The sequence below is a fragment of the Maribacter taeanensis genome (genome assembly GCF_047345145.1).
Taxonomy (GTDB): Bacteria; Bacteroidota; Bacteroidia; order Flavobacteriales; family Flavobacteriaceae; genus Maribacter_C.
In genome coordinates, this window is the sequence record NZ_JBLFER010000006.1 from 171,049 (window position 1) to 228,719 (window position 57,671).

The 57,671-nt window shown below is 36.1% G+C and carries 53 protein-coding genes and 1 tRNA gene (2 of these 54 only partly in view); 16 read left to right on the forward strand and 38 right to left on the reverse strand.

Annotated features, from left to right (window positions below; translation table 11 throughout):
- The 17 genes from ACKWCD_RS17265 to ACKWCD_RS17345 form a co-directional block, all read right to left on the reverse strand.
- Positions 1-637 carry the 5' portion of a class I SAM-dependent DNA methyltransferase gene (locus ACKWCD_RS17265; RefSeq protein ID WP_413985212.1) on the reverse strand. 98 nt of this gene lie to the left of the window's left edge, so the window shows 637 of its 735 coding nt (coding positions 1-637); the start codon lies at positions 635-637; its stop codon lies beyond the left edge, outside the window.
- Positions 638-907: 270 nt separating this feature from the next.
- Positions 908-1,816, reverse strand: coding sequence for an alpha/beta hydrolase family protein (locus ACKWCD_RS17270; protein WP_413985213.1), 909 nt, complete (start codon positions 1,814-1,816; stop codon positions 908-910).
- Between the two features lie 26 nt (positions 1,817-1,842).
- Positions 1,843-2,424, reverse strand: a complete 582-nt coding sequence (locus ACKWCD_RS17275; RefSeq protein ID WP_413985214.1) for a Crp/Fnr family transcriptional regulator — start codon at positions 2,422-2,424, stop codon at positions 1,843-1,845.
- 256 nt (positions 2,425-2,680) lie between these two features.
- Complete coding sequence (locus ACKWCD_RS17280) at positions 2,681-3,166, reverse strand: T9SS type B sorting domain-containing protein (protein WP_413985215.1); 486 nt, start codon at positions 3,164-3,166, stop codon at positions 2,681-2,683.
- 276 nt (positions 3,167-3,442) lie between these two features.
- Positions 3,443-3,841 carry a hypothetical protein gene (locus ACKWCD_RS17285; RefSeq protein ID WP_413985216.1) on the reverse strand — a complete coding sequence of 133 codons (399 nt, stop codon included), beginning with the start codon at positions 3,839-3,841 and terminating at the stop codon, positions 3,443-3,445.
- Positions 3,842-4,044: 203 nt separating this feature from the next.
- Positions 4,045-4,404: a hypothetical protein gene (locus ACKWCD_RS17290; RefSeq protein ID WP_413985217.1), complete on the reverse strand. Its 360-nt coding sequence runs from the start codon at positions 4,402-4,404 to the stop codon at positions 4,045-4,047.
- Between the two features lie 290 nt (positions 4,405-4,694).
- Entirely contained in the window at positions 4,695-6,287 is a 1,593-nt protein-coding gene (locus ACKWCD_RS17295; RefSeq protein WP_413985218.1) for an amidohydrolase family protein, read from the reverse strand.
- Positions 6,288-6,494: 207 nt separating this feature from the next.
- The gene (locus ACKWCD_RS17300; protein WP_413985219.1) at positions 6,495-9,029 is read right to left on the reverse strand and encodes a M14 family zinc carboxypeptidase; all 2,535 of its coding nucleotides are present in this window, start codon (positions 9,027-9,029) and stop codon (positions 6,495-6,497) included.
- Positions 9,030-9,103: 74 nt separating this feature from the next.
- Positions 9,104-10,327 carry a sensor histidine kinase gene (locus ACKWCD_RS17305; RefSeq protein ID WP_413985220.1) on the reverse strand — a complete coding sequence of 408 codons (1,224 nt, stop codon included), beginning with the start codon at positions 10,325-10,327 and terminating at the stop codon, positions 9,104-9,106.
- 190 nt (positions 10,328-10,517) lie between these two features.
- The gene (locus ACKWCD_RS17310) at positions 10,518-11,738 is read right to left on the reverse strand and encodes a sensor histidine kinase (RefSeq protein WP_413985221.1); all 1,221 of its coding nucleotides are present in this window, start codon (positions 11,736-11,738) and stop codon (positions 10,518-10,520) included.
- A gap of 239 nt (positions 11,739-11,977) precedes the next feature.
- Positions 11,978-15,340 (reverse strand): preprotein translocase subunit SecA, encoded by a 3,363-nt coding sequence (gene secA / locus ACKWCD_RS17315; RefSeq protein WP_413985222.1) that lies wholly within the window; start codon positions 15,338-15,340, stop codon positions 11,978-11,980.
- 191 nt (positions 15,341-15,531) lie between these two features.
- Entirely contained in the window at positions 15,532-15,756 is a 225-nt protein-coding gene (locus ACKWCD_RS17320) for a DUF2795 domain-containing protein (protein WP_013994285.1), read from the reverse strand.
- Between the two features lie 124 nt (positions 15,757-15,880).
- Positions 15,881-16,456 carry a cob(I)yrinic acid a,c-diamide adenosyltransferase gene (locus ACKWCD_RS17325; RefSeq protein WP_413985223.1) on the reverse strand — a complete coding sequence of 192 codons (576 nt, stop codon included), beginning with the start codon at positions 16,454-16,456 and terminating at the stop codon, positions 15,881-15,883.
- 102 nt (positions 16,457-16,558) lie between these two features.
- On the reverse strand, positions 16,559-16,699 hold the full coding sequence (locus ACKWCD_RS17330; RefSeq protein ID WP_413985224.1) for a hypothetical protein: 141 nt from the start codon (positions 16,697-16,699) through the stop codon (positions 16,559-16,561).
- Positions 16,700-16,729: 30 nt separating this feature from the next.
- A complete protein-coding gene (locus tag ACKWCD_RS17335) occupies positions 16,730-17,080 on the reverse strand; it encodes a hypothetical protein (protein WP_413985225.1) in 351 nt (116 codons plus the stop codon).
- Between the two features lie 143 nt (positions 17,081-17,223).
- Entirely contained in the window at positions 17,224-19,113 is a 1,890-nt protein-coding gene (locus ACKWCD_RS17340; RefSeq protein WP_413985226.1) for an ABC-F family ATP-binding cassette domain-containing protein, read from the reverse strand.
- 6 nt (positions 19,114-19,119) lie between these two features.
- Positions 19,120-20,310: a lipoprotein N-acyltransferase Lnb domain-containing protein gene (locus ACKWCD_RS17345; RefSeq protein ID WP_413985227.1), complete on the reverse strand. Its 1,191-nt coding sequence runs from the start codon at positions 20,308-20,310 to the stop codon at positions 19,120-19,122.
- A 98-nt stretch (positions 20,311-20,408) separates the two neighbouring features.
- On the opposite strand from ACKWCD_RS17345, the gene ACKWCD_RS17350 reads away from it, so the two are divergent.
- The 5 genes from ACKWCD_RS17350 to ACKWCD_RS17370 are packed head-to-tail and all read left to right on the forward strand — an operon-like array spanning position 20,409 to position 23,329.
- A complete protein-coding gene (locus ACKWCD_RS17350; protein ID WP_413985228.1) occupies positions 20,409-21,161 on the forward strand; it encodes a CDP-alcohol phosphatidyltransferase family protein in 753 nt (250 codons plus the stop codon).
- Positions 21,158-21,688: a DinB family protein gene (locus ACKWCD_RS17355; RefSeq protein ID WP_413985229.1), complete on the forward strand. Its 531-nt coding sequence runs from the start codon at positions 21,158-21,160 to the stop codon at positions 21,686-21,688. The genes ACKWCD_RS17350 and ACKWCD_RS17355 overlap by 4 nt, the downstream gene beginning before the upstream one ends.
- Before the next feature lie 32 nt (positions 21,689-21,720).
- Positions 21,721-21,963, forward strand: a complete 243-nt coding sequence (locus tag ACKWCD_RS17360) for a hypothetical protein (RefSeq protein WP_413985230.1) — start codon at positions 21,721-21,723, stop codon at positions 21,961-21,963.
- Positions 21,964-21,982: 19 nt separating this feature from the next.
- Positions 21,983-22,660, forward strand: a complete 678-nt coding sequence (locus tag ACKWCD_RS17365; protein ID WP_413985231.1) for a HupE/UreJ family protein — start codon at positions 21,983-21,985, stop codon at positions 22,658-22,660.
- Between the two features lie 9 nt (positions 22,661-22,669).
- Positions 22,670-23,329, forward strand: a complete 660-nt coding sequence (locus ACKWCD_RS17370) for a hypothetical protein (protein WP_413985232.1) — start codon at positions 22,670-22,672, stop codon at positions 23,327-23,329.
- A 13-nt stretch (positions 23,330-23,342) separates the two neighbouring features.
- On the opposite strand, the gene lptB is transcribed toward ACKWCD_RS17370, so the two are convergent.
- From lptB to ACKWCD_RS17385, 3 genes are read right to left on the reverse strand one after another with little or no spacing between them, the layout of a single operon-like run.
- Entirely contained in the window at positions 23,343-24,083 is a 741-nt protein-coding gene (gene lptB / locus ACKWCD_RS17375; protein ID WP_413985233.1) for an LPS export ABC transporter ATP-binding protein, read from the reverse strand.
- A gap of 52 nt (positions 24,084-24,135) precedes the next feature.
- The gene (tatC, locus tag ACKWCD_RS17380) at positions 24,136-24,978 is read right to left on the reverse strand and encodes a twin-arginine translocase subunit TatC (protein WP_413985234.1); all 843 of its coding nucleotides are present in this window, start codon (positions 24,976-24,978) and stop codon (positions 24,136-24,138) included.
- A gap of 2 nt (positions 24,979-24,980) precedes the next feature.
- Complete coding sequence (locus ACKWCD_RS17385; protein ID WP_413985235.1) at positions 24,981-25,946, reverse strand: KpsF/GutQ family sugar-phosphate isomerase; 966 nt, start codon at positions 25,944-25,946, stop codon at positions 24,981-24,983.
- Between the two features lie 211 nt (positions 25,947-26,157).
- Here ACKWCD_RS17385 and recQ point away from each other — a divergent pair, with 211 nt between their 5' ends.
- On the forward strand, positions 26,158-28,353 hold the full coding sequence (gene recQ, locus ACKWCD_RS17390) for a DNA helicase RecQ (protein ID WP_413985236.1): 2,196 nt from the start codon (positions 26,158-26,160) through the stop codon (positions 28,351-28,353).
- A 69-nt stretch (positions 28,354-28,422) separates the two neighbouring features.
- On the opposite strand, the gene ACKWCD_RS17395 is transcribed toward recQ, so the two are convergent.
- On the reverse strand, positions 28,423-29,496 hold the full coding sequence (locus tag ACKWCD_RS17395; protein WP_413985237.1) for a trypsin-like peptidase domain-containing protein: 1,074 nt from the start codon (positions 29,494-29,496) through the stop codon (positions 28,423-28,425).
- A 30-nt stretch (positions 29,497-29,526) separates the two neighbouring features.
- Positions 29,527-30,690 carry a type III secretion system chaperone family protein gene (locus ACKWCD_RS17400; protein WP_413985238.1) on the reverse strand — a complete coding sequence of 388 codons (1,164 nt, stop codon included), beginning with the start codon at positions 30,688-30,690 and terminating at the stop codon, positions 29,527-29,529.
- Between the two features lie 323 nt (positions 30,691-31,013).
- Between ACKWCD_RS17400 and ACKWCD_RS17405 the strand changes: the two genes are divergently transcribed.
- Positions 31,014-31,496, forward strand: a complete 483-nt coding sequence (locus ACKWCD_RS17405; RefSeq protein ID WP_413985334.1) for a fasciclin domain-containing protein — start codon at positions 31,014-31,016, stop codon at positions 31,494-31,496.
- A gap of 69 nt (positions 31,497-31,565) precedes the next feature.
- On the opposite strand, the gene ACKWCD_RS17410 is transcribed toward ACKWCD_RS17405, so the two are convergent.
- From ACKWCD_RS17410 to ACKWCD_RS17445, 8 genes are all read right to left on the reverse strand, one after another.
- Entirely contained in the window at positions 31,566-32,900 is a 1,335-nt protein-coding gene (locus tag ACKWCD_RS17410; RefSeq protein WP_413985239.1) for a carboxypeptidase-like regulatory domain-containing protein, read from the reverse strand.
- A 100-nt stretch (positions 32,901-33,000) separates the two neighbouring features.
- Positions 33,001-33,630: a M23 family metallopeptidase gene (locus tag ACKWCD_RS17415; RefSeq protein WP_413985240.1), complete on the reverse strand. Its 630-nt coding sequence runs from the start codon at positions 33,628-33,630 to the stop codon at positions 33,001-33,003.
- Positions 33,631-33,767: 137 nt separating this feature from the next.
- Positions 33,768-34,502 carry a 23S rRNA pseudouridine(2604) synthase RluF gene (rluF, locus tag ACKWCD_RS17420; protein ID WP_413985241.1) on the reverse strand — a complete coding sequence of 245 codons (735 nt, stop codon included), beginning with the start codon at positions 34,500-34,502 and terminating at the stop codon, positions 33,768-33,770.
- Between the two features lie 3 nt (positions 34,503-34,505).
- The gene (locus ACKWCD_RS17425; RefSeq protein WP_413985242.1) at positions 34,506-36,077 is read right to left on the reverse strand and encodes a sodium:solute symporter; all 1,572 of its coding nucleotides are present in this window, start codon (positions 36,075-36,077) and stop codon (positions 34,506-34,508) included.
- 18 nt (positions 36,078-36,095) lie between these two features.
- Positions 36,096-39,092 carry a glycoside hydrolase family 2 TIM barrel-domain containing protein gene (locus ACKWCD_RS17430; protein WP_413985243.1) on the reverse strand — a complete coding sequence of 999 codons (2,997 nt, stop codon included), beginning with the start codon at positions 39,090-39,092 and terminating at the stop codon, positions 36,096-36,098.
- A 58-nt stretch (positions 39,093-39,150) separates the two neighbouring features.
- On the reverse strand, positions 39,151-39,666 hold the full coding sequence (locus ACKWCD_RS17435) for an SRPBCC family protein (RefSeq protein WP_413985244.1): 516 nt from the start codon (positions 39,664-39,666) through the stop codon (positions 39,151-39,153).
- 6 nt (positions 39,667-39,672) lie between these two features.
- Positions 39,673-40,815, reverse strand: a complete 1,143-nt coding sequence (locus tag ACKWCD_RS17440; RefSeq protein ID WP_413985245.1) for a serine hydrolase — start codon at positions 40,813-40,815, stop codon at positions 39,673-39,675.
- A gap of 16 nt (positions 40,816-40,831) precedes the next feature.
- Positions 40,832-41,071 (reverse strand): hypothetical protein, encoded by a 240-nt coding sequence (locus ACKWCD_RS17445; RefSeq protein ID WP_413985246.1) that lies wholly within the window; start codon positions 41,069-41,071, stop codon positions 40,832-40,834.
- A 115-nt stretch (positions 41,072-41,186) separates the two neighbouring features.
- On the opposite strand from ACKWCD_RS17445, the gene ACKWCD_RS17450 reads away from it, so the two are divergent.
- From ACKWCD_RS17450 to ACKWCD_RS17475, 6 genes are all read left to right on the forward strand, one after another.
- Positions 41,187-42,074, forward strand: a complete 888-nt coding sequence (locus ACKWCD_RS17450) for a peptidyl-prolyl cis-trans isomerase (RefSeq protein WP_413985247.1) — start codon at positions 41,187-41,189, stop codon at positions 42,072-42,074.
- Positions 42,058-43,509: a peptidylprolyl isomerase gene (locus ACKWCD_RS17455; RefSeq protein ID WP_413985248.1), complete on the forward strand. Its 1,452-nt coding sequence runs from the start codon at positions 42,058-42,060 to the stop codon at positions 43,507-43,509. Before ACKWCD_RS17450 ends, ACKWCD_RS17455 begins: the two co-directional genes overlap by 17 nt.
- Before the next feature lie 3 nt (positions 43,510-43,512).
- Positions 43,513-44,466, forward strand: a complete 954-nt coding sequence (locus ACKWCD_RS17460; RefSeq protein WP_413985249.1) for an AAA family ATPase — start codon at positions 43,513-43,515, stop codon at positions 44,464-44,466.
- 173 nt (positions 44,467-44,639) lie between these two features.
- The gene (locus ACKWCD_RS17465) at positions 44,640-46,913 is read left to right on the forward strand and encodes an aconitate hydratase (RefSeq protein WP_413985250.1); all 2,274 of its coding nucleotides are present in this window, start codon (positions 44,640-44,642) and stop codon (positions 46,911-46,913) included.
- Positions 46,914-47,001: 88 nt separating this feature from the next.
- Complete coding sequence (locus ACKWCD_RS17470) at positions 47,002-47,556, forward strand: TlpA family protein disulfide reductase (RefSeq protein ID WP_413985251.1); 555 nt, start codon at positions 47,002-47,004, stop codon at positions 47,554-47,556.
- Complete coding sequence (locus ACKWCD_RS17475; RefSeq protein WP_413985252.1) at positions 47,556-48,122, forward strand: TlpA family protein disulfide reductase; 567 nt, start codon at positions 47,556-47,558, stop codon at positions 48,120-48,122. The genes ACKWCD_RS17470 and ACKWCD_RS17475 overlap by 1 nt, the downstream gene beginning before the upstream one ends.
- Positions 48,123-48,306: 184 nt before the next feature.
- Here ACKWCD_RS17475 and ACKWCD_RS17480 read toward each other — a convergent pair whose 3' ends face one another.
- The 8 genes from ACKWCD_RS17480 to ACKWCD_RS17515 form a co-directional block, all read right to left on the reverse strand.
- Complete coding sequence (locus ACKWCD_RS17480) at positions 48,307-48,945, reverse strand: carotenoid biosynthesis protein (RefSeq protein WP_413985253.1); 639 nt, start codon at positions 48,943-48,945, stop codon at positions 48,307-48,309.
- Between the two features lies 1 nt (position 48,946).
- Entirely contained in the window at positions 48,947-50,416 is a 1,470-nt protein-coding gene (gene crtD / locus ACKWCD_RS17485; RefSeq protein WP_413985254.1) for a 1-hydroxycarotenoid 3,4-desaturase CrtD, read from the reverse strand.
- 8 nt (positions 50,417-50,424) lie between these two features.
- Positions 50,425-50,871: a sterol desaturase family protein gene (locus tag ACKWCD_RS17490; RefSeq protein ID WP_413985255.1), complete on the reverse strand. Its 447-nt coding sequence runs from the start codon at positions 50,869-50,871 to the stop codon at positions 50,425-50,427.
- Positions 50,872-50,873: 2 nt separating this feature from the next.
- Positions 50,874-51,713, reverse strand: coding sequence for a phytoene/squalene synthase family protein (locus ACKWCD_RS17495; RefSeq protein WP_413985256.1), 840 nt, complete (start codon positions 51,711-51,713; stop codon positions 50,874-50,876).
- A gap of 6 nt (positions 51,714-51,719) precedes the next feature.
- Entirely contained in the window at positions 51,720-53,180 is a 1,461-nt protein-coding gene (locus ACKWCD_RS17500) for a phytoene desaturase family protein (RefSeq protein WP_413985257.1), read from the reverse strand.
- A gap of 21 nt (positions 53,181-53,201) precedes the next feature.
- Positions 53,202-54,101, reverse strand: coding sequence for a MerR family transcriptional regulator (locus tag ACKWCD_RS17505; protein WP_413985258.1), 900 nt, complete (start codon positions 54,099-54,101; stop codon positions 53,202-53,204).
- A 247-nt stretch (positions 54,102-54,348) separates the two neighbouring features.
- Positions 54,349-54,432: transfer RNA gene (locus ACKWCD_RS17510), tRNA-Leu, on the reverse strand.
- Between the two features lie 125 nt (positions 54,433-54,557).
- The gene (locus tag ACKWCD_RS17515) at positions 54,558-55,298 is read right to left on the reverse strand and encodes a LytR/AlgR family response regulator transcription factor (RefSeq protein ID WP_413985259.1); all 741 of its coding nucleotides are present in this window, start codon (positions 55,296-55,298) and stop codon (positions 54,558-54,560) included.
- A gap of 1,096 nt (positions 55,299-56,394) precedes the next feature.
- Here ACKWCD_RS17515 and ACKWCD_RS17520 point away from each other — a divergent pair.
- From ACKWCD_RS17520 to ACKWCD_RS17530, 3 genes are all read left to right on the forward strand, one after another.
- Positions 56,395-56,751, forward strand: a complete 357-nt coding sequence (locus tag ACKWCD_RS17520) for a single-stranded DNA-binding protein (RefSeq protein ID WP_413985260.1) — start codon at positions 56,395-56,397, stop codon at positions 56,749-56,751.
- Between the two features lie 73 nt (positions 56,752-56,824).
- A complete protein-coding gene (locus ACKWCD_RS17525) occupies positions 56,825-57,274 on the forward strand; it encodes a JAB domain-containing protein (RefSeq protein ID WP_413985261.1) in 450 nt (149 codons plus the stop codon).
- 394 nt (positions 57,275-57,668) lie between these two features.
- Positions 57,669-57,671: the 5' end (the start) of a BfmA/BtgA family mobilization protein gene (locus ACKWCD_RS17530; protein WP_413985262.1), read on the forward strand. The gene runs 387 nt beyond the window's last position; only the first 3 of its 390 coding nucleotides appear in the window; it begins with the start codon at positions 57,669-57,671; its stop codon lies off the right edge, out of view.

A 57,671-nucleotide genomic window follows, 5' to 3' on the forward strand; every position in this document is an offset into this window, starting at 1 on the left:
CAATTTCATCTTTTGTAAAGGTTCTTATTATCGAAGTATCATCACTTATCTTCAAATACTTATTTCCTGCTTTTTTACTATATCCGGCCTCCCAAACAAAGTCCATTCCCTCTTTTAAATTTAACTCCCACTTACTTTTCCGTTTATATTTTACGCCTTTGTAAACTACCTCATGTGTTATTTCTTCTCCCTCCTTGATCCTAGGTATAAATCTACTAGCATCGATAAAATCAAAACTTAGTATTCCTCCGATTTCTAGATTTTTATAAATTCTTGTAAAAGCAGACATTAAGTCTTTATTACTCAATAAATAACTAATGGTTCTTCCTGTTATTATAATGCTATCTACTGTACTTTCGGTAGCAAAAGTTTTCATATCTCCTTCTATAAATTTACTCGAAGGCAACTTACGTTTTGATATTTCTACCATTTCTTTGCTCAAATCTAAGCCACAATAGTTATAGCCATTTTTTTCAAAATAGATAGCTAAATTACCTGTTCCGCTTCCAATTTCGAGAAGATTTACTTTTTTATACTTGGAAAGTATTTTATTATAAAATTTATATTCTTCTTCGTAATTAATAAACGTAGTATACATGGCTTCATATACTTCCGATAATTTAGAATACAATTTCATACTTGTTCATCTATGGCGTAATAACTCGTATTTGAACACAACAAATTCTTATGGCTTTAATGGTTTCAGAGCGGTTAGTAGAAGAAACGTAGGGCAGGTGATAAGAACTACGTTTCGGTTTGGTACTAAGCCAAATATAATATTTTGCTTTTATCTTTTTTGTTGAAAATGCCAAATTTTATATTTGGCGACTTTATTAAGAAACACATACTTTCAAATTAAGCCTAAACCGCCCTATGTTTTTTATACATTGTTAGCCACTGGCTTTTATCATTCAGTCGGGAAATGTTTGTCTAAAAAATCATATACAAGATTAAAATGTTCTAAAGGTGCTATGTGTCCACCATCTATTGCTATGTGTTTGTTGTAATGCTTGAATTTTTTGTTTTTTAATCTTTGAATTAATTGGTCAGACATTTCTGAAGCTGGCCATTGGTCATCGGTTTTACCCGATAATATCAATATAGCTCCGTTAATATTTTCAACTTCAATTTCAGCTTTTTTTACACCTTCTTTGTCTTCAAGTATCATTTTATGAGCAGTATATAAATCTCCTTTTAATGCAGGTGAGATTGTTTTTAAAGGTGCTGGGACATAAGGAACTTCTTCTCCTTTGAAAGTCCAAGAAGAAGTATTTGCAGACCAAGTAATTGCAGGGAAGCTTACATTCGATGTTGACATTGCAATAACAGCATTGAAATGGTTAAATCTGCTAGCTAAATTCAAGACTAATTCTCCACCACGAGAACCTCCAATAAGTGCAATTTTTGATTCATTAATTTTATAATTTCTTTTGGCAATATTCATTATCGTATCTGAAATTGCATCTAGTGAAATTCTGTCAAGATTTTTCGGTGTTCCGTCAGAATTGAAGTATCCAATTGCCAAAATCGCATAGCCTTTTTGAATAAGACTATCTCTTTTACTTTTCATATGATTTCTGTGCCAATCAATTCCACCTTCTGCACCACCAAAAGCTACAATTAAAGGCTGATTTTCTGTGTTTCCTGAATATAATAGAGTTTCAACAACTCCGTGCTGTTTTGATAACCTTGGTACATAGGTGAATATGTAAACTATTCCTGAAATTAAAGCTAGAGTTAGGATTAATAATATTCTTTTAGTTCTTTTCTTCATTATAAGTTTTAATTTAGGGTTAAAACTAGTAATTGAAATCATTAGAACTTTTGACCTAAATCAAATAATTACTTTTTAGCTCTTATTCGACTTAGTGTTTCTTGAGTTATTCCTAAATATGAGGCAACCATACCTAAAGGAATACGATGATAAATTTTAGAATAAGTTTTTTGAAAATGATAATATTTTTCTTTAGCAGATGTAAACCTCATAGAAGTTATACGTTCCATAAAATGACCAAAAACAGTTCCCATTGACAAACGAGCGTAACGTTCCATTTCTGGAAAATTGTCAAAAAGATATACAAGGTCGTTTACGTTGATAAAATATGCTTCGGTATTTTCAATTGCATCAATATAATAGATGTCTTTTTCTCTTTGTGTAAAGCTTTTAGGTGAATTAACCCATTCATCTATTCCTGAAAAATATTCGCTGATTTCTTTTCCATCTTTGATAAAATAGGTTCGTAGTATACCTTTGTTAATGAAATAGCTCTTATTAGAAATGTTGTTTGCGTCTAAAACAAGTTCTCCTTTTTCGAATGCAATCGGTTTTATTCGTTTTGAAAGTTCAGATTTTAAATTTTCTGAAAGCGTAATAAACTTTTCAAAATGGGTGAATATATTTTCTGTTTTTTCGATGTTATTCAATTTGAGTACAGGTGTTTCTTTAACTTGTGGCTAACGGTTCGGCTAAGCGTAGTGGGGTGGCAAGGAAACTTTTCGTTTCCGTCTGCCGACGTAGCTAAAGCTTATTGTTTTGCTTTTTCCTTTTTTATTCCAAAGCTAAATCCATAAGATTTAGCGACTTCATAAATATACACAGACTTTTGGGTTTTGCCCTAAAGTCCGCATTACGTTTAGGCATTGTTGGTAATAGTATTTTTAATGAAGTAAGAGTTAAATTTTAATCTAAAATAGGGTCGGGAAAGACAGAAGTGCATTTTCCACCAGATCTTTTCTTCATTCCAGTAAATAAACAGAAATAACCTTTATTTAAGAATGTAGTTTCATTTTCAATTACCAATTCATATTGAAAAACTCTATCTTCATCTTGAAACTCACTACCCTGAGGGAAGAAAACTCGAGATTCAGAATTGGAGTTAGCTTGATAAACAAGATTTTTGTCCACATCAAAAATTTTAAGAGTAAAATTCTCGTACAATTCTAAATTCCTTATACTCCAAGCGTCATTTACTCCATCATTATTAGGGGTTGCGAAACCATAAAATTCTAGCTCACCTCTTGACTGCTCTAAATTATCCACGTTTGTATCGGCAAATGGATTGTTATCGCAGCAAGAATAGTTGATACTTTCCAAATCCGATTGTAAATTATCAGATGAACATGAATTAAGAATTATTGTTAAAAAACCTACGAATAAATATCTCATTTTTAAATTAACTTATTGGGTTCTAATTTAATATAATTCAAATGGCAAAAAAAGAGTTATATTATTGCCAACGGTTGGGCTAAGCGTAGTGCGGAGGCAAGGAAACTTTTAGTTTCCGTCTGCACACGAAGCTAGAGCTTTTGGTTTAGTTTTTATTTTTCTTTTCCAAAGCTAAATCCATAAGATTTAGCGACTTCATAAATGTACACAGACCTTGGATTAAAACCCGAAGTCCGTATTAATTATAGGCATTGTTAGCAACTGGCTTTTTCTACGTTACCTAATCCGCTTGTATTTCGCACTTATACGCAACTTTTCTTTTTTATTTGGGTAGTAATAATTTAATCTTTTTTCAGATATTTTGATAGTCCAGGAATAGTCGGTTTTATGTCCATTTCTATACTCGGTCATAGAATAAAATTCACCGTTCCGAGTGATTTTTCCATTACTGATTTCAGGTTTATAATTTTTATATGTTTTCCATTCCTTTTTATTATTTACACTCCAATTTTTTCGAGTATATGTTGAATCAGAATGTATTGTAATTTCACTAATTCCGTATGAATAGACTGAGCTGTAGTTATGGTCATGACCTAAATAAGTTCGGTCATTTGATTGTCCAAAAGTTGTAGATAGGAAGAAAAATAGAAGTAGGTTTGGAATTCTGATTTTCAATTTTAAATGATTTTTGAGCTTGTTGCTAACGGTTGGGCTATGGTTTCGTTGTGGAATTGTCCGCGAGGACCATCCCGCCGAGACCAAACGATGGTAGAAAGGTAGGAATTTTCAGTGAAAAATTCCGCCACAATGAATTATAGCCGTTGTTAGCTGTAAGTATTGGCTGATATTCTTTAATCATATTACAGTAGATTGTAACATTATAGTTCATTGCTGTAAGCTTCAATTAAATCATTCACCAATCGTCCATAAAAATACTTGTTGTGATGAATAACACGTGCGAAAAAAAAATAGTCATGTTGAACAAGAGGCTTTCCATATTTAGAATCTTTCAAATATCCCTCAGTGTCAGTATGCAATATATTATTCCTCACATTATTATCTAACCTCTGTTTACTAATTTCAGAAATTATAGACTCTTTCTTGCTTCTTAGGTTATCATCTGCTTCGGATTGATTAATCTCTTCCAAATGAATGAAAGCCCGCTTCATGTCACTTCCTTTTCCCGATAATTTACCAATGATATAATCAATTAATGCCAAGACACTATAGCAGAGCAATTTGTCATATTCGAATATAAAGCAACTTTACTTTCTAAGTATAAATCCTGCAAGAAACTATCATTAGTTATTTCCGCAATTTCTAGTACTTTAACAGATTCAATTTCTTTCTCTATAAAATAGTTTATGTTGTCTTCAACAGTCGATTTTGTATGAATTAGGAAATCTAAGCTATTTTTCATGATTGTCTTTCTCCAAATTATCTGTTAATCAATATTGCAGCTAACAATTCGCTAAGCGTACCACGGCACGCTTAGCCCTTTTTTAGGAATACTAATAGTTTTTTTAAATTACTCTTTAATCCCAGGTTGTAAGATTTTATAACCCGTTTTAGCCTTCTCAGCATCAACAATATCTTTTACTTCTTTCAAGAGTGCTTTTGCATCATAAACGATTCCATCTTTGATGGTATATTTTACGCCACCTTCACGAATCACTTCATTGTCCTCAGTAAGTTTTATGGTACCGGTGCCGTAAAGTACTTTTAAGTTCGCCAAAGGATTCGCATCTACAACCACAAAATCTGCTAATTTACCAATAGACACAGATCCTATTTTATCATCCATACCCAAAGCCTCTGCACCATTTAAGGTAGCAGAACGAATCACTTCTAAAGGATGAAAACCTGCTTCACGAAGCAATTCCAATTCCCGAATAAAAGCGAATCCATAAAGCTGAAATATGAATCCTGAATCGGAGCCTGCAGTTACGCGCCCGCCTCTGTTTTTATATTCGTTGATGAAGGTCATCCAAAGTTGAAAGTTCTCTCTCCAAGCAACTTCTTGCTCCGTTCCCCAATCGTGCCAGTAACTTCCATGGGAAATTTTGCTGGGTTGGTAGAAGTCCCAAAGAGAAGGCAAGGTATAGTCCTCATGCCATTCAGCACGACGGGCACGTTGCAAATCGCGACTTGCTTCATAAATATTAAAGGTTGGGTCTAGCGTAAAATCAAGATCTAACAATTCAGTCATTACGTTTTCCCAATGCTTAGAGTACGGTTTTGCAGCCTGCGCCCAAAGTTTTCCTGCATTTTCAAAACGATGTTGTTCGTTTTGGTAGTTATAATCCAAAGGATAATCTTGTACCGTTCGATCATCAAAAAGGGCTTCTGGGAGGCCGTACCAGTGCTCCATTGAAGTTAATCCCGCTCTAGCGGAATGCAAAACGTTCCATCTAGCCACACTCAACTGGGCATGATGACAGGCTGAACCTAAACCTAATTTTTTATTCTCATCTAGAGCTGCAGCCATGATTTCTGGTTCTGCTCCGAAAAACTTAATACCATCAGCTCCTTTCTTAGCATTGGCACGTACCCAAATTCGTGCTTGTTCAGGAGTTGAAATTGGAATATCATTTAAAGGATTAAAGCTTCCGCTTGTTTGTCCGAATCCCGTATACGCCATAACCCTTGGAGCTACGATTTCATTTTTAGCACTTTTTCGTTTGAGATCCATGGTGAAATCCACGCCGCGACCACTAGGTTCTCTAACCGTTGTTACTCCATGCGCCATCCAAAGTTTGAAAACATAATCAGGTTCTGCGCCTTGTGATTTTCCACCAATATGACCGTGCATATCGATAAAACCTGGCATCAAATACATGCCATTGCAATCGAGTTCTTTGCCGCCAGCTTTCAGTTTCGGTCTTTTAGATTCATCGATGGGCACGCCATCATAACCTACTACCTGAATCTTTTTGATAATGTTCTTTTCTACCACAATATCAATGGGACCTTGAGGTGGTGCTCCATTACCATTTACGAGCATCACGCCTCGAATTATTAATTGGGAATGTGGTCCGTCGCCTTGTGCGGATTGTGAAAAGCATTGAAGAACTCCTACTAAAAATAGGACTAGAGTGAATAGGATGGATTTTGTTTTCATTTCAAATGGTTTTATTGTCATTCCCGTGAAGACCGGAATCTTTTTAAGTATTATTTTTTGATAGCACGTATATGCATAAAGCTGGTAAAAGCGGATTACTAGAATATTAGATTTTTGGATTGTTAGACTTAACTATAATACGGTGTTGTGGACTTTCGTTTTTTCTATCTAAAAATCCAACAATCCAACAATCAAAATATCCAATAATCAATTCCTAGAAGGAACATTAATCTTATCTCCTAAAAACAAAGCATTTAGAAAGAGTCGATTGGTTCCATACCAGCTACCTCTAAAATTCGGGTTGTCAGCAAATAAAACAACTCTACCACTTCCTAATTTACTTACAATCAAAGAAGCTGAAGGTTTTAGATTCTCCTCCATATTCTTTTTAGTGATGAATCCGTCGATATGTGGGTTTTTAGCATATTTGGCTACCGTTGCATATTCATTTTTACTTGGTGCTAGCCATACCGTATTGTTCTTATAAACAGGAATCGAACTGTCGCGGTACCCAAAGGCTAGGGGGTGCGTCATATCCAAATCTGCCCTAAGAATAACTCCGCCAATACTTTCCTTACCAAGATTTTCGCCAGCATCTACGTAGGGTTTCCTATCAACCACTTTGGTCGAATCTTTTTTTAGAGAATCTTTCTTTGCATCGGTCAGTTTTTCTTTTACCAATTTTTTATCAATTGCCCATTTTGTAGCTGTTCCAATGGTAATTAAGGTATTCCCTTTGCTTACCCAGGCCTTGATTTTTTCTTGTTGCTTTTTGGTTAAACTATATCTGCCGGAGACCATTACTAAAGTGGTATACTTATCAAAATTTGTGCGATTGAAATTGCGCATTTGTAGTTTGGTAATAGGCATATTCATACGAGTGTCTAATAAATGCCAAACTTCGCCTGCTTCATAAGATCGTGTTCCGTTTCCGATAAGCATAGCCGCTTTTACTTTTTTAATTGGCTGAATGTAACGACTGCCTAAATCAACCCCTTTTAAGCTGTATCCTGAGTTTACCGCGTACATGGGTACTTGATATTTCTTTTGAGCTTGTTGTAGTAATTCGAATACTTCTGGAGCACTTTTCTTTTGAAGAGAAACGGGTACTACTAATGATCCGTAATTGAAAGATTTTGAGTTGTTACCCGTTTTTACCGTAAAAGGTTTAAAAGCCGATGAGATAACCAATCCCTTTGTTTGCAAATAATTCAAAGCAGCTGGGGCATTGTAGTCATCCCAATCAACTACATAGGCGTATTCTGATTTTTGAACGGCGGAAACAGTCACGAGATTATCCGTATTTTCTATTTTCTCACCCATTTTTACTGAAGTAGTTGGTCTATACTTCATATTGTAAAAGTTTCCTACGGACCAAGCTGAAGCATCGTAATACACACTGTCCCGATATTTCGAATAGGTCTCAAACATGGTTTGTACCATTCGATATTGGGGTTGTTTTGTAGGCACTACGTATTTGTTTCCCGATTTGTAAACATCAATTTCATGCACTAGTAGTTTGTCAATAAATGCCTTAGTACGGTTTTGATCATGTACATCACCAAAAGTGTAGCCTTTGATTTTACTTTTGGCCGCACGGCTTATTGCACTTTTAAAGAAGTCCTGCTGATATTTTCGCATGTAAGCCTTATTCGCAACTGCTGTTTTTACCGTAGTAATACTAGAAGTATATTGATTTCGAATTGTAAAGGGAAAAGTAATTTTTCCAAAAGCCGTTTTTTGTTCATGACCTCTAGAACTTGCCTGCTCGAATAGTAAGCCCAGACCTCCTTGTAAATCCGGATACGAAGAACCGTAACCTGGGTAGGTGCCATCAAATACCTCTTTGGTAAAGTAAAAAGATCCAATACTATCTAAGGCCTTTGCAAATTGAACACCGAACATATCGTTTAGATCTTCGTAGTTTTCTTTTGGCATGATAGGATCGTAAGAAGCATTGACTTTCATTGGCTCAAAGAAATATGTGGCTTGACTTCCCATTTCATGAAAATCAGTTACTACATTCGGGTACCATTCATGATACCATTTCAACTTGCCTCTGCTCTCCGGATTTATAGCTAATAACCAATCTCTATTCAAATCAAACCAGTAGTGATTGGTTCTTCCGCCCGGCCAATATTCATTGTGTTCTGCATCTTGAGGATCGGTCACATTTGGTGTTCCTTGGTAAGTATTTGCCCATTGTGTATGGCGATCACGACCATCAGGATTGATAGTCGGGTCCACCATGATTACAGCATTTTTCAAATATTTTAATATCTCCGGATTGTTGGATGCTGCAAAGGTATATGCAGACAACAAAGCAGCTTCTGAACTGGATGGCTCATTGCCATGCACATTATAGGCGAGATTAATGAAGATAGGAACATCTCCATAATTGGTAACATTTTGAGTAGGATCGGTAAAAGCAATATGCTGCTCTTTTATTTTATCAAGATTGGATAAGTTTTCAGGACTAGTAATGGTCAAAATGACCAATTTCCGTCCTTCATGGGTTTTTCCATATTCATAAATAGAGGCTCTGTCTGAGGTTTCCGCCAGTTTCGTTAAATAAGCAACGATAAGGTCATGTCGTGTATGATGTTCTCCAATACCATATCCTAAAAACTCTTCAGGACTTGGAATGGTTTCATTAAAAGGATGAAATTTTTTGAAAAAGTAATCTTGTGCTTGAATTGTGGTACTGCAGCAGAGTACCAAAAGGAGTAATCTTTTAAGCATTGGAAGGAGTTTAGAAATTAGTCGTACTAAATATAAGTATAATACGGGTAATTAAAGACCTTCTAGTTCAGATGCTAAGCGGGCTGTATGGCCGGAGGAATCGATTGTTTGATTTCCTTGAACTTGACTATGTAATGAGTGCCTTTTCTTGTAATGTCACGAACAATTGAACCCCGCAGCTGTCGGGCAAGATTATGAATGAGTTTAAGACCCAGTGATTGGGTAGTTTTATGATTGATAGTTTCTGAGTACCCAACTCCCGTATCTCCTATGTTCAGTAAATATTCGTCATAATCTCCTTTGCGAAGTTTGATGAAAATATGACCTTGGCTATCATCAACAATTCCATACTTCAAGGCATTGGTAACGGCTTCATTAATCAAAAGCCCTAATGGAATGGCCGTATCAATATTCAACTTTACATCAGGAATATCAATATCTAATGTAATGTTACTACTTGTTCCTTTAATCGAACGAACCAAATATTCAGCAAGTTCCTGCACATACGATTTATATCCTATTTTGGAAATATCTTCCCGCATATACAGCATTTCATGAACCATTGCCATAGAAATAACTCTGTTTTGACTGCTTTTTAAAAGACTTTTAGTGTCCTTGTCAGAAACGTTCCTAGATTGAAGGCTTAGCAAACTAGATACGGTTTGTAAGTTATTTTTTACGCGATGGTGAACTTCTTTAAGCAGGGTTTCCTTTTCATTGATTTTACGTTCTAACTCATCTTTAGTCTTGTAAAGATTATGATGGGCACTTAATAAGTTTTTCCCAAAGACTCCCCCTAAAAGATATATTGAGAATAGTACGCTTAGCAGCGCAAAAATATTCTTTGATTTTTCGGGAATAACATTGGTTGCAAAACTAAAATCAGCGATACTTTGTGAGTAGATAAGAACAATAATTAGAAGACATAGGTTAAGGTACAATGAGCCGTAAGATTTTGTTGTAACGTAACCAGCAATGACAATAATAGCCAATACGAATATAAATGGACTGTTAATACCACCACTAAACAAGGTAATAACGCTAGCGCCTGCTAAGGTCATTACGGAAACTATATTATAAGTTATAGTGAGGTTTTTATGATAATAATACAGAACGGTATTGATAAGGTTTAAAATTCCAAACCCTAAAAACACGTACGGAACGATTTCTGTAATGTCTAGAAGAAACAAACAGATACAAGCGAATATTAACGAAAAGGCAGAGGTAAAATAATTTACCCTTAGAACCAACCGTGCTTTATCCTTTAGCCGCTCTTCAAGTTTTTTATTCTCCTCCATGGTACTCGGTTTATAGGTTGGTTGAGATATTAAGTTAATCCGAAAATTAACAAAACGATCTTATAACAAAGCTAAATATGTTTTAGCTTATAATCCAATTTATAGCTTTTTATTTGTAGAACTACTTTTGATTCACTCTTAAAACAATGATATTGTAAGTATAAGCAATAAAAATAAATCTCTTAGATTTCTATGCGACCGGGCTCAAAGTTTGGGGAACATCTTTAAATTTAATATTGTAGGTAGTGCCTTCTTTTGATTCGTCTTTTAATGCTGATCCCTGTAGTTGTCTAGCGAGGTTGTGAATTAGCTTGAGGCCAAGTGATTTTTTTAAGGTTGAATTTCCTTCATCAGTGAATCCGATTCCATTATCACTTATGGTTAGCACATAGCTATTATCTTCACTTTCTTCTTTTTGAAGCCCGATTGTTATTTGACCTTCTTTTTTACCTTCAAAACCGTATTTCAATGAGTTTGTAATGGTTTCATTGATCAATAGTCCTAGTGGAATTGCTGTGTCAATACCCAACTGTATATCAGGAACGTCGATGTTCAGATCAATAGTGGGACCTGAATCAGCAACCGATTTCATAAGAAAAGCCGAAAGTTCTTCTACATATGGTCTAAACTGAATTTTAGAGAGGTTATCATTTGTGTAGAGCATTTCGTGAATCATTGCCATCGAAATCACCCGATTCTGACTACTCTTGATAATTTTTTTGATTTGTTCATTAGTTGTATTTCTACCTTGCATACTCAACAAACTAGAAACGGTTTGTAAGTTGTTTTTAACCCTATGGTGTATTTCTTTGAGTAAGGTTTCTTTTTCAAGGATTTGCGCTTCAATTTCCGTTTTTGATTTGTACAAACGATGATGGGTCTTTAATAAGTTTTTTCCAAAAATAGCTCCGAGCAAATAGACCGAAAACAAAGCACTTAATAAAGAAAAATTATCTCTTGAAGCGTCGGGAATTTCATTGGTCAAAATGATAATATTTAACTTTCCCACCGCATAAATAGCACTAACAATTCCTAATACAGAATATAAGTAGATTTTACCGAAGAGGCTTGTAACCACATATCCTGCCAGAACAATAAGAGCAAGTACAAATAGAAAGGGACTGTTTATACCGCCACTATATAAAATTATAATGATCGTGCTAATTAAGGAGAGTAATGATGTTACCACCGCCATTACAAGTAAGCTACCATGACGTTTGAACATAACTACGTTCAAAAGATTAAGAATTGTGTAGGTGAAAAAAGCATGTGGAACAATATTCTTAATCTCAAGGAAATAAAGACACAGTACTCCAAAGACTATACTCAACAAAGAAGAGGTATAGTTGAATTTTAAGAGCAATTTAGTTTTATCACTAAGTCTGCTATTTTTTTTAGCTGAATTATGCATCACCTTTCCTTTTGAAAGTAGAGAATACAAGTAAATAGGGTAAGAAGGGACAAATTCTATAAGGTAAAGCTACCTTTTAATAGGAAATTGCTTGCTGAAAATGTGGTGAAAGAGTCGATTTATGTGGTATACACGTGAATTTGCAGTATAAGTCCAATAATTTTGACGTTTACGAACACTTTTATGCAATAAAAACGGCGACCATAAGGTCGCCGTTTTACTCTTTACCTTCGCTTAGATTAGTCCTCAGTCAACACCCATTCCCCTTTGTTAATTAAGGGTTCTGCTTGTTTATACTTCACAACTTTACTCTCGCCAGACATAATGTTTTTGATAGTCACACGGTCATTTCTACCAATTTTCTTATGCTCACGAACTATAGTTTCTGTAATCGCAGGTCTACCGCCTTGATTTTGTCCAATTGCTCTACTTTGAGCAGCGCGTTCATCACTATTCGGAATTTCTTCTTTACTTGTCTGTAAGTTCTCTTTCGGTCTACGAATGTTATCAGCTTGTTGAATATCATTCGGGTTACCACTTGGTAATTCACCCTTGAATAAGAAAGAAACCACTTCTTTGTTTACTTTTTCGATCATGCCTTTGAAAAGCTCAAACGCTTCAAATTTATAAATCAACAAAGGATCTTTTTGCTCATGTACCGCCAATTGTACGGACTGCTTTAATTCATCCATTTTGCGAAGGTGAGTCTTCCATGAGTCATCGATAATGGCTAAAGAGATATTCTTTTCAAAATCCGTAACTAGTTGAGCTCCATTACTATCATAAGCTTCCTGCAGATTAGTTACCACATTTAAGGTTTTTACTCCATCAGTAAAAGGGACAACAATACGCTCAAAACTATTGCCTTTGTCCTCATATACATTTTTAATCACAGGGAAAGCACTAGCAGCATTGCGCTCTATTTTTTCCTTATAATGATCGTAAGACGCTTTATAAAGGGTTCCAGCAATTTCTTGTACACCTTGTTTCTCGAATTCGTCTTCAGAAATAGGCGAAGTAATAGAGAAATACTTGATCAGTTCGAATTCAAAATTCTTATAATCATTAGCTGCCTTATTTTGTTCGGTGATTACTTCACAAGTGTCATATACCATATTGGCAATATCTACTTGAAGGCGTTCCCCTTGTAAAGCATGGCGTCTTCTTTTGTAAACTACTTCACGCTGCGCGTTCATTACATCATCATATTCTAACAAACGCTTACGAACTCCAAAGTTATTTTCCTCAACTTTTTTCTGCGCACGTTCAATGGATTTGGTCATCATAGAATGCTGAATAACTTCACCATCTTCAAGTCCCATTTTATCCATCATTTTAGCAACACGATCAGATCCGAAAAGACGCATTAGGTTATCTTCAAGAGATACATAGAACTGCGAACTTCCTGGATCACCTTGACGACCAGAACGACCACGTAATTGTCTATCTACACGACGTGAATCGTGACGTTCAGTACCTACAATTGCCAATCCACCAGCTGCTTTTACTTCATCTGAAAGCTTAATATCAGTACCACGACCAGCCATGTTGGTTGCTATGGTTACGATTCCTGCATTACCAGCTTCAGCTACAACGTCGGCTTCTTTCTTATGTAATTTTGCGTTCAGTACATTATGAGGGACTTTACGAATGTTCAACATTCGAGAAAGTAATTCCGAAATTTCAACGGAAGTTGTACCAATCAAAACTGGTCTTCCAGCGTGAGATAGTTTGGTAACCTCGTCAATAATTGCGTTATATTTTTCGCGCTTAGTTTTGTAAATCAAGTCGTTTCTATCGTCACGAGCGATAGGTCGGTTGGTTGGGATTTCCATCACGTCCAACTTGTAGATTTCCCAGAATTCACCAGCCTCCGTGATCGCAGTACCTGTCATACCGGCAAGCTTACTATACATTCTAAAATAGTTCTGTAAGGTAACTGTTGCAAAGGTTTGTGTCAACGCTTCAATCTTTACATTCTCTTTCGCTTCAATGGCTTGGTGCAAGCCATCAGAGTAACGACGCCCGTCCATAATACGACCGGTTTGCTCATCTACAATCATTACTTTGTTGTCCATAACCACATATTCCACATCTTTTTCAAAGAGGGTGTAGGCCTTCAATAATTGGCTCATGGTATGGATTCGTTCACTTTTTACTGTGAAATCTTTGAAAAGTGCCTCTTTTAATTCAGCTTCCTTTTCAATTTCAAGGTTTCTATTTTCAATTAAAGCAATTTCTCCACCGATATCTGGCATTACAAAGAAATCTCTATTCTCTTCTCCTGAGATATAATCAATTCCTTTATCCGTCAGCTCAATTTGATTGTTTTTCTCCTCGATAACAAATAGCAGATCTTCATCTACCTTAGGCATCTCACGATTGTTGTCTTGCATGTAGAAGTTCTCTGTCTTCTGCAACAACTGTTTTACACCTTCTTCACTTAAAAATTTGATTAGTGCTTTATTTTTAGGTAAACCTCGGTGTACACGAAGTAGTAAAAATCCACCTTCTTTCGTATCACCGTCAGCAATTAACTTTTTAGCTTCTGCCAATACTCCAGTTAAATGTTGTCTTTGTTTTTGAACGATCTCATTAACTTTTGGTTTCAGCTCATTAAATTCATGACGGTCACCTTCAGGAACAGGTCCTGAAATAATCAAGGGTGTACGAGCATCATCCACTAAAACAGAATCGACTTCATCGACAATGGAATAGTTATGCGGCCGCTGCACTAAATCTTTTGGCGTATGAGCCATATTATCCCTCAGGTAATCAAAACCAAATTCGTTGTTAGTTCCATACGTAATATCGGCGTTGTATGCTGCCCGTCGGCCATCAGAATTAGGTTTGTGATGATCAATACAGTCAATTGTAAGTCCATGGAATTGAAAAATAGGAGCCATCCAAGCACTATCACGTTTCGCTAGGTAATCATTTACGGTTACCAAATGTGCGCCATTTCCGCCAAGGGCATTTAAGTAGAGTGGAAGAGTAGCAACTAATGTTTTCCCTTCCCCTGTTTGCATCTCTGCAATTTTACCCTGATGCAATGCGATTCCACCAATCAGCTGAACGTCATAGTGTACCATATCCCAGGTGACTTCTTTTCCGGCAGCGTCCCAAGAATTTTTCCAGATGGCATTGTCGCCGTCTAAGGTAACATAGTCTTTGCTTCCTGAAAGCTCTCTGTCATATTCAGAAGCAGTGACAGTCAGAGTTGTATTATTTGCAAAGCGTTTTGCAGTTTCCTTTACAACTGCAAATGCTTCCGGTAAAATTTCGTTTAATGTATTCTCAGAAATCTTGTAGGCTTCTTCTTTTAGCTTATCTATCTCGGCATAGATATCTTCGTTCTTATCGATGTCCTTTGATGAGTTTACTTCTTCTTTCAAAGCTTCGATTTGATCATCTAAAGATTTGCGATCTTCTTTAATTTTAGCTTTGAATGCTGCAGTTTTTGCGCGAAGTTCATCGTGACTTAATCCCTCAAGGGCAGCTTCAAAAGATCTAATCTGATCAACCATAGGTTGCAACTGCTTCACATCTTTTTGAGACTTGTCGCCCACAAATGCTTTTAGAACTGAATTTAAAAAACTCATAAATATATTTTATATGGTGAACCGCTTATAACCGAATAGCGGTACTATGTATTTTGATTTCCAATGCCTTTGGTTGAGCAAAAGGTATTCCAGTTTCCACTTCAATAAGATATTGACTGGATACCTGACAAAATTACATAAAAAAAAAGCCTCGTATGAGACTTTTTAACTTCAATTAACTTGAAATGTTATTAATATTCATCCTCGTTCCAGAGGTAGTCTTCTTCTGTAGGATAATCAGGCCAAATCTCTTCAATGGACTCATATATCTCTCCACCTTCTTCTTCCATTGATTGTAGGTTTTCAACAACCTCTAAAGGTGCACCAGTACGAATCGAGTAATCGATTAATTCGTCTTTTGTTGCAGGCCAAGGCGCATCACTTAAATAAGATGCTAATTCTAATGTCCAATACATGGTAATAGTTTGATTTTAAATTTTTTGCAAAAATAATTTTTAAAAGGAAACAGCCAAGTTTTTTAGCGTTTTTTATTAAATATTTTCGCTTTAATAGTTTGATAACGAAGAAATATCAAATTTATTAGCCTTTTTTCTCAGGAATCCATTTGATTTCTTCTGCTTTCAAATCAAAAGACAATTTTCGTGCCAGCATGAAGATGTAATCAGAAAGCCTATTGATATAGATTAAAACTCGTTTGTCAAAAGGTTCATTTTCATTTAGAAGGGAAGCCATACGTTCTCCTCGACGACAAACTGTACGAGCAATGTGACAGTATGACACGGTGGTATGTCCACCAGGAAGAATAAAATGAGTCATCTGAGGTAATTTTGCTTCCATCGCATCCATTTCTTTTTCTAGGAGTTCAATGTCAGCGACTTCTATTTTAGGAATATTTAAACGTTCCTTGCCATTTTTAAGAATAGCTTTTTCAGGATCTGTGGCTAGAATTGCACCAACAGTAAAAAGTTTATCTTGAATTAAGGTCAATATCTTTTTAGAGTGAAGGTCAATTTCTTGATCTCGAATTAGGCCTAGCCAAGAATTCAATTCATCAATGGTACCGTAACTCTCAATACGCATATGATGTTTTGGAACACGAGTACCTCCAAATAATGCAGTTGTGCCGTTATCGCCTGTTTTTGTATAAATTTTCATCAATCAGTAATTAGTATGTAGTGGTTAGTTTGTAGTAGCTCAATTAAGATTGAATTCAAATTATTGTTGAATTATAAGGGATGTTTTTTCTTTGTCTACCGTCTACTTCTTATCATCTCGCTTGTAGTCGCCCATAAATTTTCTAGACTTTCTAGCTTTTGACCTACTTCTGGTGGTGAGTGAAATAATTAGGTAAAGCATAAATACACCCCCTAAAATGATATAAATCGTGTTATTGCTCATTTTGTGAATACTGAGTTTAAAATTACAGGATTAAATCCGAATCTTAAAATGTTCTTTTACCTGTTCTTTTCTAAAGAAAAGTGCTCCACAATGGAACATATCGATTGAAACGGTAACTATTTCATTTTGTCTTAGCGTTTCCCATCGTGCTGAGGAGTTTTTATTTCTATGGATGTTTTTTATGATAATGATGCTTTCATTATGGATTTCGTCTTTGGAGATAATCAGAATGTCTTCGATGGGGTTATCGAGGTAAATTAAATCAAAAGGATTTCCCTCGGAAGGCTTTAGTCCAAATTCCTTGGCAATTCGATTTCCGATTTGTGAATCTTTCGAAGTCAGTTTAAACGTCTCAATGGAAAAATACGGAATGCTTTTCAAGAGTATTCTGTTAGTCTTAGAGCCTTTGAATTTGGGTTTGGCGTATAAACATTTGGTTATGTAATTATAGACGAAAGGGGAATGTACCCCATGTTGATTTGTGGCGGTTACTAGGTGTTTTAGATATTTTAGCAAAAAGTACATTATTCAAGCAATGCCGAAAGCTCAAACCATCTTTCGGTCTTTGTTTCAATACCATCACTAATTTCTTTCAAAGCCTTTGAAAGTTCTGCGATATCATCTCCAGACAAATCGCCTGTTACAAACTGCTGTTCTATTTCACCTTTCTTAAATTCCAACTTTTGAATTTCCTTTTCAAGCTGTTTGTATTCTTTCTGTTCAGAATAGGATAATTTCTTGCTCTTTTCCTCAGTCTTCCAAGAATTCTTGGGGGAGTTGGCTTCTTTGGTTTTTTCTTTCGCCTTTTCTTTTTCAGCCCTGATTTCTAGAACAGTGCTATCTTCATAAGCTCTATAATCAGAATAGTTTCCAGGAAAATCTTCCACTACGCCATTTCCACGAAAAACAAAAAGATGATCTACAATCTTGTCCATGAAATAGCGATCGTGAGAAACGACTATTAAACATCCAGGAAAATCCAGTAAGAAACTTTCTAAGACATTTAGGGTAACAATATCCAAGTCGTTTGTGGGCTCATCTAAAATCAAGAAATTCGGATTCTGAATCAGAACAGTACATAAATACAGCCGTTTACGTTCTCCACCACTTAGCTTATCTACAAAATCGTATTGCTTTTTTCGGTCAAAAAGAAAGCGTTCTAATAGTTGTTGCGCTGAAATCTGACGCCCTTTCGCTAAGGGAATATAATCTCCAAACTCGCGAATGACTTCAATTACTTTTTGGCCTTCTTTTATCTGGATTCCCTTTTGAGTGTAATACCCAAATTTGATGGTGTCCCCTTTGATCACTTTTCCAGAATCAGGTTGATCTGTGCCAGTTAGAATGTTTAAGAAAGTAGACTTTCCAGTTCCGTTTTTTCCTATAATTCCGATTCGCTCTCCTCTCAAGAAGTTGTATTCAAACTGATTTAGAATAGGTTTACCTGGGTAAGCCTTTGAAATTTTATGTAGTTCAAGGATTTTACTTCCCATCCGTTCCATATTGATTTCTAGCTGCACTTCGTGATCTTTACGACGCTGACTTGCCTTCTCCTTTATTTTATTAAAATCGTCAATACGAGACTTTGATTTGGTGGTTCTAGCTTTGGGCTGTTTGCGCATCCATCCCAATTCCTTTTTAAAAAGAATTTTTGTTTTGTGATGTTCTACAGCTTCTTGCTCGATACGAGCTTCTTTCTTTTCTAAGTAATAGGAATAATTGCCTTTATAGGAATACAACTTTCCATTGTCTAATTCTATGATTTCATTACACACCCGTTCCAGAAAAAAACGATCATGCGTTACCATAAAGAGGGTCATATTTTCTTTAGCAAAATAGTGCTCTAACCATTCAATCATTTCAAGATCGAGATGGTTAGTTGGCTCATCTAAAATCAAGAGTTCGGGCTTGTTTATTAAGGCATTTGCTAATGCTAGGCGTTTTTTTTGCCCCCCTGAAAGCAGTCCCACTTTTACTTTAAAATCTTCTAATTTTAGTTTGAAAAGAATCTGCTTGTACTGTGTTTCAAAATCCCAAGCTTGATGATGTTCCATGGCTTCGAAAGCTTGTTGATACGCTTCTTGATCCTCAGGATTTTCTAAGGACTTTTCATAAGCAGCAATAACCCTGAGAACTTCACTGTCAGATGCGAAAATTGTTTCCTCAATCGTTAGATCAGGATTCAAATCAGGTTCTTGTTCTAGAAATGAAACACGTATTCCTTTTCGGTAATTTACTTGCCCTGTATCTGGGGAATCACTTCCTGAAAGCATTTTTAGAATGGAAGTTTTTCCTGTCCCGTTTTTAGCAATCAAGGCTATTTTTTGGTCTTTGTTTACTCCGAAAGAAATGTTTTCAAAGAGTACCAATTCGCCAAAAGATTTGGATATATTTTCTACTGTGAGTAGGTTCATTTTAGATTATTGGATGGTTGTAGATTCGGATTTTTTGAACATTTGCACTAAAAAGAGATAGCGCAAAGCTAGGGCTAATAGAACAAAAATGATCAGGGGAGAAAAGACTTGAATTTTAAATAGCCAAAGTATTGTTGTTATTACAATTCCTATTAATAGAACCCAAAGATATTTTTCTACCCAATTTTTTGGGGCCTTATTCTTGGCTAGTATAAATGCAAGAACCAAATTTAATGGAAACGCCCAAAGCAGATTGAAATTAGCTTTCGTAAAAACATGGTCGGTCATAAACCATAGGAAGAATATTAATAGTCCCGCGGCCCCAGTAATAAAGAACAGACCAAAATCTAACCATCTTGTTCGTTTTTTATTTTTGTGATCAAAGTAGGTAATAAGAACAACCGACACCATGAGTACAATTAACCAGAATAGGGGAGTGAGTAGAAAAAATGCTTTTTTATCAACGGGTTTTTCTTCAACCAGCACTTCTTCCTTGACTACAAATGCTTCTCCGTTTATGGTCGTATTCGGCATTTGTTGATAAACATATAACGGCAAAAACTGATGCTCCCAAGGGGTTGCCTTTCGATCGATGATAGAACCCAATGCCAAATCTATTCCGAAGGTAGCCCAAGCATTTTCATCCAAACTTTGGTGAATCAGTTGTCTAAATGTAAAAGTCTCTTCTAAGTGAGGATAGTCGAATTTTAGTTTATCACCTAAGCCGTTCTTTAAAACCTCAGGAATTTTTGTGGCACAATTGTCAAAAAGAAAGTCGTACAAATAATAGCGATTTTCTTTCTTGATGTTATTTTGTAAAAAGGCGAAAACTTCATTTCTCTCAGCTTGTGATAAGTTTAAAGTCTGTTCTTTTACCCATCTATTTTCTTGTTTGTAGGCTTCAATAAAACCACCGGTGTTATAGACTGACATTCTATAATTGAGCTTGCCACGGGCAAATTTCACATAGAAGCCTGGAGGGTCAAAATCAAAGCCACCATAATCATAAATCCGATCAAAACCTAGTGTCGGATCTTGAATGCGGAAGCCACTATGTCCAAATTTTGAGTACAATTCATCCCCGGTACCTACGGTGAGCAAACTGACTTTCGATAATGGAGAAAGCAGCATTTCTTGGCAAAATCCTATTGATGAAAAAGTAACGAAAAGGATAAAAGCTATTTTTTTAAGCCTCATTTTTGATCGTGAAATGTTAGGAACACAAATATCCGAATAATAATGGACTAAAGCGATTACTCGAAAATTGTATTATTTTTACGTAAACCAGTCCAATAATGAAAAGACACATTCCTAATCTTATAACTCTTTTAAATGTTTTCTGCGGATGTGTGGCAACCATATTTGCTGTTCTCAACCAATTAGAACTGGCAGCTGTTTTCGTTTTTCTAGGGATTATTTTTGACTTTTTTGATGGTCTAGCAGCACGTATGTTAGATGTGAAAAGTGAATTGGGATTACAACTCGATTCTTTGGCAGATATGATTACGAGTGGTCTGGTTCCTGGTATTGTTATGTTTCAGTTATTAGGCATGTCAATGTCTGGAGGATGGAATGTAGATTTATCCTCTCAAGCTGCTGATTCAACATTCTGGGTAGGATTGAAGGTTGCGCCCTTACCTTTTCTAGGTTTCTTAATTACCCTAGCTTCAGCATATCGTCTGGCAAAATTCAATATTGATGAAAATCAAGTTTCATCTTTTATAGGATTGCCCACTCCTGCAAATGCCTTATTAATTCTTTCCTTGCCATTAATATTGTTATATCAGAATAACGACTTCTTGAATAGTATCATTTTAAACCAATGGTTTTTAATTGGTATCACTATTTTGAGTGCATTCCTTTTGAATTCCAAAATAGAACTCTTTGCTTTGAAGTTTAAGAACTGGAGTTTTCAAGATAATGCCTTGCGTTACGTCTTTATCATTATAAGCCTGGTACTATTGGTTACCATGAAGTTTTTAGCAGTTCCTGTGATTATTGCTTTTTATATTGTGAGTTCAATCATAAGCAAGGCCTCTGCAAAATGAATAGTATAGCTATTTTAGTCAAACAAACTCAAGACGCCCATTCTTGGACGAATAAGTTGATTGATTCCATTCCAATGAAAAATTGGGAGGATACCCCTGAAAATCTTGCATCTAACATCAATTGGCAAGTAGGCCACCTCGTTATTAGCGAATATTATCACGCTATTTTAGTGGTTTCGGGTTTCGATGAAGAAATCACCAAAAAGATTGATTTGAAAGCCCTTAATCAGAGGTATGGTTATGAAAGTGTTCCATCTGAGCTAATCGGTTTGAATAACTCGAAAAGCTTAAAAGAACATTTGATTTTTATGCAGAACAAAGTCATTCAAAATGTTTCCGCCCTGACCTTGAAAGATTTGGAAAGCGAAGTTGAACAACCTATAAAACAAAAACATCCGGTAGCAAAAACAAAATTGGAAGCAGTTTCATGGAATATCAAACATACCATGTGGCATTGCGGACAGATAGCCTCCATTAAAAGGCTAATACATGGAGGTTTTGATTTTGGTTTGCCAAAAAGAAGATGATATGTATAATTTAATTAGTAATCTGTAGAACTATGAGTTTTAGAAAATCAATTTTTATTGCCTTCATCACAGTCGGTTTTTTAAGTGCCTGTGGAGAGAAAAAAGCAAATGAAGTTCAGGTCGATGCTGCTGAAATCGAGAACGCTGCAGCTGAATTAAAAGCCAAAGCAGCAAAGGAAGAAGCTGAGTTAAAGGCGGCCAAACAAAGGGTTGAGGACAGTTTAAGAAAGGTTGATAGCCTGCAACAAGTAAAAGAACACGGTCACGTTCATTAAAAAAAGAAATGCCTAGCAAATGCTAAAAAAAACAATACTATTTTTTGTTTTGTGTTTTGTTTCGGCAAGTGCCTATGCGCATGGGGTTGATGATGAAACTCAGGCCTTTTTATTGGGTAACAAAGGAGTCGCGTTTGGACCTTTTTTATATATCGGCGCCAAGCACATGATAACTGGTTACGATCATTTACTCTTTTTGGTTGGAGTTATTTTCTTTTTATACCGAACGAGAGAAATTATAACCTATGTGAGTTTTTTTACCATCGGACATAGTTTAACCCTCTTATTGGGGGTTATGGCCGACATCAATGTAAATGCCTATCTCATTGATGCGATAATAGCCTTATCAATTGTTTATAAAGGATTCGATAATCTTGGTGGCTTCAAACAGTTTTTTGGGAAACAGCCCAATACCAAAATTGCCGTAACGATTTTCGGGCTTTTTCACGGATTCGGACTAGCCACAAAATTACAGGAGTTTGAGTTTGATAAAGAAGGTCTTTTCGTCAATTTATTGGGTTTCAATCTAGGTGTTGAAATTGGACAATTTTTAGCTTTAGGTTTAGTGCTTCTTGTATTAAGCGTATGGCGGAAGTACGATAGTTATCTTAAATTTTCTAAAACGACAAATATTGCTTTAATGGCGGCAGGATTTCTTTTACTTGGCTTTCAGTTGGCAGGATATTTTACCTCTTAATTTTTGATTATGGATACTACAAATCAACCAGTTCTAAATAAAAAACAATTGCTGAAGTCCGTAATCATAGCATTGGTTATCGGTGCAGTAGTTTTGGTAACTGCAGTTTTACCAGCAGAATATGGAAAAGACCCAACGGGTTTGGGGGAGCTATTCGGTTTCAGTAAATTATATGTTGGTCATTCTTCAGAGGAAACTACCGATGGTACTATTCAAATTGTCCCTAAAAATGTAAAATTATTAGAACTAAAAAAGTTGGGCTCTCCACCAGAGGTTCCTAAACCAGTTGCTGCGCAAAATCCACCTCCCGCCGAACAATTAACCATGAGATCAGATACGATAACCATAGTTGTACCTTCTGGTAAAGGTTTGGAATATAAGTTTAAGGCCTTGAAATTAGGGAGTGTCAAATACGATTGGAATACCAGTAAGAGCAATATCGTTTATATTGATTTTCATGGAGAAGTTCATGAAGAAAACCCACCTGAGCAGGTTTTTTATGAAAGCTACACTTTAGCCTATTCCAATAATATGGCAGGTACTTTTACTGCGCCTTTTGATGGAAAACACGGTTGGTATTGGAGAAATAAAAATGGTGCTGACGTTACCGTTACTTTACATTTAAAGGGTCAATACGAGTTGTTAGAAGAATATAATCAAGAAGAATAAGACTCACAGAAATTTAAAAATCCAGTTTCTTTTTGCGAAGCTCAAAATTTTGTCCCAAATACACTTTACGTACCATTTCATCAGCAGCCAAATCTTCCGGGATTCCTGATTTCAGAATACCACCCTCAAACATAAGATAAGAACGCTCTGTAATCGCTAGGGTTTCTTGAACATTATGATCGGTAATAAGAATACCAATATTTTTATCTTTTAATTGCGCTACAATACGTTGTATGTCTTCAACCGCTACAGGGTCAACGCCTGCAAAAGGTTCATCCAACAAAATAAACTTAGGGTCGGTTGCTAAAGCACGTGCAATTTCGGTTCGTCTGCGCTCTCCACCAGACAATAAATCACCGCGATTTTTTCGAATGTGCCCCAAACTGAATTCTTCAATTAGAGACTCCATCTTCATTTCCTGTTCTTTTTTGCTAAGCTTAGTTAGCTGAAGAACACTCATAATATTTTTTTCAATACTGAGCTTTCGAAAGACCGAAGCTTCTTGAGCTAAATAACCAATTCCGTTTTGAGCGCGTTTGTACATGGGGAATTTTGTGATCTCCATGTCATCTAAGAAAATCTGTCCACCATTTGGTTTCACAAGACCTACAATCATATAGAATGAGGTGGTTTTACCTGCACCATTGGGGCCCAGTAATCCAACGATCTCCCCTTGGTTGACTTCCAAAGAAATTCCCTTTACTACCTTTCGCCCTCTGTAGGCTTTCATTATGTTTTCTGCTCTAAGCTTCATTCTTTCAAATCTAAAGCATATAAATTCCGTTAATGGAAAATCGCCCTATTATTTAACTTTTTTTAGCACGTTTGGCTTCTTTTTTCGCCTCATTCTTCAAGACTCGTTTAGAAATGTAAATGCTTATTTGATATAACATTAAGATAGGTAATGCAACTAAAATTTGACTTACAACATCAGGTGGCGTTACAACAGCTGCAAGAATTAAAACAACTACCAGTGAAATTTTCCGATACTTTTTTAAGATCTCAGGCGTGACTAAACCAACTTTTGTTAAGAAATAAACAATGATTGGAAGTTCAAATATTAAACCGCAGGCAATCACCGAGGTTCTAACTGTGCCAATAAAGGAAGCCAAATCGATATTATTACTTACTTGATCACTTACGGTAAACGTCCCAAGAAAATTAATCGAGAGGGGTGCAACCAAATAATAACCAAACAGAGCACCACTAAAAAACAATAATGAAGCCGAAAATATGAAACCTCTTGAATGCTTTCTTTCATTCTGATGTAGCCCAGGACTAATAAATTTCCACATCTCATAAAGTATATACGGAAACCCTAAAATGAATCCTGCCCAAATGGCGGTCCATACGTAGGCCGAAAACTGTCCTGACATTTCACGACTTTGAATAATGAGTGGCAATTCATCAGCACAAAAATTAGACTCAATATTAAGGAAAGTACCAACTTTGCAAAAGAACCTATATGTGGGAAAATCCATATTTTTTGGTCCAAAGAGCACAGTGTCGAAGATGAATTCTCGCATTAAAAGAGCGATACTCGCAATAATTACAACTGCTATTACAGAGCGTATCAAATGCCATCTTAATTCTTCCAGATGGTCTAAAAACGACATTTCATCGGGAGACTTGGTAGGTGCTTTTGCCATTGTTAAAGAATACCTTCGTTGATTAGGTTATGCAAATGTACAATACCCTTATAATTTTTGCCCTCAACAGCGAGCAATTGTGAAATACCTTTTTCTTGCATGAGTTCAAGTGCGGTTACAGCCAAGGTTTCTGTTTCAACAGTTTTTGGATTTTGACTCATAATGTCTTTGGCTGTTAATCCGTTAATACTGTCATATTTATTGAGCATTCTTCGGATATCCCCATCTGTAACTACACCTATAATTTCATCGTTGTCAACTACGGCTGTTACTCCGAGCATTTTTTGAGATATCTCCACAATGACTTGTTTGATATCTGTTTCAGGACTCACCTCTGGTTTTTGGTTATTGGCAACAATATCTCCTACACGTAAATAAAGACGTTTTCCAAGAGCACCACCAGGGTGGTACATTGCAAAATCATTACTACTAAACCCTTTTAGTTCTAGAAGACAAATAGCCAAAGCGTCTCCCATAACTAATTGAGCGGTGGTACTTGTAGTAGGCGCTAAATTATTTGGACAAGCTTCTTTCTCTACATAAGTATTTAAAATAAAGTCAGATTGTTGCCCTAAAAAAGAATCAATATTGCCAGTCATCGCAATAAGCTTATTTTTTCCTCTCTTGATTAAGGGGACTAACATTTTTATTTCTGGAGTATTTCCACTTTTGGAAATACAAATGACAACATCATTTTCTTGAATTGTGCCCAAATCACCATGAATGGCATCCGCTGCATGCATGAAAATTGCGGGAGTTCCCGTAGAATTTAAAGTGGCTACAATTTTTGAGGCAATTATTGCACTTTTGCCAATACCTGAAATTACGACTCTGCCTTTTGATGATATGATACACGAAACGGCATTTGCAAAATCAGCATTCAAAAAAGTGCTCAAATTTTGAATTGCTTCGCTTTCGGTTTTTATGGTTTTCTTGGCTAGATCAAGTATAGCTTTGGTATTGCTCAAGGTATAATATGAATTATTGGTTGCTGTATGTAAAGAATGTATTATATTTAAGACTACAAATTTACGTAAAGTTACGTATATCGGATTCTTTTTAAATAAAGCAAAGTTAATTTGGTAAAGTGTTAATTTAAAAGTTTAGAAATCCGTATCTTAAGAAACTAAAGTGTTGATTTTTAGTGATGAAATTAGTAATGAATAAACAAAACAGGGTTTGATTTTGAGTGAACTCGATTTACATGCTTCATTAAAAAAATATTTCGGATTTTCCGAATTCAAAGGTCTTCAAGAACAAGTAGTTAGGCATATAGTTCAAGGTAATAACACCTTTGTTATTATGCCGACAGGTGGTGGAAAATCACTATGTTACCAGCTACCTGCCTTAATGCAAGAAGGTACGGCAATTATTGTTTCTCCTCTTATTGCCTTAATGAAGAATCAAGTGGATGCTATTCGCGGTATATCGGCTGAGCATGGTATTGCTCACGTACTGAATTCTAGTTTGAATAAGTCTGAAATCAAACAAGTAAAGGAAGACATAGTCAACGGAATTACTAAACTGCTTTATGTTGCGCCTGAGTCTTTAACGAAAGAGGAATATGTTGACTTTTTAAAAGCTCAAACGATTTCCTTTATGGCGGTTGATGAAGCACACTGTATTTCTGAGTGGGGACATGATTTTCGACCGGAGTACCGCAACTTAAAATCAATAGTAAACCGATTGGGTGATAATATTCCCATTATCGGACTTACGGCTACCGCAACTCCAAAAGTGCAGGAGGATATCATAAAGAATTTAGGGATTACAGGTGCTAAAGTTTTTAAAGCGTCATTTAATAGGCCCAATTTATTTTATGAAGTACGGACGAAAACTGAAAATGTTGATTCAGATATCATTCGTTTTGTAAAACAAAATTCAGGCAAGTCTGGTATTGTATATTGTTTGAGTAGAAAGCGTGTCGAATCATTGGCACAGGTTTTACAGGTTAATGGGGTCAGTGCAGTTCCATATCATGCTGGTTTTGACGCTAAGACAAGATCTAAGCATCAAGATATGTTCTTGATGGAAGATGTTGACGTGGTGGTTGCAACGATCGCTTTCGGAATGGGTATTGATAAGCCTGATGTTCGCTTTGTAATTCATCACGATATTCCGAAAAGTATTGAAAGTTATTATCAAGAAACGGGACGAGCAGGACGAGATGGGGGAGAAGGACATTGCTTGGCTTTCTATTCTTATAAGGATATCGAGAAGCTTGAGAAATTTATGTCAGGAAAGCCTGTGGCGGAGCAAGAAATCGGAAATGCGCTTCTACAAGAAGTAGTTGCCTATGCAGAAACTTCAATGTCTCGAAGAAAATTCATGTTGCACTATTTCGGAGAATCTTTTGATGAAGTGAATGGTGAAGGTGCTGATATGGACGATAACAGTAGGAATCCGAAGGAGAAGCAGGAAGCAAAGGATAACGTTGTTAAGCTGCTACAAGTGGTTCAGGGAACTGTTGAAAAATTCAAGTCCAAAGAAATTGTACACGCCTTAAGAGGTAAAAGTAATGCCCTAATTGCTTCTCATAAAACAAACGAAAAAGAGTTTTTTGGAATAGGCGCTGATCGTGATAAAGGATACTGGATGGCATTGATTCGTCAGGTTCTGGTAGCCGGACTTTTGAAAAAGGAAATAGAGCAATATGGAATTCTAAGAGTCACTGACAAAGGGAAAACGTTTTTAACGAACCCAAAGTCATTTATGATGACTGTGGATCATGTTTACACAAAAGAATCTGCCGACGCTTTAGTAAATGCATCAAAAGGTGGAGTGACAGACGAAAAGCTTCTTAAACAGTTGAAAGATTTGAGAAAGGCTGAAGCGAAGAAAATGGATGTCCCGCCCTACGTAGTTTTTCAAGACCCTTCTCTTGATGATATGGCTTTGAAATATCCTATTTCCATGCAAGAATTACTAAATATACATGGTGTAGGCGAAGGTAAGGCAAAGAAATATGGAAAGCCTTTTATAGCGCTAATCAATACCTATGTCGAAGAGAATGATATTTTACGGCCTGATGACTTGGTAGTTAAAAGTACTGGGGCAAATTCTGCTTTGAAACTCTACATAATACAGAATATAGATAGAAAACTTCCTTTAGATGATATTGCTTCAGCAAAGGGTCTAGAAACTCCAGAGTTAATAAAAGCAATGGAACAGATTGTTTTTAGTGGAACTAAACTCAATTTGGGGTATTGGATTGATGAGATTCTTGATGAAGATCAACAAGAAGAAATACACGATTATTTTTTAGAAGCTGAAACGGATAATCTCGAAACTGCTATGGAGGAATTTGATGGAGATTATGAAGATGAGGAATTACGCTTGTATCGACTTAAGTTTTTTAGTGAGGTTGCGAACTAATCAAAAATAAACTTTAAATAAAAAAAGCCCTGTCGATCGACGGGGCTTTTTTTATTTAAAGCTTACTGTTTATGCATCCTCTTTGGCCTCAATTGCCATTTCACAGCCATATTCGTCCATAAAGAAGTTATCTAGATCATCAGCTTTGAGCGCTAAGTTCTTGATATCTTGTCTTATAGTTTCTGCGTGATCGGTGAAAATATCCGATAGGTGTGCGCGGTAAGACAAGAAAATTTTGTTTTCGTGAATACCTAAAGAATAAGGAGCTACATGATCTTGCAACAAATATTCCGTCAATTCTTTCAAGTTTTGTTTTGGAAGATTATTCATTGGTGATGTTGCTACTAAATAATCTCTTTTAAAGACAAAGATTCGCACTAAGGCACTACCTTGGTGGAATTCCCAGAAATCTCTTCCTGCTCGCCCTAGAACCGGATTCATTCCCAATTCAGTTAAAGATTCTTCCACAAATTTCGCAAAATGACTTTTTTCAAATTCTTCCCAAATGGAAATATCCATGTCATTTCCACAGTTATTACAGAACTCTGTTTGTTGTTCAGTGTAGCCATCACATGAGTTACACTTTACTCTATATGACTGATCGGTGAAAGAGAAATCGTTGATCTCTTTGATTAAATCTAAGTGCTTGATGCCGAAACCTACGTTATCAGCCTCAGTAAATTTAGATGTAGTTACGCCCACTAAAATACCAGCCTCATTTAACATAGGTCCGCCCGAATTACCAGGATTGACAGCAGCATCTGTTTGAATGTAATGTCGCGGTCCCATGGGCTGACTAGTCGATGATATGATGCCTTCAGTAATTGTATAAGGCATTCCAAAAGGATACCCATGAATAAAAGCTTTCTGAGCATTAGATATGCCTACATTTTCATCTAAGGTTATAGCAGTTTCGACATTTTCAAAGCCTTCAATATGTAAGAAAGCTAAATCTACTTCAGGATTTACCATGACTACATCGGCTACAAAACGATCTTTTTTATGATTTTCTACTGCAACGGTTTTAGCCCCTGCAACTACATGATAGTTGGTAATTACATGATTTTTTCCTGCCACTATGAATCCGGTTCCGGTTCCAGAAGCAGTTATTATTTTGAATACTGATTTTCTAATATTTTCCATGATGATTTCTTTTAAATTGTTAGTTTTTGATTATCCGAAAAGTTTCGCGAATAGCCCTTTTTTTCCACCTGCTGCTGTGGTGCTTCCATTTAAGAAACTTCTGTAAGTTTCTAGTAATTTAGGTGCAGCAACTTGAGGCTCAAGTCCTGAAACTTTTTCTAAAACATCATAGATGGCATTCTTATGAACTTCTTCAACATTGAAATTGTAAAGTATATATAGAAAATTATACTGGAGGAAATAACATAAAGAGAAATTATCTCCGTCATTGACATAACGATTAACAGTAGCTTCTAGTTTTTTTGCATCATCCTGTAAAATTTGAACTGAGCTTCTCCATTTTAAAGAGATAAAAGCGTCAGCATGGTAGATGTCTTTCATGAAATCTTCTTTTGATTTCTCACAAAGCTGCGACATGAAATTTGTGCCTTTATCAATTCGATGTTGAAAGTCAATTTGACCATTGAATAGGTTGTGAACGTACTCTTGCAATTTGGTTCTCAATGTGCCATGTACGTAAGGCATGTTCACAATTTTAAGGATAGCGATGACCATAATGTCCCATTGAAAGGCATTCCATCTCTTTTCTTTGAATAACGCGCTATGACCTTTGTATTCTGTTAGAATTGTATCGATTTGTTGCCAGACTTGTTCTACTTCTTCACCTGCTAAAGGCTGTGTATTAGACTCTTTGTAAAAATCAGCTTTATATTTTTCAACAAACTCATCATCATAATCATCCGCATAAACACAGATCTCACGCAATACATCATATACCTTATACGGTTGACAAAGAGAAATTGGGGTTTCGTATTCAAACCACAGCGTATCTTCTTTTAAATGGATTTGAGCAAGGGTTAATGGGTTGAAGTTCACTTCTGCAATTTTACGATATAAAGCAACTTTATTTGTGGCATCAGTAGCCCTTAAGAAGGGTGCCTTAACTGAGAAAGTGGTTTCTGAAATATGAACCTGAATTTCAGCTGACCCTTGACTGCGAACTAAATTTATTTCACCATTAGTATCTTTTCCATTTAGAAGTTCAGGGTTGATATAGTTAATGGTTTCGATTAGGGATGTTCTGTAGTTTTTGGCATCATAAGCGTCCATAGCCTTGTCCCAATGAGATACTGCTGTGCGTGGCTCATCAATACCTTGAATGGGTCTTTGAAATTTTGGCAATACGTTTTTCATGTGGTTGAATTTTGTTGAAGATGATTGAAATTGTTTTTTTACAACGGTTATTTCGTTGATTTATTTTTGGTTTCAACCCCTCCGATTAGTATACATTGTTCTTGATACAAATATCATGGCAACTACCTCTTTAAATAATCCTGATTCAGGTGAAATGAATATCCCTGAAAAAAGGGGGGTAACTACAATATTAACTTTGTTTAACAATAAATTAAAAACTTTAAACAAAATTTAAGACTTGTACAGTTCTCTATCATTTACTTTTGACGAAACTTAAAAACATTATTATGAAATTGATTAAAATTACTTTGGCTTCTGCTTTGATGTTATTCTCAGCAAGCTCTATTGCACAATCTGAAAATATAGTAGGTGTTGCTGCTGGAAATGAAAACTTTTCAACCTTGGTTACCGCTGTAAAGACTGCCGGCTTGGTCGAAACTTTAAGTTCTGAAGGTCCATTTACTGTATTTGCTCCTACCAATGACGCTTTTGCTAAATTACCTGATGGCACAGTTTCAAGTCTACTTTTGCCTTCAAGTAAAGATGGTTTAACGACGATTTTGACCTATCATGTTGTTGCAGGTAAATTTGAAGCTGCGGCCGTTATTGAAGCAATAAAGGCAAATAATGGAATGTTCAAAGTAGCTACTGTGCAAGGTGGCGAGATAACCTTGTCTCTTGATGGAGGTAATGTGATTCTAACTGATGCAAACGGAGGAAAAGCTACCGTGGTCATTGCTGATGTAGCTGCTTCTAACGGTGTTATTCATGCCATTGACTCAGTGGTCATGCCCGCAAGTAAATAAGATAATGAAGAAGTTAAAAGCCGCTTGTAATTCGTTACAAGCGGCTTTTTTATGAATACTATTTAAGCCTTAATCTGCTGCCGAAGTACCCCCATTAGATTTAGCTCTTCGCAGTTGTCTCTGTATTTTCTTGATGGCTGATTCAATAGATTTCTCGGGTTCGATAATATTATATTGACCCCAGAAATCAGGATCTGCGAAACCTAATGCCTCATCATTCAAAATTATGGATGACTTCATTCGATCTTTTACCTTAGGTAATTGGCTGGTCATATTTCTCTCCCAGTCTGTGACTGCCATTTCGCAAGCCATGCTGTAAACAGAATTGAATAATTTTTTATCCCAATTTACTTTGAACTCTAACAAAACGTTACTGTAACCATAGTACCAGCGTCCGTTTTTTTCTCGATAATCCACACGATAAGCAACTTCAGTAGGCCACACTTTAGCATTCTTTGGTTTCTTGCGAACGAACATTTTTGATGCTCTGTCTTTATCCGTAATGTTTAAAGAATACACCGCACTTGTCAAAATTTTGTTTTCAGCATCAATAAACAATTGGCCTTGGTAAAGAGGGGCACCAATGCTTTCGAGTTGTTTGAAATTTACAATGTAGATAAGTTTATCGTTTACCCGAGTTGATCGATCGAAACTAAAAACATAATCATCTATAGATTCTTTGGAAAAGATATATTCTGGGTATTTGATTAGATCAACAAACAAGGCATTAAACGGACCGCCTTGTAATTTTAGCGCCACGGTATCTAATTTACTGTAATCGGTGCTTTTGCGAGCTTTATAAAGCTCAACGGCATCTTTGCGCTCAGAAGTATATGGTGTCTTATAGATATTGACTACCGCTTCTGATAAAGAAACATTCTTTCTTCTTTTCTTGATTGTCTCTCTATAGAATGCTGTCATTAGGGTTGGATCATCGAAATAGTTTTCACCCTTTTTTCTAAGGGTTTCTTTGACCAGTACCTTGGCATCTTTTGGTATACTCAAATCAACTCCCGAAAGTTCCATAATTGAAACATCCATAAAAATTCGGTTTTTTCCATCTGTCAACTCTGATAAAGGAATAGTTTTCGTTTTATATCCTAAAAAGGAAATCACAATTTTTCGAGTATCAGACCCTTTAGGAACTTTTAAATTGAATTCACCTTCCGTATTGGTGATGGTGCTAATATTTGATTCGGCGATTGCTAGAGAAGCAAAAACAAGTGGCTTTTTACTTTCAGAGTCTAGAATCTCCCCTTTATATTGCATAAACGAGAAAGCCTCTTGTTCTTCATCTTGAAAGAACGCCATTGTCTTTTGTGTTCCTAATACCCCAACAAACAATACTATGAGAAGCATTAATATCATGGATTTTTTAGGTGAACTAATTCTTGTTTGTATCATGATTAAAGAAATTTATTGTAATAATTTTTATCTTGAGTCGAGGATTACCTTCTAAATTACTAATTAATGTAAACATTTTTAGTTAAAACCGGTTTTAATATCAGTAGGCCAAGGCAGTATAAACTTTACCTGGTTCTAGACTAAATGTATTTTCAGAGGTGTTGCTAAAAGTAACAGGAAAAGAACTATATGGGTATTTCCATCTACCCCCTGTAGCAACAAAATGCAAATGCGGATAGCCCGCAAGTCCAGTAGCGCCGGTTAGACCAAGAACATCGCCTTTTTTTACGACCTGACCCTTACTAACTAAGGCACCTTGATAGGTCAGATGCATATACTGAGTATGACTTCTGTCTTCGTGTTGTAAGACTACCTTGTTGTTTGGAAATTCACCATCAAAACCTGATTCTTCAACGAAAACAACTACACCATCTCTGGCAGCCGTAACCTCGGCACCATGGCCCATATCGAAATCTATTGCAAATTGATCTGGTTCACCGCCGGCATGGTATGAACCACTGCAATGGGCAAGATTTATAGAATAGGTTTTTCCAACTGGGAATGGTAAAACATAAGGAGAGGTTTCCCAATCGTCATAACTGGCTCCTGCACATCCAACATACTCAGCGTTTGCATTTGCATTAATAGGACGTCCATCTGATTCCTTTATGCAGCTCATTACGATAATCGCTGAAATTATCAAAACAAACCACTTTTCGTAACTTTTCATAGCATGATAATATGACACAAATTAACAAAACAGGCTTAAATTCAATGGAATTGCAACAGAATTAACACTTTCAATACCCTTCCAGTATCTTGCAAAATGATTCGTGCATTTTTTAATGGTTTGTCCTTTTCTTATTCTTAGACATCCGATATCTTCGAGGAATCTGAAACCAATCGATTAATTTCCTTTAGTTCTTCCTTAGTAAGGTCACGCCACTTTCCCAGAGGCATATCTAACTTCACGTTCATTATACGAACGCGCCTTAATTTCTTCACGCGATATTCTAAGTACTCACACATACGCCGAATTTGCCGATTCAAACCTTGTGTCAATATAATCTTGAATTGGTATTTACTGATTTCTTCAACTTCACACTTTCTGGTAACCGTATCGAGAATGGGAACTCCATTTCTCATCTTTCTTAAAAAGTCAGCTGTAATTGGTTTGTCTACCGTAACGATGTATTCTTTTTCATGTCCATTTCTAGCACGCAATATCTTGTTGACGATGTCTCCATCATTGGTTAAAAAGATAAGTCCCTCACTGGGTTTATCTAATCTACCTATAGGAAAAATACGTTTTGGGTAGTTGATAAAGTCAATAATGTTATCTTTTTCAACTCGTGTATCCGTTGTGCAAACAATGCCGATGGGTTTATTGAATGCGAGATAAACAGGCTTTTCTTCAGATTTAGAAACAGGTTCTCCATCTACGCGAACATCATCTCCGTCCACAATTTTGGTTCCCATTTCTGGGACTTTTCCATTGATGGTTACTCGACCTTGCTCAATTAACTTATCGGCGGCTCTTCGCGAACAATAGCCTACTTCGCTGAGGTATTTGTTGATTCGAGTTTGTTTGGGTTCACTCATATTTTACCACAACCAGATTAAGATGTAGGTGATAACAACTACTAAAACAATAATATGATAGATGTAGTTTTTATACCAAGGTACATTTTCAAATCCATCCATCAATAATTCTTTGCGATAGGTGAGTAGCTTCATTTTTTCAGCATCAGGAGCTGGAGTCATTAAACTCACAACAACAAAGATAACTGTAGAAAGTAGAATCATTAACCCAACATTAATCGTGTAATGCAAATGCCACATATCAAATTGCTCTAAAACGAATAATCCTATTCCTGCTAAGGTTCCTAAAACTAATGTCCAAAACGCACCGTCTCCATTTCCTCTTTTAAAGAAAACACCGACTAAAAAGATTACCGCTACTGGTGGTACAATTATGGAGAACATTTGTTGCAGGTAATCCCAAAGGCCTGTAAAATTTTGAATTTGTGGTGCCCACAGCGCTGCAATTACCATAAAAACCAGCGTGCTAATTCGGCCATATTTTACTATATCTTTTTCAGTAACATCTTTTTTGACAGGTTTTATAAAATCAATTACCAAAAGGGTGGAGGAAGAGTTTAAGGCAGAATCAACACTTGACATAATTGCAGAAATAACACCGGCTAAAACGAGGCCAATCAATCCGACTGGAAGTACCTTAGTTACTAAAGTTGGAAAAACTTGGTCACCATTGGCTATGTCTGGGAATAAGCTGATTGCCATGGCTCCTGGAATTACCATGATGAATAGTGGAATAATTTTTAAAAACCCTGCAAAAATTACTCCCCAGCGAGCTTGCTGTATATCCTTAGCTCCCAATACACGCTGGAAGATATACTGGTTGGTCGACCAATACCAAAATCCTAAAAAGGGAACGCCCATTAATAAACCCGGCCATGGAAGACCTTCATCATCTAAAGGTTGTACCACCGAGAAGTGGCCTTCAGGAGCAGCTGCTACAACACGAGCCCAATCATAATCTAATTTACCAAAGAGAATCCAAGTGATAATACTACACCCTACGATTAATATGACTGCTTGAATAGCATCCGTATAAACAACCGCTTTGAGCCCTCCGCCAGCGGTATAAATACCAGCTATAACGGCTAAGACCAGTGAAGTCTGCCACATCACTAAATCTGGAAAGAACGTTTGCAGTACCAAACTTCCTGCATACAAAGCTCCGGCAGTCTCGATCATGATGGTGCTGAAAATAGTAATGATAGAGAAAAACTTCTGAGACCTTCTATCGAAACGAAGTTGCAAAAATTCGGGAATCGTGGTGATTTTGCTTCTAAGGTATAATGGAATGAAAATTAGAGCTGCAATGATTAGCGGTAGACCGGACATCCATTCATAGACTGAATTTACAATTCCGGTTGTATATGCGGCTCCAGCCAAACCTACTATGGTGGAACCAGAAATGTTGGATGCAAACAATGATAGTCCTATGATTCCCCATCCGAAAGTACGTCCTCCTAAAAAGAGGTCTTCACCTGTTTTTGTTTTTCTGGAAATCCATAAACCAATAAATAAAACGATAAGGAAGTAGGAGATGACAATGCCAATGTCAATGTTCGAGATGGTACTTTCCATGGGGCTATTTGTTTGAGTTTAGTCGATTTCGATAAATATAGTGAAAGAATAGTTCTTAGGTTCAATCTGATATTTTTCCATGGGAGCAGTAAGCCATGAATCGATTCCACCAAGTCCCATATGCTTATGGTCGATACATAAATGAACGCCACCCTCTTTTATGAGTTCGTAGTCTCGACCTTGATCTCTTTCCGTTCGATTCAATTGTTTGGGACTATAATCCAATGCACTGAACCCGAAGGAGTCGTATGTGCTAACCTTCAAATGTCTACCTTCTTTATCTTCCAGTTTAATCCATTTACAATCTTGTTTTGCTCCGTTTTCTTGATTGGAAATATAGGGCACATATTGCTCGGAAACTGTTGCTTGATGGGTGTCAATATGAGTAGCATATTTTCTGTCAGGATAGTTTTCAAAAGGTCCACGACCATACCATTGCAAGTTTGAGAAGTCATCATCAAGATTGAGATAAAGTCCAAACCTCGGTAAAATTGGTAAAGACTTCAATACTTTTAGCTCGGCTGTAATCGATAATTTTCCCTCGTCAATTAAACGATATGTCAAATGGACTTCGGCATCCTTTTCTCCAAGATTGAACTTTGCGGTAATTGAATTTAGACTTCCTGCCAACGAAATCAACTTTAGGTTTTGGGCAGCAGTTTTCCAAAAGGCACACTTTTTAGTCATCTCCCATCCAAAATCATTATCCACCGGTGGTCTCCAAAAGTTTGGCATTACAGGTTCTAAAAGCAGCTCTTTCTCTTTTGAAGAGACAGAAGTAAGTAAACCTGTCTGGCTGTCAATCTGAGTTTGGATTTCATCGTCAGCTAATGTCCAATAGCTATTCGTTCTTGAAATACAGTTTTTACTTTTATAGATATCCGTTTGTATTTGGATTTCCCCATCTACAATTTTGAATTGCTCTCTTGCTATGACAAGCCCTTTTTCTGCCCATTCCTCGTATTTATCTGCAACAATAGAAATATTTAGAAAATGATCAAGTTGCCGATCTAAATTGGATGAGGAGTAGGGGAGCGCTAGTATTTCTTCAGAATCTGCTTTCGTATTTAATTGAAATTTCCCTTGATGGTTTACCCCTACCTCTGTAGAAATATTCCATTCCAAATGACAGCTTTTCAGTGAAGTAAATAACCACTCATTTTTAATTTTTAATTTTCTATTTTCAATATCTCCCAAGCTGAATTTCACTGGAGCATACAACTTCTTAACTTCCTCCATAGCTGGTTTGGAGGTTCTGTCAGGCCAAAGTAATCCGTTGATACAAAAATTTCCATCGCTGGGAATATCCGATGGACCAAAATCTCCCCCAAACGCCCAGAACTCTTTACCATCTTTCTGAGTAACCAAACCTTGATCCATCCAATCCCAAATAAAACCGCCTTGCAGACAATCGTATTGGTTAATCAGATCCCAGTATTCTTTTAGGTTGCCATTGCTGTTTCCCATTGCGTGTGAGTACTCACACATTATAAATGGGCGGTCGCCTCTATTTTTGGCATAATCCTCAACATGTTCGGGAGTAGGATACATGGGGCAAACGATATCTGTATTTGCGTCCTCCATGGATTGCTCATATTGAATGGGGCGCGAAGTATCTTGTTTTTTTAACCAGTTGTAGGCTACCTTAAAATTGATTCCATTTCCGGCCTCATTACCCATAGACCAAATGATAATTGAACAGTGATTTTTACTACGGTGGTACATGCGTTTTATGCGGTCTAAATGCGCCTCTTGCCAATCGCTATCTTTTGCCAGACTTTCTTCCTCATAGCCCATGCCATGACTTTCGATGTTGGCTTCATCGATCATGTAAAGTCCGTATTCGTCACAGAGTTTGTACCATTCCGAATGATTCGGATAATGACTATTTCGTACCGCATTGATGTTGAATTTTTTCATCAATAAGATATCGTCAATCATACTCTGAGTTGTGATGACGTGACCCGTGTGTTGGTCATGTTCATGACGATTGACTCCTCTTAAAGTTAGCGGTTTACCATTAATGCAAAGTTGATTTTTTAGGATTTCAATGGTTCGAAAACCAATCTTGTTTTCAATTTTATCAACAGGTATACTGTTTTCTAAAAGTTCTATCGATAGCTTGTATAAATGTGGATTTTCTTCGCTCCAAGTTTCTATTTCGGGTAATAAAAGGTGCATTTCAACATCGATATCTCCTTTTGGAGGACACGAAAAGGAAGCTGAATGAATTTTAGAATTTCTTCCCAATGCATTGCTTATTACAAGGGTTACCTCACCCTCTGAAATTTTTTTAGTAGTATTCTTGATCTTTAAAATTAGTACAAGCTTACCATCTTTGTAATCGTTCTTTAAAGTTGCATGAGTTTTGTGATCAGCGATAAAGGTTTTATTTCTAGCTATCAAATATACATCGCGTTCTATGCCACTTAATCGCCAAAAATCTTGACATTCTAAATAACTGCCATCGCACCAACGGAAGGCTTGAATGGTAATCTCTATTTCCGAATTAGCATAATTGGTGACATCGAAAATGACTTCTGTTTTACTGTCTTGATTGTATCCAATGAAATCTCCGTTAACCCAAAAATAAGCTGCTGATTTAATCGCACCTATAACCAAAAAAACTTGCTTGTTTTCCCAATTCGAGGGAATTTGCACCTTTCTCTTATAAACACCAGTAGGGTTATTTTCTGGCACGAAAGGTGGATTCTTTTCGAACGGATATCTATCATTCACATAAATAGGAATGCCATAGCCATTGATTTCCCAATTCGCTGGAACTTGAATTGTATTCCATTGAGAAGTGTCAAAACCTAGTTTTTCGAAGTTCTCAGGTAGGTTCTTTTTGTTTTCGGTCCATAGAAAATTCCATTCTCCGTTAAGACAAATACTATTGTGTTCATTAAATTCTTGGTGTCTAAATGAAGCAGGGGGTTCTTGGCCGATATTGAAAACAGATGGGTCTGTAAGCCAATCGTAGGTTGGAGTTGGTAAGGATAGATTTTTCTTCATTTACAAAATGTGTGGCAAGTTTAAGTGGATTTAGTTCTCTCAGAACAACTAAATTTAATCACATATTTACAAACTGATAACCAGCTAGGGGAATGTCTCTCAAATCAAATTCGGTTTCATTGAGTAGAATGCCATGTTCGAGGTACGCTTTTAAATTAGCCAGCCAAAACGTCCACCCATTGCTGCAGCCATGGTGAATGTCGAGCATGCTCTTCTCATCTAAAGGAATATCATATTGTTTCAAAGTAACTAATACGGCTGTACCTTTATCTTCTAAACAAATGGAAACTTTACTTGGGTTGGCAAATAAGATTTCTATAAAATTCGTTCCATTAGCTTCAAGCACTTTTCCTTTTTCCTGACCATCCCAATTGTGCCATTCCCAAGTATAAGCGTCACCAGCTTGTACTTGTGCTTCAAGACCCCGCAGTTGCCCATTTTTATCTTTGTATTCTGCTTTCCGAAGAAACCAAGAAGAGATTCCCTCTGTTGTAGCCCAGCACCAGTATATTTTTTCCAGGGAAGATTTGATGTAAATTTTTTTGGTAAAGGAATCAAAACTTAACTTTTCCATTACATATCATTTTTTACGATTCAATTCATAGTTGTACAATTCTCTACCTAGCTCCGCCAAAAAAGGAAAACCTATCTCGTCGTATTCATAGTTGTTATCATTAAAAACACCATTTTTATTTACTAGAATCGTTGCTGTCAATAAGAATTCCACATTGTTTTTGCTGTCCTGAATGTAGGCGCAGTCTGTTAGCGTTCCGTAGGCGTCACCAACTTTATTATAGATTTTTATATGCTCTGGAATGTTCTCCTTAGTGTCTCCGTACATGAAAAATTTGCAATAACCGTCGTAGTATATGTCAGCATCATAACCCGTATTTTTTGGAAGTGTACGCATTGCCTTAAGTACAAAATCAAGTTGTTCTTGAGTAAGATTGATTTTTTCATCTGATTGAAATTTCGCAGGAAACATAACTGTTTTAAGTAATTGATGTTGTGTTTCAATCGGATAGTAATTCTTTAAACTAAAATCAAAAGCTTCTTGCATTAGAGAATCTCCATCAATATAGCCCAAACCTTTTTCTATATCTTTTAGTGCTAGGGGTTGCGCAGAAGTATTTATGGTATTTGGAAATGTGGTGGTGGTACTGTCATTTTGATATACGATCAAAGGTCGTGTCGTAATTTCATCTGAATCAGGTGTAGATACCCGATGCGAAATACGAATTGGTCCAAATGGAATTTGCGATAGTTCACTGTTTATATAATCCTGCCCCAAAAACTCAAAGAGCCGATTGTAAGATTGGTTATCGCTTACTGCGAAGATCTTTTCAATTTCTCGCGCAAAGGTGGTTTCTAAAGTATCTCCCTCAACATAAAACTTGGTATTTCTATCCACCCCGTCAATATCATTTAATTTAGACAGGGTCAATAAAGCGACTGGGAATTTCACCGTACTTGCGGGATAAAAATACCTCGAAGAATCAACCTGAAAATTGTAATCTCTAAAAGAAATATTTCCATTTTTTCTTTCAATTTGGGTAAACTTAATTTGAACAGCGTACTGACGAACACTATCCATTACCATTTTGATATTAGGATTTTGAGAAGCTAAGACAGTTTCGAGTGGATTTCTTGTATCTACTTTTTCTTGACTTCCACAAGAAAAAAGAATAACTGAAAGGAAGAATAAGATTATTTTTTTTAGCATGGTCTAGAACCTAAGTTTAATCTTGGTAAACCTCACCTCGATGAGGTTTTAACACATCGCGAAGTTTGATCATATTTGATTCTTCGGTTACCATGTAAGCAAAACTGTACATGTCGTTTTGATGTTGAAATCCTGTAATATTCAATTCCAACTTCTCAATTGCAATGTATTCTTTAAGGTGTTTTTCGTGATGCTCTGCTGTTTTAGCCGCAGCGGGTCCTCTAAAGTCCCAAATGAGTTTGATTTTTCGATCCATGGCTTTTGATAGCTTATGTTAACGAATTTAGGAAATTCTTTGAAGGCATTATAAAAATCTGTTAATCATTAGTGCGAGCTCTTGTGAGAGCGGTGATAATTGTTATTTTTGCGGGATGTTTTTAAAGAAACGGAAAACACTAGCCCCTAGTTTAACCACTATTCTTGCTTTACTCATTTTGAGTTCATGCGGTTCTTTTCTAAAGGATGCAGATGAAAATGCGCCAATAGCTAGAGTTGGTGAAAATTATTTGTACAAAGAAGATATTGCTCCCTTGTTGTACGATGGTATGACAAAAGGTGATAGCACGACCATTGTGACAAATTTTATTAATAATTGGGCGTCAAAACAGTTATTACTTTCAAAGGCGAAAATCAACCTTCCGGAATCCAAACTAGCTGAATTCGACGAACTTGTTTCAAATTACCAAACAGATTTATATACACGGGCCTACAAAGATGCTCTAGTGCAACAGGCGGCTGACTCTATGGTTAGCGATTCTCAAATGAAGCGTTTTTACGAGAAGGAAAAAGAGAATTTTAGACTTCAAGAAAGAATAGTCAAAATTCGCTTTATACATTTACCGAAGCGCTTTTTGAATAAAGATGAGGTAATCAAGCGATTAAAGAGTTTTCGAAAAAAAGATATCGCCTATTTAGACTCTATAGGAGTTCAATTTAATAAACTGAATTTCAATGATTCTATTTGGGTAAGTGCTTCTAGAGTTATATCAGAAATACCTCCTTTAACCCTTGAAAATCAAGGCAAATACTTAAAAAAATCCCAATTTTTTGAATTGGAGGATGCATTAGGGGTATATTTGGCAAAGGTTACAGGGGTACTTCAGATTAATGATATTGCCCCTTTATCTTTTATTGAACCTACGATAAAGCAAGTTTTAATAAATCGAAGAAAATTAGATTACATCAGACGCTTAGAAACGGAAGTAATCGATGAAGCAATTAAACAAAACGAATTTGAAGTATATGTACAAGAGGATTAAAGTTGCGACTATTTTAGTACTAATATCTGTTTGTGGTTTTGGCTATGCTCAAACAGATTCAATAGTAGTGCCAGACACCAATTTGGAGCCACCTGAAATGACAGTTGAAAATACCAGCATCAATAAAGACAGTACCAATAATTTTAAGAAAGTGAAGTTAGATGGAATTGCCGCTGTAATTGGGGACTACGTGATTTTAGATTCTGATATTGATAAGACTTTGATAGATCTAAGAAATCAGGGCGCTTCAACAGAAGATGTAACAAGATGTGGTCTTTTGGGGAAACTTATGGAGGATAGGCTTTATGCCCACCAAGCGGTTCAAGATAGTATTTTAGTTTCTGATGATGAAGTTAATCTCACAGGAGATCGGCAATTACAATCTTTAGTGCAGCAGATTGGATCTATGGAAAAAGTATTGAAGTACTACAAGAAGGATAATGAAGCTGATTTTCGTGAAGAGCTTTACAAGATCAATAAGTTGCGTATGTTGTCAGAAAAGATGCAGCAAAGTATCGTCTCTGAAATAGAAATTACACCTGAAGAAGTACGTCAATTTTTTAATAAAATACCTGAGAGTGAGCGACCTGTTATTGGAGCAGAAATGGAGATCGCTCAAATTGTTAAAGAGCCAAAACCTTCTCAGGATGAGATTCAAAAAGTAATAGATAAATTAAACAAAATAAAAGCTGATGTTGAAGATAATGACGCCAGTTTTAATGTAAAGGCAATTTTATATTCTCAAGGCCCTTCAAAATCGAAAGGAGGAGCGATTCCTAGTGTAACCAAAGAGTCTGGTTACGTTGCCAGATTCAAAGATATGGCCTTTGTGTTACAAGAAGGAGAAATTTCAGAACCTTTTGAAACACAGTTCGGATGGCATATCATGAAAGTAGAAAAAATACGAGGTCAAGAAAGAGATGTGCGTCATATTTTGCTTCAACCAGAAATAACACAATCAGCGTTAGATAAATTAAAGGTAGAGTTAGATAGTATTCGTCAAAATATTATGGATGGAAAGTATACTTTTGAGGAAGCTGCTTTGAATTTTTCTGACCAAAAGGAAACCAAATTTGATGGAGGGAAACTTCGAAACCCTCAAGATTTTGGTCCACGATTTGAATTAACAAAAATGGATCCTGAGTTGTATAATCAGGTTCGAAATTTGGAGGATGATGAAATTTCTTTACCTCTTTTTGAAAAAGATCCTCGCGGTGGGCCTCCAAAATACAAAATCATGAAGATTACGAATCGTTATGATGAACATGTAGCGGACTTTGCCCAAGATTATATTAAGATTCAGCAATTAGCAAAAACAGAAAAGCAGTACAATGCTATCAAGAAATGGATGGATGAACATATAGAAGACACGTACATCACCTTAAACGAAGGAAACCGTGATTGTGAATTTGCTAACAATTGGGTTAAAGAGTAATTGATGTCAGACGTTACCGCTATAAATAACCTCGTTACCAAACACCAAGACCTCAAGCAAGAAATTGCAAAGATTATTATTGGACAACATGAAGTAATTGACCAAATTCTGTTGTCAATTTACACAGGAGGTCACTCTTTATTGATAGGTGTTCCGGGTTTGGCTAAAACCCTTATGGTAAATACGATCGCTCAAACTTTGGGACTTGATTTCAAAAGAATTCAGTTTACACCTGACTTAATGCCAAGTGATATTTTGGGTAGTGAAGTCTTAGATCAAAGTCGAAATTTCAAATTTATTAAGGGACCTATTTTCGCCAATATCATTCTTGCAGATGAGATTAACAGAACTCCCCCCAAAACACAGGCTGCACTTTTAGAGGCAATGCAAGAAAGAGCGGTAACCATTTCGGGGCAGCAATACATGTTAGATCTTCCCTATTTTGTTTTGGCAACTCAAAACCCCATTGAGCAAGAGGGAACATATCCTTTACCAGAAGCGCAGCTAGACCGTTTCATGTTTGCGATAGAATTGAAATATCCTTCTATATCAGAAGAAATTCAAGTTGTAAAAGCTACAACTGATGATAGTACACCAACTGTAAATAAACTTTTTAGTGCAGAAGAAATTTTAGAGGTGCAGCATTTGGTGCGTCGTATTCCTGTGCCAGATAATGTGGTGGAATATGCTGTAAATTTGGTAAATAGTACACGACCGAATTTAGAGACTGCTTCTGATTTTGTAAAACAATATATCGATTGGGGTGCAGGTCCGCGAGCTTCCCAAAATTTAGTCTTAGGCGCTAAAGCTCATGCAGCAATTACCGGTAAATTCTCTCCAGATATAGAAGATGTAAAAGCTGTTGCAATGGGAATCTTAAGACATCGAATCATTAAGAATTACAAAGCTGAGGCCGAAGGTATTTCTGAGGAAGATATTATCGCCAAACTTTTATAATCTACTAGTTAGTAACTAGTTGTATTTTTACTTAAAATATTGCCATTTCTGTAAATGAAGCATATGTAAATTAACATTTTCATGATGGCCTATTAATCCTTCTCTAAAAATTTTATTACCCCTTAGTATTTTCTTATTTTCGTAAAATTGCAATTAACTAAAATTCTCATAGAATGGCATTTGATATCGATATGATCAAAGGCGTTTACGCCAGAATGGCCGAAAGAGTCGATAAGGCTCGTGAAATTGTCGGCAAACCATTAACACTGTCTGAAAAGATTTTATACTCTCACCTATGGGACGGAGTTCCTTCTAAGGAATTTACCAGAGGGAAAGATTATGTAGACTTTGCGCCAGATCGTATTGCATGTCAAGATGCAACCGCACAAATGGCTTTATTGCAGTTTATGCAAGCGGGAAAGCCAAAAGTTGCTGTACCAACTACCGTACATTGTGATCACCTTATTCAAGCTAAGAGTGGGGCAGCAGCAGATTTAAAATCTGCAAACAACACAAGTGCTGAAGTTTTTAATTTTCTTGAATCGGTTTCTAATAAATACGGAATTGGTTTTTGGAAACCTGGAGCAGGAATTATTCACCAAGTAGTTCTAGAGAATTATGCTTTTCCTGGTGGGATGATGATAGGTACCGATTCACATACGGTTAATGCTGGTGGATTAGGAATGGTAGCTATTGGAGTAGGAGGTGCTGACGCTGTTGATGTTATGGCAGGAATGGCTTGGGAGTTGAAATTTCCCAAATTAATAGGTGTAAAACTAACTGGAACAATTTCTGGTTGGACAGCGCCTAAAGATGTTATTTTAAAGGTTGCTGAGATTCTAACTGCAAAAGGTGGAACTGGGGCAATTGTAGAATATTTTGGCCCAGGTGCCATAGCTTTATCTTGTACAGGTAAAGGAACCATTTGTAATATGGGTGCAGAAATTGGTGCAACCACCTCTACTTTTGGTTATGATGAGTCAATGGAGCGCTATTTGAGAGCGACCGAAAGAGCTGATGTTGCAGATGCTGCAAATGAAGTTAAGGAATATTTGACTGCAGATGCTGAGGTGTATGCAAACCCAGAGCAGTATTTCGATCAGTTGATTGAAATCGATTTAACGGAATTGAATCCATTATTGAATGGTCCTTTTACACCAGATTTATCAACTGCTGTTGGTGATGCAATGACAGAGAAGGCTACTAAAAATGACTGGCCTCTTCAAGTCGAATGGGGTCTTATAGGTTCTTGTACTAACTCTTCTTATGAAGATTTATCAAGGGCATCTTCAATTGCCCAACAGGCCTTAGATAAAGGTTTAAAAATGAAATCAGAACTTGGTATCAATCCAGGTTCTGAGCAAGTACGTTTTACCGCTGAAAGAGATGGTATTTTAGATGTCTTTGAACAATTAGATGCTAAGATATTTACGAATGCATGTGGCCCTTGTATTGGACAATGGGCGAGATATAGTGATCCAAAGAATGCACCCAAGAATAGTATTGTGCATTCGTTCAATAGAAACTTTGCCAAACGTGCTGATGGAAACCCAAATACACATGCTTTTGTAGCTTCTCCTGAGATTACGGCGGCAATAGCGATTGCTGGTCGTTTGGATTTTAATCCAATGACCGATAGCTTGATTAGTGAAAACGGAGAGGAAGTAAGGTTTGATGAGCCAACAGGATGGGAATTGCCTCCAAAAGGTTTTGAAGTCGAGGATGCGGGCTTTTTGGCGCCAGACGAAGATGGCTCTGGTGTAGTTGTCAAAGTGGCCGAAGATTCTGAACGTTTGCAGTTACTAGAACCCTTTGTCCCAATTGAAGATAGCGAGCTACAAGGAGCAAAGTTGTTAATTAAAGCCTTTGGTAAGTGTACAACAGATCATATTTCAATGGCGGGACCTTGGTTGCGTTATAGAGGTCACTTAGATAATATTTCGAATAACTGTTTAATAGGAGCTGTGAATGCTTTTGGTAAGAAGACCAATTTTATCAAAAACCAATTAACAGGTGAATTTTCAGGAGTTCCTGATGCGGCACGTGCTTACAAAGCTGCTGGTGTAAGAACGATCGTTGTTGGAGATCATAACTACGGAGAAGGTTCTTCAAGAGAACATGCTGCGATGGAGCCTCGTCACTTAGGTGTAGCAGCTGTAATTGTAAAATCATTCGCTCGTATTCACGAAACAAATTTGAAGAAGCAAGGAATGTTAGGATTAACCTTTGCCAACGAAAGTGATTATGATTTAATCCAAGAAGATGATACCTTCAACTTCGTTGATATTGCTGATTTTTCTGCAGGAAAACCCCTAACAATAGAAGTCGTTCACGCAGATGGTAGTAAAGACACTATTCTTGCAAATCATACCTATAATGAAGCGCAAATTGGATGGTACCGAGAAGGTTCGGCTCTCAACGTTATTAAGCGAGAGAACGCGTCGTAGATATAATATCTCAAATAGTTTAGAAAAACTCCCGATAATCTTCGGGAGTTTTTTAGTTTTGAGAGAGTTCAAAAGTTAAAGTCCCTCTATGAAAAAACAAACGGTTTTCACTCTTCTAATTATCGCTTTGGTACTTTCTTTTTTTGTCACACCTTTAGGCGAGTTTAGTAAACTTCAGTTAAATCGCCTAGTGGCCCCTTCTCCAACAATTATTGAAACTGAAAACGGAGGTAAAATCTCTGATTATAATTGGAAGTTAAAAGATGAAAATTGGGATTATTTCAATTTTGAAAGATCGAAAGGAAAGGTGGTAGTTATTAGCTTTTGGGCTTCTTGGCACCTTCCTTCCAGAGCACAATTGAAAGATTTAATAGATTTGTATGAGACCTACAATGGTACTGTTGATTTTTACTTGATTACAAATGAGGAGAAAGCACCTGTGGAGGAATTTATGGCTAAAAATAAATATACTTTTCCACTAACGTATCAAATAATAGGTGAAGAAAGTCCTCTTCAAGTTTTAGATCCGCCAGGATCTTATGTTCTAGACAAAAGTGGTGTTATCAGAGTACATCAGACTGCTATTTCTGATTGGGACAATAAAAAGGTGCATAATCTTCTAAAAGAACTCATTGCTCAGTAATGAAGTTTACCAAAGAACAGCTTACAAATTTTACTTTTATCATTGTTTTAGGGATAATTCTTTTTACCCCTGTCGGATTTCATATTCGAGTTTTTGTTTCTAAAATCATCTCTTTTAGTCCTACCGAACTAGATGTAGAAGATCAAGTAATCTTGTCTGATTACGATTGGAAATTGATTGATAAGGATGGCAACCTATTTGATTTTAATAATACCAGGGGTAAAGTCGTTCTTGTAAATTTTTGGGCCACTTGGTGTCCACCTTGTGTTGCTGAAATGCCAAGTTTACATTCATTATATATTGACTATGCTGATAAAATTGAGTTTGTATTAGTGACTAATGAAGATCAAGAAAAAATTGCGAATTTCTTGCTTAAAAATAAGTATGATTTTCCTGTATATTTTGAGCAGAAAAGTAGGCCTATTTCGTTATCTTCAACTAGTATTCCGACTACATATTTAATTGATGCTAACGGTAAGATTATAATTAAAAAAGTAGGTGCTGCAGATTGGAATAGTGATCAATTTAGAAATACCTTGAATGGCTTATTAAAGTCAACCAAGTAAAGTGTTAAATATAATTGTCTCAAATAACGACGCTAACATTATTTAAATATTCCGGTTTTAGAAATAAACTTTTGGTGTTTTGGAGAATTCAATTTGCGTATGGTTCTCTTAGACGAGTAAAAAGATTCCAGCCTTATAAGTCTAAAGGAAGTTGGAAAGGAAGCAAACAGTCACCAAATTTATACTATAAGAAATAGAAGTACATAAAGAAAATTAGTTGGGCTAGGTAAAGATTCAATGAGAATACTTTGTTTCCGTTTATTTTAAAAAGGCGAAGAATAATATGGAATAGAATTGCTATGCTAAACCAAGCAACGTAGTTCTGCAAAGGAACTAGGTTTCCCTCGAAAGTCCAAAAGTCGAAGGTAGGAGCGCTGTGTTCCATGAAGAAATCAAGAATAACCATTAGGGTGGCGCCAAGAATTATTTTTGGCCAAACTGCGAGTTTCGAATAGTTAAGAATACTTGAGGTAATGAACGTTAACAAAGCCCAATAACAACCAATAAGCAGGGGTACCCCGTCTATTTTGGGTCCAAAATTATTGCCATACGCATAGGTTCCAAAAAGTAAGTTAAACTTAACACCAAGCCATTCTGCAAACATTCCTCCCGCAAAGAATATGACAAAGGCAATCCATTGTTTTTGTTTAATTAATGGATAAGAAATAAAGAAAAGTAAGAGGGATAGGCATAAATTTAAAGGGGTTTTTTCAATAAACCAGTCGAGGTTGCCTAGGTTAATACCAATTATGGCAGAAATATGAAAAAGCCATACGATGCCAATAGTAATTGCTACTTTATATTTTTTAATAAAATTCTCCAATTTAATTAGGTTTAGGGACTAAATCACTAACAATTTTGGCAGACAATAGACAAAGTGGAATTCCGCCACCTGGATGTACAGAACCTCCACAGAAATATAGATTTTTAATTTTATTTGAAAAATTAGGATGTCTTAAGAACGCCGAGAATTTGTCGTTACTGGCAGCACCGTAAAGTGCCCCTCGGTATGAACTGGTATTATTCTCAATTGCCACTGGGTCCAAGACATATTCAGTGGTTATCAGTAACTCTAAATCAATTTTTAAAATTCTATTTATCTTTTTAATGATTGCCTTTCTTGCCTGTTTTTTTAAGGCATTCCAGTCCTGACCATAATTACCAGGTGCGTTGATCATTACAAACCAATTTTCATGTCCTTTTGGTGCATCTGTTGTTTCCTCCTTACTTGTGATGTTTATGTATATCGTAGGGTCGCTAGAAAGGTTTTTGGTCTCAAATATGGAATGAAACTCTTTTTCGTACGAATCGCTAAATAGAATATTGTGTAAATCTAATTCTGGGAATTCTTTTGATATTCCCCAGTAAAAAATTAAAGCAGAGCTTGACCTTTCTTGAGCTAGTACTTTCTTTGGATGTTTTTCATTTTTTAGAAGTTTTTTATAACTAGAATAAATATCCATATTAGACACCACAATGTCTGCATTATAATTGTTTTGATTTGTAGCTACACCTGTTACTTTTCCATTCTTAACAAGAATTTGTTCTACTTTTTCTTCAAACTTAAATTCAATATTTTGTTTTTTTGCAAGGTCATATAAACTCAGGCTAATGCGATGCATTCCTCCTTTAGGAAAATAAGTGCCGTAATACATTTCTAAATGTGGAATCATTGACATTATACCGGGAGTCTTATAAGGAGAAGATCCATTGTACGTAGCATAGCGATTAAAAAGCTGAACTAATTTTGGATTTTTAAATGTCTTTTTATTCAAATAATTTAAGGAGTTATTTATATCAAGTTTTCCTAGCTGAGCTATAGCTATTAGAGTATCTCTAGATAGATATGTATTAATTTTATGGAGTGATTTTTCTAGGAATAAACTGGCTGTTAAATCATATTTTTTTTGATTACCCTGAAGATAGTTTTGAATTTTTTCTCGGGGCTCATTAAATGATTTAGAGGCATCTTCAATAAATGAAGTAAAGTTTGACTTTGCTGAAAACCGAAGACCATCTTCCCAAAAATAATTACAAATGATTTCTTTCTCAAAAAATTCAAAGTGTGCTGAACTTTTTACATCAAACAGTTCAAAAAGTTCAGTGACCAAATGGGGCATAGTAAATAATGAGGGACCTAAATCAAAACGATATTCGTTGAGATTAATAGCATGTAATTTACCACCGGGATAAGAATTAGATTCAAAAATAGTAACATTATACCCTAACTTCTTGAGGCGAAGCGCTGTTGCAATTCCGCCTATACCTGCTCCAATGATAAAGGCGTTTGTCATGTGTAATGCTATTTTTTAAAGTACTTGAACGGAACAAATAGCATTCCGAAGCATTCTCCATCACTTTTGCCCAAATGTTTATGATGAATTTTATGGGCTCTTCGTACGCCTTTTGCATACCAATTATTAGCATTTCTAAAGAGCTTAAATCGTTGATGTATGAATATGTCATGAACTAGGAAATAGGCGATACCATAGGCTAAAATTCCAAAACCTAAAGCATAACCATACCACCAGCCATTTGCTCCAGTATAGAAAAGAGACATACTCACCGCGGCGTAGAATATGAAGAAAAAATCATTTCTTTCCCACCACGAATCATGATCTTTATGGTGATGGTCTTTGTGTAAACTCCACAAAAAACCATGCATTACATATTTGTGGGTAAACCACGCCATGAATTCCATTATGGAAAAAGTTCCAAGAAAAATTAGTATCCAAAGAAAAATCTTCATTTTTAAACTAAATGTAATTTATAATTAACGTATGATTTTGCAAGTAATCCGAATTTTTGATAATTCGGTACCCGAATGCGAGCGTTTTTAATCTCCACAGACGGCGTTGCCTGCAGTTTTTGCAATAATTTGTAATAGTATCGATATGCGGTGTAAACTCCAAATTTAGCTTCGTTTGGAAGTTTTATAATTCCAGAATACCCTACCTTAAAATCGTTTCTAATTTCATCAATAATCTTCTTTTTCGAAACTTCATCTAATTCGTTCAGATCTGCATGAGGAAAATAAGCCCTACTAAGGTCTTCAAAATCAGCTTTCAAATCCCTTAAAAAATTAACTTTTTGAAATGCAGATCCTAAGGCCATCGCTGAATCTTTTAAGTATTCATACTTTTCTTTATTTCCTTTCACAAAAACTTTAAGACACATTAGCCCTACTACATCTGCTGACCCATAGATATATTCCTTGTATTCAGCTTCAGTACGATAGTTGCTTTTGGTTAGGTCCATGCGCATGCTTTTCATAAAGGAGTCGACTAAATGATATGGTATTTGATGTTTATGATAGGTATGTTGAAAAGAATTTAAGATCGGGTTTAGACTTATTTTATCGGCTATAGCTGTCTTTAATTCCGTCTCAAATCTATTGAATAACTCTGGTTTATTGTAGTCATGAAAGGTATCTACAATTTCATCAGCAAAGCGCACAAAACCATAGATGTTATAGATGTCTGGTCTAATGCTGGTGTGTAACATTTTTGTGGCCAGACTAAAAGAAGTGCTGTAAGACTGTGTTACAATTTTACTACAATCATAAGATACTTTGTCAAAAATACTCTTCATACGTTTCTACTTGTTTTCTTTAGTAATTAACTCTGATACTAATTTACCTGAAATCAGAGAAGGTGGCACACCGGGTCCTGGAACGGTGAGTTGCCCTGTGAAAAATAGATTTTCCACTTTTTTACTTTTTAATTTGGGCCGTAGGAACGCAGTTTGTAAAAGCGTGTTAGCCATGCCATAAGCATTGCCCTTGTACGAATTGTATTCCTCAATGAAATCATTCACACAAAAAGACTCTTTAAATATAATATTATTTTCAATTTGTTGCCCTGTTCTCAATTGAAACCTTTTTAGTATTATGTCTAAATACTGATTTCTCAATTCAGGAGTGTCTTCTAAATCTGGGGCTATAGGAACCAAGAAAAAGCCAGTTTCACAATCTTTTGGGGCCATAGTTGTATCTGTTACAGAAGGAAAATTAGCATAAAACAAAGGGTTTGTTGGCCATTTCGGAGTATCATAAATTTCTTGGGCATGCTTTTCGAAATCCGTATCGAAAAACAGGTTGTGATGTTCTATGTTCTTAAGTTTTTTATCAAATCCTATATAAAATAGAAGCGAGGAAGGGGCAAAAGTCTTTTTCGACCAAAATTCTTCTGAATACTGTCTATAGTTTTGATCTAATAAGGTTTCTGAATGATGATAATCAGCTCCGCTTAATACAAAATCACTTTGAATTTTTTTACCATTTACTGTGATACCCAAAACTTTCCCGTTTTCTACATTTATTTTTTCTACTGAATTACCTGTTTTAATTAACACCCCTAATTCAAATGCCAAATCTTTCATCGCCTTGATGACTTCATACATTCCACCTTTTGGATGCCAGGTGCCCAGGCCAAAATCAGCAAAATTCATAAAGCTATAAAAAGATGGTGTTTTACTGGGTTTTGCTCCAAGAAATAACACAGGAAATTCGAGAGTTGAAATTAACTTCGGATTTTTGAATTTTCTACGTACTTGCCCGCTAATAGTTTTAAAAAATTGATCAACTTTTAAAACAGTTTCTTTAGTAACTAACTCAAATGGAGAAAGCCCTGGTCGAAGCACAACTTTATCAATAGCAATGCTATAGTTTTCTTGGGCTTCACTAATGAATTTTCTTAAATGTTTGGAGCTTCCCACTTCTATGCGCTCAAATTCAATACATATTTTATCCATGGAGTCGCCTATCGTTATTACATCATCAGAAAAGAAGATTTTGTAAGCTGGGCTAAGTTTATCTAACTGATAGTAATCAGAAGTTTTTTTTCCAAAATCAGCAAAGAACTTATCAAAAATATCTGGCATCCAGTACCAACTTGGGCCTATGTCGAATGTAAAGCCATCTTTTATTAATTGCCTTGCTCTTCCACCAACAGTAATGTTCTTTTCAAAAATTGTTACTGAGAAACCTGATTGTGCAAGATAACATGCTGCTGATAGGGAAGAGAAGCCTGACCCAATAATACTTACTGACTTATTCATATGCTAAGAGGAACTTCGGAATTAAAGTCGATCAATGACCTGATCTATTGAGTTGAAAGTTTTGATGTATTCTGGTAACTGAGCAGGATCTAAATGTTTCGTCTGATAACCCAATAACCACATTTCTGAAGAACCATATTCTTTTGTCAAACTTACAAACTCTTTGATATACTTGTCTATTCTTTCTTTGGTAGGTGATACCGTAAAATAAGATAGAAAGCATAAGTTGTCAAAATACTTCATCACATCTTTCAAGGTATCTAAAGGTACTGTCTGACCTAGATATATTGATTTGTAACCTCTGAGTACTATTTCGTAGTTCAGATATAAAAGTCCGATTTCATGAATTTCATTTTCAGGTAAAAAAGGAACAAAGATTTTAGATTTTTTTATTGGTTCTTGATGTTGAAGTTTTTCGGTGTTAATTAAAATCTTTTGCTTTATCAAACTTGTTATAAAATGCTCGTGTGCCGGACTAATTGTATCTGTCTGCCATAAAAGCCCAAGCTCATTAAGTAAGGGAATAAATACGTCTTTGAAAACTTCTCGGAATGATTTGTCAACTAAAATACTATTGTAAGTACTCATGAAAAGTGACTGATCAAAATTGATCATCGAAAGTTTAAAAGCATTTATAGCATGGTTTTTCACGCTATTTTTAGAGACTATTTCTCTTACCATCAAGGGGATATTACCCTCAGGAATTCTTGAAATTTTAGATATCTTATAACCGTTGTTATAAAGAAGGGTGATATTTAGTAGTTTTTGAAGACTACTTAAACTGTAAGTTCTAATGTTCGTGGCAGTTCTTTCAGGGGAGAGCAAATTGTAGCGTTTCTCCCAAATTCTGATTGTGTGCGCTTTGATTCCTGATAAATTTTCTAAATCACGAATACTGAAATTTTTCTTTACGTTGTTCATGCTTTCGTAAAAATACTTAAACAAATTTATTAATTAAAGTATCTTAAGGTGAAATTTGAGTTAAAATTTAATTTTGAAAGTTTAACGTTGATCACGATGTATTTCAGTGCTTAGAAGAAATTGGAGTGCTAATAGAAAGGATTGAGGAAATAAAATTCATAAAAACTACAAAGAGAATCCTGAATTCACCTATGAACTTAAGCGTTTCTATCCACAAAAAAAGTCAAGCAGGTTGCTTGACTCTAAGTGCGCACGAGAAGACTCGAACTTCCACGGCCTAATGGCCACCAGCCCCTCAAGCTGGCGCGTCTACCAATTCCGCCACGTGCGCTTTTTTAAGCTGTGCAAATATAGAAAGCTATGGGTTAACAGAAAATTAATTTCACCTATTTATGTTCTAAATAATCTAACCTAAGCATTCCATTTAAAAGTAGAATTTGAACACAATAGTGAAAGTCAAGATAGCGCGTTTGAAGAAAGATGGATTGCCAATTCGGACATCACTTTTCTGTACGATCGTGAAAAAGGAAGCTTCATTTTAAGCTGCTTTAAATGACATTCATGTTTGCCAAGATGAATTCGTGAAATATAATTTTGATTAATTACAAAGCTTTGATGAATTCGTCGAAATGAATTTGGTAAGATAGATTCAAAGTATTTTAGAGTTTTATAAGCTACAATTTTTGTTTTATCACTCATAAAAAACTCAGTAGAATTATTGTCTGCCTTTAAATAAAGAATATCCTTGATTTCAATAAACCTGTAATCACTGTACGTCTGTAAGCAAAGTTTTTTCGATATATCCTTTTTAGGAATGTTTGCCATACGTAGTCTAGAATCTAAAATGCGCAATTGTGATTCATTTATGGGCTGTAGTAAGTAGTAATAGAAGTTATTTTTAATACAGTTATACGCTTGTTTTTTTGAAGAAGCAATAGCCACTAAACGAGGTTTTTTTTGGAAAGGTCTGTATAAATCTTTAATCGTGTTGATAGGTTCGATAAAGTCTTTTTTAGAATAATTATCGACATTGATGAAAATAAGGTTTGGCGTTCCAGCAAGAATAATATCCAATAAGTGATTGGTGTTTTCGGCGGTTCCGACTAGGTTGTATCCCCCTAAATTTGCCAAATATGTTGTTAAATCTTTAGAAGACTCTTCGTGCATACCTATTAAAGCGTATTGAGTTGTTTTCATAGCTACAGGGTATAATAGTATTCATAAAGTAAGTATTTTCTTTCAAAAATAAAATTTTATGCGCAATTATTCTCATAACGAGCCACATTTTTAACATAACATAACGAATTGGTATTATTAGTGATTTATCGATTTGTTCTTTCGATTTATCGACGAATGAGGAGACGAAATAGGTAGTTAACTTAAGTTGGAGAGAGTGCTTTGAAAAAGAGAAGAAGGACCATTACGGTATATAAAATAAAAGCCTCTTTTCAAGAGAGGCTTTCGTTTATGTGACCTGGCTGGGGCTCGAACCTTCTTCGCTCAGACCAGTCAGAGTCGAGTACTTGCTAAAATTCACTTATTGTGTTGACGATTTGTGAACTTTTTATGATATAAATTATGTCAAAGTAACTTCCGTTTTGCAAATATAATTGTTTTAAAACCTTAATATTATATGAGGTCAAGATATTTCAAATAAAATGATTGTTGCAATATCGATTTTATGAAAACCTCCCTGTTTGAGTTTGATAGGCTACCTATAATTCCACTCAGCACATTCTCCTCCATTGCATTACGAAGAAAGAGCTTCACTCACAAAAAGTCTTGAACAGTACCTCCGATTTTTCCTTTTCATTCCGCTTTCCCATTCCGCTACGCTGGAACGGAACGCTCCATTCTCAATACAAAATCGGAGATACAGTTCGCTTAACCTGAATTTCATATTTCCATTTGTGCCACTTTCGGTTGTTTTTGAACTTCACATTCTCGTTTTATAGACCTACATCCCGACCCGCCACCGTTTCCTTTTTTTGACGGCGAAACAACAACATTTTTAGAAGGTTAGACTGCATAAAGCCAGGCTCGTGCCTCGCTCTTTTTTATAAGTCCGTCCTTCTAAAAATATTGATATCCATGAAGCAACAAAAAAAGGTAACAGCGATGGCTCTACGGGAAGTAAAACTAAAAATGGAAATGATGAAATCGTTCAAAAAAAACATATCGAAAGCGGCACAAAAAACAAAAAAGGAAAACGCTCTAGATACAATAAGTAAATCAATTCAAAAGCTGTTCGAAGGGTTCGAGCAGCAAATATTAACCCTTAATTTTTTCAATTATGAGTACCCTTAGAAACAAAGTGAGTTTAATCGGCAACGTGGGGAACAGCCCCGAAATCACCAACCTAGAAAGCGGAAAGAAGGTTGTCCGAATTTCCTTGGCTACCAATGAATACTATAAGAACCCAAAAGGCGAAAAGGTGCAAACTACCGAATGGCATAATATAGTCGCTTGGGGAAAGACTGCCGAAATTATCGGAAGGTATGCAGGTAAAGGCAAGGAGATAGCAGTTGAAGGAAAACTTGTATCTCGTTCCTATGAAACCGAGGAAGGAGAAAAACGTTACATCACCGAAGTTGTTGCTAATGAAGTCCTTTTATTAGGTGCTAAAAACAGCAATACCGCACGTGCCTAATCCCTAAAATCAAAGAGGGCGTTCCTCTCGAAAGTTGCGCCCTCTTTTCATCATTAACCATAATAGAATAACAATGAGAAACGAAGTTAAAGAAATTAAAATAAGCTATTGCGAAAGACTAGGTACTATTGAATCCGAATCTATTCAAATGTCCGAACCAGTCGCAAAGTTGTTATACGAGAATTGGAATAAGGACACGATTGGACTTCACGAAACGTTCAAGGTACTACTGCTGAACAACGCCAATAAAGTAAAGGGTGTTTACCAAGCATCATCAGGAGGACTTACAGGGACTTTAGTGGATATCCGAATACTCTTTGCTGTAATCCTTAAAAGTCTCTCTACTACTATTATTTTGGCGCATAACCACCCCGCTGGAACTCTTTCACCTAGCGAGGCGGATATTCAAATAACGAAGAGGATTCAAAAAGCAGCAGCGCTTTTTGACATTCGAGTATTGGACCATTTGATTATTTCCCCAACTGGTGATTACTTCAGTTTTATGGATAATAATATTATTTGAACTGAATTGGCTTAAAATACCTCTAGCTGGATTTCGGCAAGTTACTTATATTTATAAGGCTGAAATCCAGCAATTTTCATGTACGGTTATGCCATGATTTGACTTTCCTTGATAACCCGTACCGTCTTAAACATGATTTTCGGGAATTTTTAATTCCACCAAAAGGCAATCGGGCGCAGCTCGTTTGTTCTGATTTTTTGTTCGCTGTCGCGAACGAAAAGGAGAAGCAAGAGGGTAACACGCTTCGCGATGTTAAGCATTTTCTTTTTCGTTTTAATAAACTGATAAACAGTTGATTAAATAATATTGAGCTTATAATTTTTTATAAAATTCTTCCATTTTTTATGAAAAAACGTTGCCAGCCCAACAAAATCAGCAAATTTTTTATGAAAAAATG

Bases quoted from the DNA above. Each gene is read 5' to 3' on its own strand.
- ACKWCD_RS17435 (WP_413985244.1), bottom strand. From the start codon at position 39,666: ATGGAAAAGTTAAGTTTTGATTCCTTTACCAAAAAAATTTACATCAAA.
- ACKWCD_RS17270 (WP_413985213.1), bottom strand. From the start codon at position 1,816: ATGATTTCAATTACTAGTTTTAACCCTAAATTAAAACTTATAATGAAG.
- ACKWCD_RS17280 (WP_413985215.1), bottom strand. From the start codon at position 3,166: ATGAGATATTTATTCGTAGGTTTTTTAACAATAATTCTTAATTCATGT.
- ACKWCD_RS17440 (WP_413985245.1), bottom strand. From the start codon at position 40,815: ATGCTAAAAAAAATAATCTTATTCTTCCTTTCAGTTATTCTTTTTTCT.
- ACKWCD_RS17310 (WP_413985221.1), bottom strand. From the start codon at position 11,738: ATGCATAATTCAGCTAAAAAAAATAGCAGACTTAGTGATAAAACTAAA.
- ACKWCD_RS17455 (WP_413985248.1), top strand. From the start codon at position 42,058: ATGTACAAGAGGATTAAAGTTGCGACTATTTTAGTACTAATATCTGTT.
- ACKWCD_RS17305 (WP_413985220.1), bottom strand. From the start codon at position 10,327: ATGGAGGAGAATAAAAAACTTGAAGAGCGGCTAAAGGATAAAGCACGG.
- ACKWCD_RS17330 (WP_413985224.1), bottom strand. From the start codon at position 16,699: ATGAGCAATAACACGATTTATATCATTTTAGGGGGTGTATTTATGCTT.
- ACKWCD_RS17475 (WP_413985252.1), top strand. From the start codon at position 47,556: ATGAAGTTTACCAAAGAACAGCTTACAAATTTTACTTTTATCATTGTT.
- ACKWCD_RS17325 (WP_413985223.1), bottom strand. From the start codon at position 16,456: ATGAAAATTTATACAAAAACAGGCGATAACGGCACAACTGCATTATTT.
- ACKWCD_RS17365 (WP_413985231.1), top strand. From the start codon at position 21,983: ATGCTAAAAAAAACAATACTATTTTTTGTTTTGTGTTTTGTTTCGGCA.
- ACKWCD_RS17495 (WP_413985256.1), bottom strand. From the start codon at position 51,713: ATGAAGAGTATTTTTGACAAAGTATCTTATGATTGTAGTAAAATTGTA.
- ACKWCD_RS17470 (WP_413985251.1), top strand. From the start codon at position 47,002: ATGAAAAAACAAACGGTTTTCACTCTTCTAATTATCGCTTTGGTACTT.
- ACKWCD_RS17460 (WP_413985249.1), top strand. From the start codon at position 43,513: ATGTCAGACGTTACCGCTATAAATAACCTCGTTACCAAACACCAAGAC.
- ACKWCD_RS17370 (WP_413985232.1), top strand. From the start codon at position 22,670: ATGGATACTACAAATCAACCAGTTCTAAATAAAAAACAATTGCTGAAG.
- rluF (WP_413985241.1), bottom strand. From the start codon at position 34,502: ATGAGTGAACCCAAACAAACTCGAATCAACAAATACCTCAGCGAAGTA.
- ACKWCD_RS17300 (WP_413985219.1), bottom strand. From the start codon at position 9,029: ATGCTTAAAAGATTACTCCTTTTGGTACTCTGCTGCAGTACCACAATT.
- ACKWCD_RS17410 (WP_413985239.1), bottom strand. From the start codon at position 32,900: ATGATACAAACAAGAATTAGTTCACCTAAAAAATCCATGATATTAATG.
- secA (WP_413985222.1), bottom strand. From the start codon at position 15,340: ATGAGTTTTTTAAATTCAGTTCTAAAAGCATTTGTGGGCGACAAGTCT.
- ACKWCD_RS17520 (WP_413985260.1), top strand. From the start codon at position 56,395: ATGAGTACCCTTAGAAACAAAGTGAGTTTAATCGGCAACGTGGGGAAC.
- ACKWCD_RS17355 (WP_413985229.1), top strand. From the start codon at position 21,158: ATGAATAGTATAGCTATTTTAGTCAAACAAACTCAAGACGCCCATTCT.
- ACKWCD_RS17425 (WP_413985242.1), bottom strand. From the start codon at position 36,077: ATGGAAAGTACCATCTCGAACATTGACATTGGCATTGTCATCTCCTAC.
- ACKWCD_RS17320 (WP_013994285.1), bottom strand. From the start codon at position 15,756: ATGTATTGGACATTAGAATTAGCATCTTATTTAAGTGATGCGCCTTGG.
- ACKWCD_RS17340 (WP_413985226.1), bottom strand. From the start codon at position 19,113: ATGAACCTACTCACAGTAGAAAATATATCCAAATCTTTTGGCGAATTG.
- ACKWCD_RS17430 (WP_413985243.1), bottom strand. From the start codon at position 39,092: ATGAAGAAAAATCTATCCTTACCAACTCCAACCTACGATTGGCTTACA.
- ACKWCD_RS17360 (WP_413985230.1), top strand. From the start codon at position 21,721: ATGAGTTTTAGAAAATCAATTTTTATTGCCTTCATCACAGTCGGTTTT.
- tatC (WP_413985234.1), bottom strand. From the start codon at position 24,978: ATGGCAAAAGCACCTACCAAGTCTCCCGATGAAATGTCGTTTTTAGAC.
- ACKWCD_RS17415 (WP_413985240.1), bottom strand. From the start codon at position 33,630: ATGAAAAGTTACGAAAAGTGGTTTGTTTTGATAATTTCAGCGATTATC.
- crtD (WP_413985254.1), bottom strand. From the start codon at position 50,416: ATGACAAACGCCTTTATCATTGGAGCAGGTATAGGCGGAATTGCAACA.
- ACKWCD_RS17505 (WP_413985258.1), bottom strand. From the start codon at position 54,101: ATGAACAACGTAAAGAAAAATTTCAGTATTCGTGATTTAGAAAATTTA.
- lptB (WP_413985233.1), bottom strand. From the start codon at position 24,083: ATGAAGCTTAGAGCAGAAAACATAATGAAAGCCTACAGAGGGCGAAAG.
- ACKWCD_RS17400 (WP_413985238.1), bottom strand. From the start codon at position 30,690: ATGAAAAACGTATTGCCAAAATTTCAAAGACCCATTCAAGGTATTGAT.
- ACKWCD_RS17295 (WP_413985218.1), bottom strand. From the start codon at position 6,287: ATGAAAACAAAATCCATCCTATTCACTCTAGTCCTATTTTTAGTAGGA.
- ACKWCD_RS17490 (WP_413985255.1), bottom strand. From the start codon at position 50,871: ATGAAGATTTTTCTTTGGATACTAATTTTTCTTGGAACTTTTTCCATA.
- ACKWCD_RS17515 (WP_413985259.1), bottom strand. From the start codon at position 55,298: ATGAAAACAACTCAATACGCTTTAATAGGTATGCACGAAGAGTCTTCT.
- ACKWCD_RS17345 (WP_413985227.1), bottom strand. From the start codon at position 20,310: ATGAGGCTTAAAAAAATAGCTTTTATCCTTTTCGTTACTTTTTCATCA.
- ACKWCD_RS17405 (WP_413985334.1), top strand. From the start codon at position 31,014: ATGTTATTCTCAGCAAGCTCTATTGCACAATCTGAAAATATAGTAGGT.
- ACKWCD_RS17525 (WP_413985261.1), top strand. From the start codon at position 56,825: ATGAGAAACGAAGTTAAAGAAATTAAAATAAGCTATTGCGAAAGACTA.
- ACKWCD_RS17350 (WP_413985228.1), top strand. From the start codon at position 20,409: ATGAAAAGACACATTCCTAATCTTATAACTCTTTTAAATGTTTTCTGC.
- ACKWCD_RS17445 (WP_413985246.1), bottom strand. From the start codon at position 41,071: ATGGATCGAAAAATCAAACTCATTTGGGACTTTAGAGGACCCGCTGCG.
- ACKWCD_RS17450 (WP_413985247.1), top strand. From the start codon at position 41,187: ATGTTTTTAAAGAAACGGAAAACACTAGCCCCTAGTTTAACCACTATT.
- ACKWCD_RS17500 (WP_413985257.1), bottom strand. From the start codon at position 53,180: ATGAATAAGTCAGTAAGTATTATTGGGTCAGGCTTCTCTTCCCTATCA.
- ACKWCD_RS17465 (WP_413985250.1), top strand. From the start codon at position 44,640: ATGGCATTTGATATCGATATGATCAAAGGCGTTTACGCCAGAATGGCC.
- ACKWCD_RS17395 (WP_413985237.1), bottom strand. From the start codon at position 29,496: ATGGAAAATATTAGAAAATCAGTATTCAAAATAATAACTGCTTCTGGA.